This is a genomic window from Roseomonas sp. KE2513 (genome assembly GCF_016107305.1).
Taxonomy (GTDB): Bacteria; Pseudomonadota; Alphaproteobacteria; order Acetobacterales; family Acetobacteraceae; genus Roseomonas.
This window is the reverse complement of record NZ_RCVR01000020.1, coordinates 1-57,671: the sequence shown is the minus strand read 5'-3', so window position 1 is coordinate 57,671 and position 57,671 is coordinate 1. Positions and strand designations below refer to the sequence as shown.

The window sequence follows — 57,671 nt, the reverse complement described above, 5'->3', positions numbered from 1 at the left end:
TCCAGGATGTGCTCTCGGATCCCAACTGGGTGAACGCAGCGCTCAACAGCGTCGTCTTCTCCGGCTGCGTTGCGGGGCTGGCGCTGGGCCTCGCCCTGTTCCTCGCGGTGCAGGCAGACAAGTCGCTGAGGGGCGTCACCGTCTATCGCAGCCTGCTGATCTGGCCCTATGCCGTGGCGCCCGCCGTGTCCGCCGTGCTGTGGCTGTTCCTGTTCCAGCCGCAAGTCGGGATGATCGGGCGCTGGCTGAACGCCGCGGGCTTCGCCTGGGACTACCGCCTGAACGGCACGCACGCGATGATCCTCATCGTCATCGCGGCGGCCTGGAAGCAGATCGCCTACAACTTCATCTTCTTCCTGGCAGGGCTGCAATCCATCCCGGCAAGCGTGCTGGAGGCAGCGGCAATCGATGGCGCGCGCCCGGCGCGGCGCTTCTGGTCGATCATCTTCCCCCTGCTCTCGCCAACGACCTTCTTCCTGCTGATCGTCAATCTCACCTACGCCTTCTTTGAGACCTTCGGCATCATCCACGCGCTGACCAGCGGCGGGCCGGGGCAGGCGACGGAGACGCTGATCTACAAGGTCTATGTGGATGGCGTGCAGAACCTCAATCTCGGGCTCTCCTCCGCTCAGAGCGTGATCCTGATGGTGCTGGTGATCGCCCTCACAGCCTTCCAATTCCGCGCCGTCGAGAAGAAGGTGCACTACTGATGGACGCGACCGCGAACCCCGTGGCCATGCGTACGGAGCCGGTGCGGGACGACGCGCTGCTGCGCGCTACTCGCCGCCGCGCCCTCCTCTCACGCCTGCTCGCGCACGGGGCGCTCATCCTCGGCGTGCTGATCGTCGCCTTTCCGATCTACATGACGCTGGTGGGCTCCACTCACGATGCGGGAACTATCGGGCGCGGCGACGTGCCGCTCTTGCCGGGCGCGCACACGGTGGAGAACTACGCCACCGCCTGGAACGAGGGCGGCGGGCGCAGCCACACCACGCCGGCCTCCACCATGCTGGTGAACAGCCTGATCATGGCGGTGGCCATCGCCCTCGGGAAGATCGCCATCTCCATCCTCTCGGCCTACGCGGTGGTGTTCTTCTCCTTCCCTGGCCGGATGCTCGCCTTCTGGGCAATCTTCATCACGCTGATGCTGCCGGTGGAGGTACGGATCATCCCGACCTTCCAGGTGATCGTGGACCTCAACCTCGGCAACACATGGCCAGGGCTGGTGATCCCGCTGATCGCTTCCGCGACCGCCACCCTGCTCTTCCGCCAGTTCTTCCTCACCATCCCCGACGAGTTCGTGGAGGCCGCAAAGATCGACGGCGCGGGCCCGGCGCGTTTCCTGAAGGACGTGGTGCTGCCGCTGTCGCTGACGAACATCGCGGCTCTCTTCGTCATCCTCTTCATCTATGGCTGGAACCAATATCTCTGGCCGCTGCTGATCATCAACGACCGCTCCATGGAGACGATCGTGGTCGGCCTGTCCAAGATGATCGGGCGGGGCGACGCGCAGAACGAATGGAACACCATCATGGCGACCGCCGTGCTGGCCCTCCTGCCCCCCGTGCTCGTCGTCGCGCTGATGCAGCGCTGGTTCGTGCGCGGCCTGACCGAGACCGAGAAATAGCCGATGGCCACCCTCTCCCTCCGCGACGTCAAGAAGTTCTTCAACGCCACGCAGGTGCTGCACGGCATCGACCTGGAGGTGAATGACGGCGAACTCGTGGTGATCGTCGGTGCCTCCGGCTGCGGCAAGTCCACGCTGCTGCGGATCGTGGCGGGGCTGGAGACGCCGACCTCCGGGCAGGTGGTCATCAACGGGCGCGACGTGACAGGGCTGGAGCCGGCGGACCGCGACATTGCCATGGTTTTCCAGAACTACGCGCTCTACCCGCACATGACCGTCTTCGGGAACATGGCCTATGGCCTGAAGATCCGCGGCATGGCGCGCGACGAGATCGCGCGCCGCGTGCAAGCGGCCGCCGAAATCCTCGGCATCGGCCCCTTGCTGGACCGCAAGCCGAAGCAGCTCTCGGGCGGGCAGCGGCAGCGCGTGGCCATGGGGCGCGCCATCGTGCGCGAGCCCGCCCTCTTCCTCTTCGACGAGCCGCTGTCGAACCTCGACGCGAAGCTGCGCGTGCAGATGCGGGCCGAGATCCGGCGTCTGCAGCGGCGCCTCGGCGTCACCTCGCTCTTTGTCACGCATGACCAGGTCGAGGCGATGACGCTCGGTGACCGGCTGGTGGTGATGAATGCGGGCCGCCCCGCGCAGGTGGCGCCGCCCATGGAGATCTTCTCCCGCCCCGCCGACACCTATGTCGCCGGCTTCATCGGCAGCCCCGCGATGAACTTCATCCCGGCCTCGCTCGACCAGGGCAATGGCTCGGCCCGCCTGCCGGACGGCACGCTCATCCCCTTCGCAGACGGGCCGCGGCCGGGCACCGCGGGCACACCCATCACGCTTGGGCTGCGGCCGGAGCACGTGGAGCCCGGCGACGGCCCTGGTTCGATTCCTTTGACGGTCGAGCTGATCGAGCCCCTTGGCTCGGAGACGGTCGTGCACGGCCGCACGCCCGCCGGCATGGCCGTCACCGCGCGGCTCAACGGCGCCTTCAGCGGCGAGCGGCTGCCAGTCCGGATCGCGCCCGCCCACCTCCACGTCTTCGACGCCGACACGGGCCGCCGCCTGGATCCTGCCTGAGCGACTCCCCTTCCGGCGCGCCTGCGGTCCCGCTACCCATCCCCTATGGATGCCCCGCACGACATGATGGAAGAGGCCGCCTCCCTGCGGGAGGAGGCCGCGCGAGCCTGGCATGACGGACAGCACGAGGAGGCGGCACGCCTTTTCGGGGAGGCGGCGCTCCTGGGCTCGCCCGGGTGGGAGGACCTTCTCTGGCAGTCCCATGCCCTTCGCAGCGCGGGCTTGGCGGAGAGGGCGCTTTCGGCGATCGACGCCGCGCTGGCCGAGGCACCGGCCGAGCCCCTTCCCTATCTTCACCGCGGGCATGTTCTCCTCCTGCTCGGGCGTGAGGCGGAGGCCCGGCGGGCCTACGGGCTCGCGATGACCTTTGGCCAGGGCGATCCGGCCGCCGCCGCCGCGGCGGCGACCCTCGCGCAACTGCCCTCCGGCAGCCCGCCTCCGCCGCCGGTGCCGCCGCGCCCGCCAGAGCCGATCCTGCCCAAAACACTTGCGCCCGAGATGGCCACCCCACCGGAAGAGGCGCGCAAGTCCGATCCGAAGCCTGAGTTGTCAACATTGCAAGCGCCCCCCGCGCCCGAGCCCGGGCGGGCACCGCGGGAAGCCGCCCTTCCGGCCCGGCCGCTGCCGACCACGCGGTTTCCTGCCCCGCGCCTCTCCATCGCGGTGCGGCGGCCGGAGGGTGCCACGGATCTGCCGCCGCCAGCCGTCGGAGGGATTGCCTTCGACGTCACCGACCTGCTGATGCATTTCGCGACGCGCCGCACCCTGACGGGCATCCAGCGCGTGCAGGCGAGCCTTCTTTCGGCCGCGTTACGCTCCGGCCAGCGGGCGACCTACCTCTCTTTTGAGCACCCGCGCGCCACCTGGCGGGCAGTGCGGGAGGAAGATCTTGCCCGGCTGCTGAGCGCCGCCGCCGCCGGATCGGATGTGAACGACCCCGCCTGGATCGAGGCGCGCGATGCCGTGCCCGAGGTGGCGCGCGGCGCGCCGGCACATGTCTTCGCCGAGGGCCAGGTGCTGGTGAACCTCGGGAACTCCTGGGGCGTTCCCGCCTACTTCCGTGGGCTGCGCGCGGCGCAGCGGGCGCACGGGGTGCTCTACGTGCCCTTCCTGCACGACTGCGTGCCGCTCGTCATGCCGGAGCACTGCGTGCGCGTGCTGGTGCAGGACTACGCGCGCTGGTTCTCGGCCATGGGCGTCCACGCCCACGGAGTGCTCTGCAACTCGGTGTCCACGCGCGAGGATGGGCGGCGCTTCCTCGAACGCCTGCTGCCGGGGCTCGACCTGCCCATGGCCGTCGTGCGGCTCGACGGCGACCCGCGCGGCGGCGTGACGCCGGATCCCGCGGCGCTGGAGGGCACGCGCGCCCCACGGCCGCCCGAGCCCTACGTCCTGTTCGTCGCGACCATCGAGAGCCGGAAGGACCACCTGACGGTCTTCCGCGCCTGGCTCTCCCTGCTGCGCCGTCACGGCTCGGCGCGCGTGCCGCGCCTCGTCTGCCTGGGCGCGCTCGGTTGGGGAGTCGAGGCGGCCATGAACCTGCTCGCGGCCAGTCCCGAGCTGGCGCGCCACGTCGTGCTGCTACACGGCATCTCCGACGCGGGGCTAGCGGCGCTGTACCGGGATTGCCTCTTCACGATCTATAACTCCCACTACGAGGGCTGGGGCCTTCCGGTGACGGAGAGCATGGCCTGGGGGAAGGCGGCCGTGGTGCCGCGGCACTCCGCGCTCATCGAATCCGGGGCTGGCGCCGCGGTCTTCGTCGAACCGCAGAGCGAGGGCGACATGGCTGCGGCGGTGGAGCGGCTGCTCTTCGAGCCAGGCGCGCTGGCCGCGGCGGAGCGGTCGGTCGCGGCACTCGGTACGCCCCGCCCCTGGACTGCAGTGCTGGCCGACGTGACGGACGGCGTGGCGGAGTTCACCAGGCGCGCGGTGCCGCCACCGGAGGAGCGCGTCTCGCTTCCGCTCGGCCACCGAATCGGCTTCCAGGCGACGGAGGCGCGGGTGCCCGATCTCTCGATGGCCCTGTCCGACATGATCCGCGACGGGTCCGGCTGGCTGCTGCCGGAGGGATGGGGAACCCCGATGCGCGGCGGCTCGGCGCGGCTGCGCCTGCCCCTGCCGCCCGGTACGGACGGATCGCTGCGTCTGCACCTCGAGCTGCGAGGGGTTGGCCGCGGGCCGATCGGCCTGTCCCTGCTCGCGGACGGCGCCGCCTCCGGCTCCGCGACCATCCCCGTCCCGCCGGAGGGCGACTTCGCCACCGCGCTGCCTGTCGAGGTCGGCGAGGGAACGCGGGTGCTGGAACTGGAGTTGGACGCGCTGACGGGGACGGGCCTTCGCGCGCTGATGCTATGCCGGGCCGACGACCTGATGGCGCGGCTCGACTTTCTGGAAAGGCAGCGCCTGCCGCCGGTGCGGCCGGCCTGATCGGGCCCAAGATACAGCCATAGGTTGCTGGAGTGTTAACGGACCTGCGGACGAGGCTGGGCCATGCTCATCCGCGCCACGGCTCCCCTCCCCCGCCGCCGGTTAAGGGAGGATTCACGACTTTCCGGCACCATCCTGCGCATGATCAGCAGCAATTCTCTCGCCGCCTTCACGCAGGATGTGTCCCGCGCCGCGGGCATCGGGGATGTGCGGCCGGTCCGCGCCACGCCCGCCCGCACGACGGAGGGCGCCGCCCAGGCCGCCCCGGCCCAGCGCCAGCTCGAGGCGGTGCCGCCGAAGCCAGCTTCGCCCCTGCCGCGCGGCTCGCTGCTCGACCTGCGCGTCTGAACCCTGGCAACAGGGGGTTGTGGCACCCCGGGGCGGGCGGCATGCTCGGCCAATGGCCGGGCAATTCGAACTCGTGCAGCATGACGGCGACGATCGCGAGCGCCTGACCTGCCGCGACTGCGGCTTCGTCGCCTACGAGAACCCGAAGATCGTCGTCGGCTCCGTTGTCGCGGCCGATGGCGGCGTGCTTCTCTGCCGCCGGGCCATCGAACCCCGCCGTGGTTTCTGGACCCTCCCCGCCGGATACCTCGAAATGCATGAGACGGTGGAGGAAGGCGCCCGGCGGGAGGCTTGGGAGGAAGCGCGGGCGCGGATCGCGCTCGAAGGGCTGCTCGCAGTCTACTCCATCGCGCGACTCGGGCAGGTGCAGCTCATGTACCGCGCCCGGCTGGCCGAGCCGGGCTTCTCCGCCGGGCCGGAAAGCCTCGATGTCCGGGTTTTCGCCTGGGATGAGATTCCCTGGGATGAAATCGCCTTCCCCACCGTCAGCTGGGCGTTGCATGCTTGGAAGGAGGGTGCCAGGCATCCCGGCCCCCCGGTGTTCAACCCGCCCGAGGACGCGCGCGGCACCCGCCCGCTGCCCGGAGCCGCCATGGTCGGAGGTACCGAATGATCGTCGGCCTCGCCCTATCCGCCCTCCTCATGGGAGCGCCCGCCACGCAGGCCCCCGCGGCCCGGCTGGTCCAGCTCGATCTGGCGCCGGTCCCCATCCTGGTGCAGGCCGAGCCCGCCCAGGCAACGCCGGCCACCCCCGCCCGGCGCCGCCCGGTGCGCCGCCGCGCCGCGCGGCGTGACCTGGCGCCGCCGGTGGTCGAGGCGCCGACGCTGCCGCCACGCCCGGCCACGCCGCAGGCGGAGATCGCGCCGATGCCCAACCGCTCCATCGTGGGGCCGCGCGCGCCGATCGAGCGCCAGGTGACCAGGCTTCGGCCCGACCTGATCGAGCCGCGCAGCCTGCCGGACAGCCGGCGGCAGGACGGGGGAAACAGCAGCTACACCGAGAAGCAGGACCGCCTCTTCCGCGACCCGGCGGCCGGGGCGCGGCTGGAGATCCCCTTCTCCTACTAGGACCCCGCCCTTTGGGCCCGGCCTTCCGTCCAGACATCGTCGGGCGTGGCCCAGAGGGCCGTGTCGCGCAGGCCGCGCGCCAGGGCCTCGGCGATGGCGGCCAGGATGCGCTCGCCCTTCTCCGGCGTCGCCGCGCGCGGGTCGCCTCGGACGCCGGTACCGGGGGCACGCTCGGCGAAGGACCAGAAGCGCTGGAAGGCGCTGCCGCCGACTGAGGGCCCACCGTTGGAGAGGGCGCCGGCGATCTTGTCCGTCCGCACTCCCTCGGGCTCGATCGCCATCCAGAGGCTCGTCTCGGCCTCGCAGGCGTGCTGGGTGCCGGGCTGGGTTTCGAGGATGCCCGCGATCGCGGCCGCGGCGGCCTGGTGGATGGTCACGGCCACGACAGGCATGCCCGTCTCCGCGCCAAGTTCGCGCGCAATAACCTGCAAGGGCTCGATGTTGCCGCCATGGGAGTTGGACAGCATCAGCTTGCGAAAGCCGCAGGCGCGGATGGAGCGGGCGACGCAGGCGATCACCGCCTGCATGGCGCGGAAGTCGAGGCTGATCGTGCCGCCGAAGGGCAGGTGATGCTCGCTGATGCCCTGCCACATCGGCGGCAGCACGATGGCGGGTGCATCCTCGGCCACCAGCTCGGCCGCCCGGATGGCGGCGGCGTGGCCGATGAGGCTGTCGGTCCAGACCGGCAGGTGCGGCCCGTGCTGCTCCAGCGCGGCCACCGGCAGGATCACGGTCGCCTCGCGCGTGGCCCATTCGGCGATCTCGGGGGCGGTCAGCCGCTCCCAGCGCACTTCCCTCATCAGGAGAGGCCCACCAGCGAGCGGGCGTAGTCGCGCGCCGCGAAGGGGCGAAGGTCCGCCGCCGTCTCGCCGACGCCGACGGCGTGGACCGGCAGGCCGAACTCCTCGGCCAGCGCTACGACCACCCCGCCCTTGGCAGAGCCGTCGAGCTTCGTCACGACCAATCCGGTCACGTCCACCATCTCGCGGAACACCTTGCACTGCTGCACGGCATTCTGGCCGGTGGTGGCGTCCAGCACCAGCAGCACGGCGTGCGGCACCTCCGCATCGAGCTTGCGGAGGACGCGAACGACTTTGCGCAGCTCCTCCATCAGCCCGGCCTTGTTGTGGAGGCGCCCCGCCGTGTCGATGAGGAGGATGTCGGCGCCCTCGGCGCGGGCGCGCTGCAGGGCCTCATGCGCAAGGCCGGCGGCGTCCGCGCCCTCCTTCACCGGGACGACCACGGTGCTGCCGGTGCGCTCGCCCCAGATTTGCAGCTGCTCGACGGCGGCGGCGCGGAAGGTATCGCCGGCGGCCATCATGACGCTGCGGCCCTCCGCGCGGAAATTCTGCGCCAGCTTGGCGATGGTCGTGGTTTTACCCGTGCCGTTCACGCCGACCACGAGCACGACATAGGGCTTGCGATCCCAATCGGGCTCGAAGGGCTGGGCGATGGGCCCGAGGATCTCAGCAATCTCCTCGGCCAGTGCGGCCTTCACCTCGTCCTCGCCCACCTCCTTGCCGAAGCGGGTACGGCGGAAGCCGGCTACGATGCGCTGGGCGGCGGGCAGGCCGAGATCGGCGGCAATAAGGGTTTCCTCCAGCTCCTCCAGCGCTTCGTCATCCAACCGGCGCTTGCGGAAGAGGCCAGTGAGGTTCTCGGTGAGGCGGGCGGTGGAGCGGGAGAGGCCCGCCTTAAGCCGCGCGAAGAAGCCACCGGTGGCAGGGGCCGGCGCGAGGGCTTCGGGCCCTTCCGGCAGCCTCTCCTCGACGATCTCCGGCTCCGGGCCTTCGATCGGCGGCTCCTCGGGGATGCCGGGCATGGCCGGGCGGGGCGCGCGGGGGAACTCGCCCTCCTCGGCCGGCAGGGGCGCAGGGGTAGGCGGCGTGAAGCCGGGAATGCCCGGCACGGGCGGGAGGAGGTGGCCGGGCAGCGCCGCGGTAATCGGCGGCGGGGAGGCCGGCGGGTCGCCGATCTCCGATTCGGGCTCCGGCACCTGGTCGGGCTCGTCGGGTTCCCGGACCGGCGGCGGCTCCTCTTCCGGCGGGGGTGGCGGCGGAGGGGGCTCGGGCTCCGTCGCCGGGGGTTTCTCGGGCTCGGTGACCAGGTTGACGAACCGGCCCCACAGGTCCTTCAGAGCCATCCCATCCTCCTCGCCGCGTGCCTCACGCCGGGAAGGCGTCCAGGTCGATCATGCCCGTGAATGCCGTGGCCGTGGGTCCGGCCATCAGCACATGCCCGTCATCGCGCCAGGCGATGCGCAGATCCCCGCCCGGCAGGGAAACCGTGGCCTCGCGCGCGAGCAGGCCGCGCCGCACCCCGTTGACCAGCGCGGCGCAGGCGCCGGAGCCGCAGGCGAGCGTCATCCCCGCGCCCCGCTCCCAGACGATCAGGCGCAGGTGGGTGGGGGCGAGAACCTGAGCGAAGCCGATGTTCGCGCGCTCTGGAAAGAGGGCGTCGTGCTCCAGCATCGGGCCCAGGCGAGGGATGTCCAGCGCGTCGAGGTCGGGTACGAAGAAAGTGGCGTGCGGGTTGCCCATCGAGAGGGCCGCCGGGTTGGCCGCGCTCCCGGCCGAAAGGGGTAGGTGCAGGGTGTCCAGCTCGCGAGCCAGCGGCACGTCGCGCCAGCCCAGGCGGGGAGCGCCCATGTCCACGCGGATGGTGCCGTCCAGCATGCGCTCGGCAGGAAGGTCTCCGAACAGGGTGCGGACCGTGGCAGACCCGAGGCCAGCGCCCTCCATCGCGAGTTCGGCCACGCAGCGCGTGGCGTTGCCGCAGGCGCCGGATTCGGAGCCGTCGGGGTTGCGAATCCGCATGAAGACATCCGCCCCCTCCCCGCCCGGCTCCATGACGATGAGTTGGTCGCAGCCGATGCCGCGGTGCCGGTCGGCGATGGCGGCAGCGCGTGCGGGCGTGATGGGCAGCGGCGCGGTACGGGCGTCCAGCACGACGAAGTCGTTGCCGAGACCGTGCATCTTGCGGAAGGGAGTGATCATCGCGAGGCCGATATAGGCGCGCGGGGGCCGTGCCGGAAGGCGCCGCTAGCCGGCGGGCGTGGGCGTTGGGTCGAGCGTGGCGGCGGCCCCGGCCTCCCCGGGCATCAGGGTGGCGAGGAGATCCGCGGGCACCGCGTCAAAGCGCAGCCCCGCCTCGACGAAAAGACGGGCGGAGATGTGCCCGCGTCGGTCCCATTCGGAGGTGGTGCCGTTGCGGGGTGGCGCCGCGACCACCCTGCGGACGCCCGCCTGGATGGAGAGCACCGCGCAGTGGTTGCAGACGGGCTTGCCGACGACATAGAGCGTGCAGCCCCGCGCCTCCCGCCCCGCGAAGAGAAGGGCGGACTGCTCGGCATGGACCATCATCTCGAGCTTGCGCGGTTTGTCCGAGAGGCGGTCCACGTCGTCCTCCACGCGGCTGGGAAAGCCGTTGAAGCCGGTGGCGACGATGCGGTTCAGCTCGGGCGCCACCAGCACGGCGCCGACCCGCCCGCGCGGATCCTTCGACCACTCCCGGATGTGGGCGGCCAGACCCAGGTAGCGCTTGTCCCAGCGGGACAAGGTGGTCTCGGCCTCCTGCGTCATGGCTGCGCCTCCCGTGCGCGGACGACAGTGACACTGCACGGCGCCCTCGCCGCGACCTCGCCGGAGACGGAGCCGAGCATCGTCCGCATCATCGAATTCGCCCGCGCACCCATCACGATGTGGTCCACCCCGTTCGCCTCAGCGTATTCCAGCAGCGGCGCGGCGGCGCCGGAACCCCCCAGCACGTGGAAGGTGATGCGGCCCTCCTCCAGGCCCAGGGGCGCGGCCCAGTGGCGCAGCTCCACTAGGCGCTGCACGCGGGTGGAGCGGCCGCGGTTATCCTGCAGGGGATCGCTGGCGAGATAGCCGTCCAGCAGCACGTTCACGCAGGCCACCCGCGCGCCCGGCAGGGAGCGGAGGACGTTGCCGACGCTCGCGCGCAGGGCCTCGGCCAGGGGGGCGGTCTGCTCCCGCAGGTCCACCGCCACGACAACGACGGGCGCCGCATGGGCGGTGGCGGCCGGGCGGCCCTGGCGGGGGGAGCGGTCCTGGTTCACCCGCCGCTCCAGCACCTTCAGCCAGCCGTCGCGCCGCTTTTTCCCGGCACGGGCGGTGAGGCGCACGGCCTCCGGGTGGTTCAGGTCGAAGGCGAGCTGCGCGGCGGTGGGGTGGCGGCGGGCGGGATCGACCTCAAGGCAGCGGAGGATCACCTCCTGCAGCCAGGGCGGACATTCCGGGCGCAGCCGCCGGGGCGGCACGGCATCGCGCCAGAGGCGCCGCCGCACCCCACCGATATGCTGCGGGTCCCCGAAGGGCAGCGCGCCCGTGGTGAACTGGTAGAGCAGCACGCCGAGCGCGAAGAGGTCGCTCCGCGGGTCATTCCGCTGGCCCATTGCCTGCTCCGGCGCCATGTAAGGGGCGGTGCCGTAGGGGATGCGGAACTCCTCCTCGATGAGGTCTGGCAGGCGACCGTGGTGGGAAAGGCCGAAATCGACCAGCACCGCCTCGGCGGCCGGCGTGTCGCGGAAGAGGATGTTCGCCGGCTTCACGTCGAGGTGCGAGACGCGCTGGCGGTGCAGTTCGGAAAGCGCGACGGCCACCTTGGCGCCGATCTGGGCCACCTCATCCACTGGAAGCGGCAGTTCGCGCAGGCGGAGGAGGAGGGAGGGGCCGGGGATGCGCTCCATAACGAGATAGGGCTGCCGCTCGAAGCCTGCGGCGGCGACGAAGCGCGGCACATGCGGGCCGGTGAGGCGTGGCAGGATCATCTGCTCCATCTCGAAGGAGACGATCTGCGCGGGGTCGCCGCCCTCCAAGTGCGGCAGCTTCATCAGCAGTGGGATGGCGTGGCCGGGATGGCTCGCCTCGAAGATGGAGGCCATGCCGCCCTGGTGGATGGGGCGGCCGAGGATGAAACCGTCGATCTCATCGCCCTGGTGCGGGCGCCGCGGGGACATGCGGCTCAGTCTCCGGTGAAGAGGCGGGTGGCGAGGCTTTCAGGCAGCCCGGCGCGGCGGATCTTCTCGGCCGCGGCCTCCACGTCGTAGGGCACGCGCATCCAGCGCATCTCGTTCGTGTCGGGGTCCAGCAGGGCGTAGCCGGCGGCGGGGTTGCCGTCCCGCGGCTGGCCGACGGCGCCGACCACGGCCAGCCAGCGGCGTGGGCGGGAGAGGGGCACGGGCATTCCGGGCGTGGGGATGAAGGCCGTGCACTTTTCGGCGGCGGTCAGGCCGAACAGGCGGGGGACATGGACGTGGCCGCAGACCGTCACGCGGGCCGGGGTGCCCTCGAAGCTGCGGCGGGCCTCCAGCGGACCAGTGACGTAGCGCCAGCCCGCAGGGTCCGAGGCATCGGCATGGACGAAGAGCCGGTCCTCGTCGGCGTACTCCAGCGGCAGGGTCTTCAGGAACGCTCCGGCGTCGGGGCTGAGCTGGGCGCGCGTCCAGTCCATGGCGGCGGCGGCGCGGCCGTTCATGCGGGCGCTGCGCTGGAATACGGCCTGGTCGTGGTTGCCGAGGATGGCGACGGCGCCGTGGGCGATGCGGTCCATCACGGTGCGGAGACACCAGGCGGGATCGGCGCCGTAGCCGACGATGTCGCCGAGGAAGACGAAGCGGGCCGCGCCCGCGCTGTCGGCGTGGGCGAGGCAGGCCGAGAGGGCCTCACGGTTGGCATGGATGTCGGAGAGGATGGCGATCATCGCGCTCCATCATCGCGCGGAGCGGGGGCGGACGCCAGGAGCGGGCGGATCGCCGCCCCGCCCTTGCCCCTGGTCCTTCATTACCCTATACGCCCGCTCTCTACGCGCCCCGGGCCTCGATGGGCTGCCCGGCCGTGGATCCGGCCCCCGCCGCATGGTGCGGCCCGCCCCGCAAGGAGGCGGCGCAAGGTGGGGCCGTCCCATCCCCCACCTGAGGAGGACCGAAATGCCCAAGATGAAGACGACGTCTTCGGCCAAGAAGCGCTTCAAGATCACGGCCACCGGCAAGGTTCTCGCCGGCCCGGGCAAGAAGCGCCACAACCTCTCCGCCCGCTCGCAGAAGGTGAAGCGCCAGAACCGCGGCAACCAGGTCCTGCGCGACCAGGACGCGAAGACGGTGATGACCTGGCTGCCCTACGGCCTGCCCCGGTAAGCGAGAGGGAGATCAGCAATGGCTCGTGTTAAGCGCGGCGTAACCGCCCACGCCCGTCACAAGAAGGTCCTCAAGCTCGCCAAGGGCTATGTCGGCCGTTCCTCCACCGCCTTCCGCCCCGCGCTCGAGCGCGTCGAGAAGGCGCTGCAGTATGCCTACCGCGACCGCCGCAACAAGAAGCGCGAGTTCCGCGGGCTGTGGATCCAGCGCATCAACGCGGCCTGCCGCGAGAACGGGATCGTCTATTCCCGCTTCATCGCCGGGCTGAAGGCCGCCGGGATCGAGCTGGACCGCAAGGTGATGGCCACCATCGCCTATGACGACCCCACCTCCTTCGCCGCACTGGTGGAGAAGGCCAAGGGCGCCCTCCCCGCCCAGGCCCAGGCTCAGGCCGCGGAGTAAGCCGAGGCGGAGGTCCCCCGGGACCTCCGGCAGATAGTCGCCGGGGCCGCGCTGGCCGGGATATTCCCCGGCGGCGCGGCCCTTGGCATATGGGGCCCCCGCCGGCGCGGCCGATCCGTGCCGCCATCAGGATCAGGTTCGGGAATGGCTGACGACCTCGACATGCTGCGCGCCGATATCGAGGCCGCTATGGCCGGTGCGGAGGACCTGCGGGCGCTGGACGCCGTGCGCGTGGCCGCGCTGGGCAAGAGCGGGCAGGTGACGGCGCTGCTGAAGGGCCTGGGCGCCCTGCCGCCGGACGAGCGCCGCGCGCGCGGGGCCGAGGTGAACGTGCTCAAGGGCGAGATCGAGCGCGCCCTCGAGAACCGCCGCGTGACGCTGGAAGCCTTCGCGCTCGACGCGCGGCTGGCGGCGGAGCGGCTGGACGTTTCCCTGCCCCCGCGCCCCACTCCGCCCGTGGGGCCCGAGGCCGGCAGCATCCATCCGATCTCCCGCACCATGGAGGAGCTGATCGCCCTGTTTGGCGCCATGGGCTTTGCGGTGGCGGAGGGGCCGGACATCGAGGGCGACTGGCACAACTTCTCTGCCCTCAACATTCCCGACCATCACCCGGCGCGGCAGGACCACGACACCTTCTACCTGACCGCGCCCGCGGGTGGCCGGCGGCCCGTGCTGCGCACGCACACCAGCCCGGTGCAGATCCGCACGATGCTCTCGCAGGAGCCGCCGATCTGCGTGATCGTGCCCGGCCGCACCTGGCGCGCGGACCATGACGCCACGCACTCCCCGATGTTCCATCAGGTGGAGGGGCTGGTGATCGGCCGCGACATTCATATGGGCCACCTAAAGGGCACGCTGGTCGATTTCCTGCGCGCCTTCTTCGGCATCGCGGACCTGCCGGTGCGCTTCCGCTCCTCCTACTTCCCTTTCACCGAGCCCTCGATGGAGGTCGATATCGGTTGGAGCCGGAAGACCGGGGAGCTGGGAAGTGGCGGCGACTGGCTGGAGATCCTCGGCAGCGGCATGGTGCATCCCAAGGTGCTGGCCAATGCGGGTATCGACCCGCGCGCGTGGCAGGGCTTCGCCTTCGGCATGGGGATCGAGCGGATCACCATGCTCAAGCACGGCATCCCGGACCTGCGGCCCTTCTACGAGGCCGACCTCCGCTGGCTGCGCCACTACGCGACCAGCCCGCTCTCCCCCTTCACCCTGCACGACGCATCCTGAGAGGGGCGGCCTGAACCATGAAGTTCACCCTCTCCTGGCTGCGCGACCATCTCGACACCGACGCGCCGCTCGAGCGCATCTTGGCGACGCTCAACACCATCGGACTTGAAGTGGAAGGCGTGGAGGACCGCGCGGCGGCCCTCGCGCCCTTCCGCATCGCCTATGTGGTGGAGGCCGTGCAGCATCCGAACGCCGACCGGCTGCGCGCGCTGAAGGTGGATATCGGCGACGGCACCATCCGCTCCGTTGTCTGCGGCGCGCCGAACGCTCGCACGGGGATGAAGGCCGTGGCCGCGCTTCCAGGTGCCTTCGTGCCGGGCACGGGCATCACGCTGAAGGCCGGCGAGATCCGCGGCGTGAAGAGCGAGGCGATGCTGCTCTCCTCCCGCGAAATGGGGCTGGGGGACGACCACAGCGGCATCGTGGACCTGCCGGAGGACGCGCCCGTCGGCGCCTCCTACGCGGAGTACGCGAAGCTCGGCGATCCCGTGATCGAGATCAGCGTGACGCCGAACCGCGGCGATGCGCTGGCGGTCCGCGGGGTTGCGCGCGATCTGGCGGCGGCTGGGATCGGCACGCTCAAGCCCTGGACCCCCGCGCCCGTCGCGCCCGCCTACCCGACGCCGCTGGAATGGGTGATCGACGATCCCCGCGCCTGTATCCAGGTGCTCGGGCGCGCGGTGCGGGGCGTGACGAATGGTCCCTCCCCCCAGTGGATGCAGGACCGGCTGGCGGCGATCGGGCTGCGGCCGATCAATGCGCTGGTGGACGTGACGAACTTCTTCACCTTCGATCTTGGCCGCCCGCTGCACGTCTTCGACGTGGCGAAGGTGCGCGGGAAGACGCTGACGATGCGCCTCGGCCGCGAGGGCGACGAGTACCTCGCGCTGAACGGCAAGACCTATCGCCCGACGCCCGAGGATATTGTCATCGCCGACGAGGCGGGGGTTGAGAGCCTCGCCGCCATCGTCGGTGGCGAGACGACGGGCTGCGACGAGACGACGCGCGAGGTCTTCATCGAGTGCGCGCTGTTCGACCCCGTGCGGATCGCCCTTACCGGCCGCCGCCATCAGGTCCACAGCGACGCCCGCGCGCGGAACGAGCGCGGCCTGGACCCCGCCGCCCAGCGCGCGATGCTCGAAGCCGCGACGCGGATGATCATCGATCTCTGCGGCGGTGAGGCGAGCACCATCTCCGAGGCCGGCGCCGAGCCCGTCTGGCAGCGCGAGGCGACGCTGCGTTTCGAGCGCATCGCCGGCCTGGGCGGTTCCTCCATCGGGCCGGACAAGGCCGTGGCGTCGCTCCAGGCGCTCGGCTTCGGCGTGACGGCGCGCGACGATGTCTCGGTCACGGTCTCCGTTCCCTCATGGAGAAACGACATCGCCTCCTCCCGCTCCGCCTATCGCGCGGGCGGCACGGAGCTGGCGCAGGAGCCGGGGCTGGACCCCGCCCGCGCGGCCGCCGCGGCCGAGGGCGCGGAGGCGATCGAGGCGGAGTGCGACCTGCTGGAGGAGGTGCTGCGGCTGGAAGGGCTGGACGCCATTCCCTCCGTCTCCCTGCCGGTGGCGAGCGCCCTTCCCCTGCCCTCCCTCACCCCGCGCCAGTCGCGCGCGGGCGTTGCGCGACGGCTGCTCGCCGCCCGCGGGCTAGCGGAATCGGTGACCTACGGCTTCACCGCCCGCGCCACTGCCGCCCTCTTCGGCGAGGTGCCGGAAGCGCTGCGGGTAGAAAACCCGATCGCTGCGGACCTCGACCAGATGCGGCCCACCCCGGTCGCGACGCTGCTGCAAGCGGCTGGGCGAAACCTCGCGCGAGGCATTCCGGACGTGGCGCTCTTCGAGATCGGCGCCTCCTACGTCTCGCCGGCGCCGGAGGGGCAGCTCGCCACGGCCGCCGGCGTCCGGGTGGGGCACACGCCGCGCCACCCGCTTGAACCCTCCCGCGCTGTGGATGCTTTGGACGCGAAGGGCGACGCCCTGGCCGTGCTTCTCACCCTCGGCCTTTCACCTGCCGCGCTGACGGTGACGACCGACGCGCCCGGCTTCTATCACCCCGGCCGCTCCGGCGTGCTGCGGAGCGGACCGAAGCTGCCGCTGGCGCGCTTCGGAGAGCTGCACCCCCGCGTGCTCTCGGCGCTCGGCATCGACGGGCCGGCGGTCGCCTTCGAGGTGCTGCTGGATTCGATCCCCGAGCCGAAGCGGCGGAAGAAGGCCGCGCCCGAGCTGCCGGCCTTCCAGCCAGTGCGGCGTGACCTCGCCTTCCTCGCGGATGCGACCACACCCGCCGACAACCTTCTTCGCGCCGCGCGCGGGGCGGAGCGGGCGCTGATCGCGGAGGTCTCACTCTTCGACCGCTACGCCGGGGACCGGCTGCCGGAGGGCAAGGTCTCGCTGGCATTGGAGGTGGTGCTTCAACCGCGCGAGCGCACGCTGACGGATGCGGAGATCGAGGCCGCCATCGTCAAGGTGGTCGCGGCCGTCACGAAGGCGACGGGGGCGACGCTGCGGGGCTAAGCGGCCCGTGCTAACCCTCCTGGGCGCGCCTGCCGGCGCCCAGGAGGAACCGATCATGGCGCAGGACGCCCCCCGCCCCTTCCGCTACCCCGTGCCCGAGCTGGGCACCCTGCCCGAGGACATCCGAGAACGGATCCTGGCCGTGCAGGAGAAGGCGGGCTTCGTGCCCAACGTCTTCCTCCTCCTCGCCCGCCGGCCGGCGGAGTTCCGCGCCTTCGTCGCCTATCACGACGCCCTCATGGAGAAGCGCGAGGGGCTGACGGCGGCGGAACGGGAGATGATCGTCGTCGCGATCTCGGCCGCGCATTCCTGCCAGTACTGCGTGGTGGCGCACGGCGCGATCCTGCGGGTGCGGGCGAAGGACCCGGTCATAGCGGACCTCGTCGCGACGAACTACCGTAAGGCAGGGCTGCCGCCGCGCCAACGCGCGATGCTGGACTACGCGCTGAAGGTCGCGACCGCCTCCCACCTGGTGGGGGACGACGACCACGCGGCGCTGGCCGCGGCCGGCTTCACCGAGGACGAGGCCTGGGACATCGGCGCCATCGCCGCCTTCTTCTCCATGTCCAACCGGCTGGCCAACGCGACGGACCTGCGGCCCAACGCCGAGTTCCACATGCTCGGGCGGCGGTAGCGGTCCCTCAGTCGCCGACCACCTCGTGCGCGGCCACGGCGCCCCGGCGCCAGTAGCCGGCGGCCTTCACCCGCTCCTTCGCTAGGCCGTGCTGCTCGGTCAGGACACGCCGCAGCCGGCGCGCCACCTCCGACTCGCAGGCCACCCAGGCGTGCCCCTCGCCGGGCGGGATCGCAAGGGCGGAGAGAGCGGCTTCGAGGCGCTCGGCCTCGCCTGCCGGGGCGCCGTTCCGCTCTAGCCACTGGATCTCAAGGCCGGGGCGGGCGGGCAGGTCCTGGCGCTCGGCGGCGTCGGCCACCTCGATCACGGCCATCACGCGGGCGGCGGCGGGCAGTTCCTCCAGACGGCGGCCGATGGCGGGCAGCGCGGTCTCGTCCCCGGCAAGGATGTACCAGTCGAGGTCGTCCGGCAGGATGAAGGAGCCGCGCGGGCCGCCCACGCCGAGCTTCGCGCCCAGGCGGGCCGCGGCGGCCCATTCGGTCGCCGGCCCCTCGGCGTGCAGGGCGAAGTCGATCGCCAGCTCGCCGCGCTCGGGATCGTGGCGGCGGGGGGTGTAGTCCCGCGCGGGCGAGCGCGGCGCCCCTTCCGCGAAGACCGGGCCGTTGGGGCCCATGACCGGCATGCTCGGCTCTTCCTGCCCCGGGATGGGGAAGAAGAGCTTCATGTGGTCGTCGAAAGAGGGGCTGTGGAAGCCGTCCAGGTCCGACCCGCCGAGGGTGACGCGGACCATGCGCGGGGTGACGTGCTCCACGCGCCGCACCTCCAGCACCCGGCGGCGCAGCTCGTGGCGGACGCGGCGGCCCAGCCGGGCCTCGGGGATCGCGTCGGTCATACCCGCTCCACCTCCACCGCCGCCTGGTCGATGAGGGAGACGATGCGGCGAAGCTGCTCCTCCGAGAGCGCGCCGCGGGAGAGGCGGAGGCGGAGCGCCATCTTGAGGTTGTGCATGGCCCGCACCGCCTGGAGGGCGGAGCCGTCAGCCCGTCCGCCGCCGGCCGCGTCCATGCGGGCGAAGAGGGCGTCGGCCTCGGCCTTGCTCTCGGCCAGCACGCGCTCGCCCTCGGGCGTCACGGCGTAGAGCTTGCGGCCGCCCTCGGTGCTGGCGACGGCGATCTGGCCGAGTTCCTCCAGCAGGGTGAGGGTCGGGTAGACCACGCCGGGGCTCGGAGAATAGGCGCCGGAGAGCCGCTCCTCGATGGCCTTGATCAGCTCGTAGCCGTGGCGGGGGCGCTCGGCGATCAGCCGCAGGATGACGAGGCGAAGGTCGCCGGTCTCGAAGAAGCGGCCGCCATGGCGGCCGCGGCGGTGGTGGCCGTGGTGCTCGTGGTGGCGGCCGTGAAACGGCCCGTCGCGGTGGAAGCGGCGGCCTGGATCCCAGGAGCCGCGAAGAAAGCGAGGGAACATGGCAGTCTCCGACTGTGTTTAGATATATCTAAACCTATATCGAAGCAGGATCGCGGATTGCAAGAGGAAAGGCAGTGCTTGGTCCCGGGGCCCGGCTGGCTTATCTGAGGCCCGAACGTGCGGGCCGACCGCGCCTCCCCCGCCGCCACCGGAACCACATGCCCGACACGCCGCTCGACCGTATCCGCAACTTCTCGATCATCGCGCATATCGACCACGGGAAATCCACGCTCGCCGACCGCCTGATCCAGCTCACCGGGGGCCTCTCCGCCCGCGAGATGACGGAGCAGGTGCTCGACAACATGGAGATCGAGAAAGAGCGTGGGATCACCATCAAGGCGCAGACCGTCCGCCTGGATTACCGGGCGAAGGATGGGCTGGATTACGTCCTGAACCTCATGGACACGCCAGGCCACGTGGACTTCGCTTACGAGGTCTCCCGGTCCCTCGCCGCCTGCGAGGGCAGCCTTCTGGTCGTGGACGCCTCCCAGGGTGTGGAGGCACAGACGCTTGCGAACGTGTACCAGGCGCTGGACGCGGGGCACGAGATCGTCCCCATCCTGAACAAGGTGGATCTGCCGGCGGCGGAGCCCGATCGGGTGAAGCAGCAGATCGAGGACGTGATCGGCCTGCCGGCGGACGACGCCGTGATGATCTCCGCCAAGACCGGGTTGAACATCGAGGGCGTGCTCGAGGCCATCGTCACCCGCCTGCCCCCGCCGAAGGGCGACGCGGAGGCGCCGACCCAGGCTCTGCTGGTGGACAGCTGGTACGACCCCTATCTCGGCGTCGTCATTCTCGTGCGGGTGAAGGAGGGGCGGCTCCGAAAGGGGCAGAAGATCCGCATGATGGCGGCGGGCTCCACCCATGTCGTCGAGCAGGTCGGTGTCTTCCGGCCGAAGATGCAGCAGGTCGAATCGCTCGGGCCCGGCGAGATGGGCTACATCAATGCTGCGATCAAAACCGTCGCGGACACCAATGTCGGCGACACCATTACCGACGACCGCCGCCCTGCGGCCGAGCCGCTGGCGGGCTTCAAGCCCTCCATCCCCGTGGTCTGGTGCGGCCTCTACCCCGTCGATGCTGACGACTTCGAGAAGCTGCGGGACAGCCTGGCGAAGCTGCGCCTGAATGACAGCTCCTTCCACTTCGAGGCGGAGAGCTCGGCGGCGCTGGGGTTTGGCTACCGCTGCGGCTTCCTCGGCCTGCTGCACCTCGAAATCATTCAGGAGCGCCTGTCGCGCGAGTTCGACCTCGACCTGATCGCGACGGCCCCCTCGGTCGTCTACAAGATGCGGATGAACAACGGGGCTGAGCGGGAGCTGCACAATCCCGCGGACATGCCCGACCCGACGCTCATCGACAGCATCCAGGAGCCCTGGATCAAGGCGACGATCTTCGTGCCCGACGAGTACCTGGGCAACATCCTGACGCTGTGCAGCGAGCGACGCGGGCAGCAGGTGGAGCTGACCTATGTCGGCACCCGCGCCATGGCCGTGTACCGCTTGCCGCTGAACGAGGTGGTCTTCGACTTCTACGACCGGCTGAAGTCGATCTCCCGCGGCTACGCCTCCTTCGACTACCAGATGGACGGTTACGAGGAGGGCGATCTCGTGAAGATCAGCATCCTCGTGAACAACGAGCCGGTGGACGCCCTTTCCTTCATGGCGCACCGCAGCCAGGCCGAGCGGCGCGGGCGTTCCATCTGTGAGAAGCTGAAGGACCTGATCCCCCGCCAGCTCTTCAAGATTCCCATCCAGGCGGCGATCGGCGGGCGCGTCATCGCGCGCGAGACGATCGGCGCCATGTCGAAGGACGTGACCGCCAAGTGCTACGGCGGCGACATCTCCCGCAAGCGCAAGCTCCTCGACAAGCAGAAGGAGGGCAAGAAGCGCATGCGGCAGTTCGGCAAGGTGGAGATCCCGCAGAGCGCCTTTATCGCCGCGCTGAAGATGGATTCCTGAGCGCTTCCGGGGAACCTCGATGTAGGCTTGACAGGGCGGTCGCATATCTGCGACCGCCCCGTTATCTTTCCTGCCTGCAATAAAGAGGGAACACCGGGTTCATGAATCAGCTGACGCGCCGCCACACCCTGGCACTCGCCGCCGCCCTCGGCTCGACCGCCCTGCTTCCGGGCCTCGCCAGCGCCCAGGCGGGCTATCCTAACCGGCCGGTCAGCATCATCGTTCCGTTCGCGGCCGGCGGCCCGACCGACGTGGTGACGCGCCTCGTGGCGGAGCTCATGTCCCGCGACCTCGGCCAGCCCGTGGTGGTCGAGAATGTCGGCGGCGCCGGCGGCACGCTCGGCGCCCAGCGCGTCGCCCAGGCGCGGCCGGACGGCTACACCCTGCTGCTGCATCATATCGGCATGGGCACCACGCCCACGCTCTACCGCCGCCTCGCCTATGACCCCGTGAACGGCTTCGAGACGATCGGCCTCGTCACCGAGGTGCCGATGACGATCATCGCGAAGAAGGACTTCCCCGCCGCCAACCTCGCCGAGATGGTCCGGGTGATCCGCGAGCAGAAGCAGAGCATCAATCTCGCCAATGCCGGGGTGGGCGCCGCCTCGCACCTGTGCGGCCTGCTGCTCCAGTCGGCGGTGCAGACCCAGGTGACGACCGTGCCCTATCGCGGCACCGGCCCGGCCATGACCGACCTCATCGGCGGCACGGTGGACCTGATGTGCGACCAGACCACCAACACGACGCAGCAGATCCGCTCCGGCGCGGTGCGCGCCTACGCCGTCACCACCAACGAGCGCAACGCCGCCCTGCCGGACTTGCCGACGGCGGCCGAGGCGGGGCTGCCGGGTTTCGAGGTTTCGGTCTGGCACGGTCTCTATGCCCCGAAGGGCACGGACGCCGCCATCCTGAACCGTCTTTCCCGCTCTCTGCAGGGGGCGTTGCGGGACGAGCGGCTCGTCGCCCGCTTCGCCGAGCTGGGCACCGCCCCGGTGAGCCAGGAGCGCGCGACGCCGGAGGCCCACCGCGCCTACTGGCAGGCCGACATCGCCAAGTGGCGGCCGATCATCCAGGCGGCTGGGCAATACGCGGACTGAACCTTCCGTTATCCCCCTCGGGCACCTTCCTCGCCGCTCTTGACAGGGGGGCGCCCTGAGGTCACGCCGATGCCTGCACCGCGTTCTGCGCGGAAGTGCAACCGACGGAGACTGTCTGAATGGCGAGCCTGACCGGACGACGGGTCCTGGTTGTTGAGGACGAGACGCTGGTTGCCATGCTGGTCGAGGATACGCTCGCCGATGCAGGCGTCGTGGTGCTCGGTCCCGTCGCGACCGTGGCTGAGGCCCTGTCCATGCTGGAGCAGGACCGGCCGGATTTGGCGGTGCTGGACCTGAACCTGGCGGGCGAGACCTCGGAGCCGGTGGCCGACGCCCTGTTGCGCATGGAGGTGCCCTTCGTGGTGGCCTCTGGCTACGGCGCGGCGGGCCTGCCGCAACGGCTGGCGGGCATCCCGGTCCTGGCCAAGCCCTACGCGCCCGAGGACCTGACCGCCGCGCTGGCGCGCCTGCCCGGGGCCTGAGTTCCGGTAGGGAGGCCGCCGCTGGCCCGCGGCCCGCGGCTTGCTAAACTTCGGGGCATGACCACCGGCCCCATCGTCTTCACCCTGAACGGCACGCATCGCGCGCTGCCGCCGGGCACCTCCCCCACCACGACGCTGCTCGACTGGCTGCGCGGCCCTGCCGGGCTGACCGGCACGAAGGAGGGCTGCGCCGAGGGCGACTGCGGCGCCTGCACCGTCGTGATCGAGGAGGCGGACGGCGCCCGGGTGCCCGTCAATGCCTGCCTCGCGATGCTCGGCCAAGTGCATGGGCGCGCGCTGCGAACGGTCGAGGGGCTGGGCGGCCCCGCGACGCCGCACCCCATTCAGCGCGCCCTGGCAGAGGCCGATGCCACCCAGTGCGGCTTCTGCACTCCCGGCATCGTCATGACAGCCTGGGCCCATTCGCGCGAGGGCGGCGACGTGCACGACGCGCTGGCGGGAAATCTCTGCCGCTGCACGGGTTATCGGCCGATTGTCGAAGCGATGAGCGGGCTGCACGACGACGGCGCTGCGCCGGCGCCCTCCCCCACGGGCCCTGCCACGCGGCTGGAGGCACCGGGCCAGGTTTTCCACCGTCCGGCGACGCTGGAGGCGCTTCTCTCCCTGCACGCGGCTCACCCCGACGCCTGGCTGCTCTCGGGCGGCACCGATCTCGGCTTGCGCGTCTCCGAGAGGCGGGAGATGCCGGCGATGGTGATCTGCCTATCCGACGTGCCGGAGATGAAGGGGCTGGCGGCGGGGCCGGAAGGGCTGCGCGTGGGTGCCGCGACAAGCTACCGCCAGCTGCTGGCGGTCTGTGAGGCGGACTCCGCCATGTCGCCGTTCGCGGGGTTGCTGCGGCGCCTCGGGTCCCGCCAGATCCGCGGGATGGGCACGATCGGCGGCAATCTCGGCACCGCCTCCCCCATCGGGGACGCACTGCCTCCGCTGCTCGCACTTGGCGCCACGCTGCGCCTCGTGGGGCCAGAGGGGAGGCGCGAGATGCCGGTGGAGAGCTTCCTCACGGGCTACCGCACCAATGCCCTCCGCCCCGGCGAAATCATCCAGGACGTATTTATTCCCCGTCCTCCCACTGGCGCCCTGTTCGTTGCGGAGAAGCTCTCCAAGCGGCCAGACCAAGACATCACGACGGTTGGCCTGTCGGCCGTGATCGGGTTGGAGCGGGGGCACGTGTCGTTGGCGCGCATCGCGCTGGGCGGCACAGGCCCGCGTGCGGAGCGTTGCTCGGCGGCCGAGGCGGCGCTTCTCGGTCAGGCCTGGAGCCGCGAGGCCGTGGAAGCGGCGGCCAGCGCGCTGGAGGCGGCGATCGCGCCCCTTTCTGACCTCCGGGCGAGCGCCGATTACCGGCGGCTGGCCGCGGGCAACCTTCTCCGAAGGCTCTGGCATCGCCAGACGGAGGCCGCATGATGGACACGCCCCTGCACCACATCGGCCGCGACCGTTCGGGCCCTGGCGCCGCACTCCGCCAGGACAGCGCGCTGAAGCACACGACAGGCGAGGCGCGCTTCACCGATGACCTGCCGATGCCGGCGGGGCTGCTGCACGCGGCGCTCGTACTCTCCCCGGTGGCGCACGGGCGGCTGGCGCCGATCGACCTCTCCCCGGCGCTCGCGGTGAGCGGCGTGGTGGCGGCGATCGGGCCGGGCGACATTCCTGGCCGGAACGACATCGCCCAGGCCAGGCGCCCGCAGGAGCACATGCTGGCCGAGGGGCTGGTGGAATACTGGGGCCAGCCCCTGGCCATCGTGGTCGGCGAGACACGCGACGCGGCGCTCGCCGGCGCAGCTGCGGTGCGGCCGGAGATCGAGCCACTGCGCCCCGTGCTCTCGGTGGAGGAGGCACTCGACTCGGGTGCCTTCCTCATGCCGCCGAGCGTGATGACGCGTGGCGACGCGCCTGCCGCCATCGCTGCCGCGCCGCGCCGCCTGTCCGGTCTCTTCCACGCCGGCGGGCAGGAGCACTTCTACCTCGAGGGGCAGATTGCCCTCGCCATTCCGGGTGAGGACGGGGATCTCGTCATCCACTCCTCCACGCAGCACCCGACAGAGGTGCAGCACATCTCCGCGCGCATCCTCGGCTGCGACCACAACCGGATCTCCGTGCAGGTGCGGCGGCTGGGCGGCGGCTTCGGCGGGAAGGAGAGCAATGCCTCCTGGGTGGCGGCCTGCGCGGCGCTAGCGGCGCGGCGGACCGGGCGGCCGGTGAAGCTGCGCCTCGGGCGCAAGCAGGACATCGCCGCAACCGGGAAGCGCCACCCGATGCTCTTCCGCTGGGAGGTGGGCTTCGACGAGACGGGCCGTATTCTCGCGCTCGACGCCACGCTTGCGGCCGATGGCGGGCACAGCGTGGATCTTTCGGCGGGCGTGGTGTTCCGCTCCGTCACCCACGCGCTGAACTGCCTCGACGTGCCGGCCGTGCGGATCTTCGGCGCGGCCTGCAAGACGAACACGGTCAGCAACACCGCCTTCCGCGGCTTCGGCGGCCCACAGGGCGTGCTGCTGATGGAGGATGTGACCCACCGCATTGCCCGCAGCCTCGGCATGACCCAGGAGGCGGTGCGCGAGCGGAACCTCGCGGGCGGGGAGAACGACGAAGCGACGCCCTATGGCCAGAAGCTGGAAGGCGACCTCCTCCGCCGCGTCTGGGCGGAGTGCCAAGACGGTGCCGACTGGACACGCCGGCGCGCGGAGGTAGATGCCTTCAACGCACGGAACGAGGTGGTGAAGCGCGGCCTCGGCAGCTTCGTCCTCGCCTTCGGCATCTCCTTCGGCATCCTCTCGATGAACCAGGCGGGCGCCCTCGTCCACGTCTACGAGGACGGCTCGATCCGCCTGAACCACGGCGGCACGGAGATGGGCCAGGGGCTGTTCATCAAGATCGCCCAGGTCGTCGCCGGTGTCTTCGGCGTGCCGGTCGAGCGGGTGCGGATCACGGCGACAAGCACGGCGGAGGTGCCGAACACGGCGCCGACCGCCGCGAGCACCGGCTCCGACCTTAACGGCTGGGCGGCGCAGCTCGCGGCGACCACCATCCGTACTCGCATGGCGGAACTCGCCGCGGCGGAGTGGGGCGTGCGGCCGGAGGAGATCTCCTTCGAGGAGGAGGAGGTCTTCGCCGGCAACCACCGCATGCGCTTCGGCGAGCTGGCGCATCGCTGCGTCCAGGCGCGCGTCTCGCTCTCCTCCACGGGCTTCTACCGGACGCCCGGGCTGCACTGGGATCCCGTGGCGCTGAGGGGCGAGCCGTATTTCTACTTCTCTTACGGCGCCGCCGTCGCGGAGGTGGAGCTGGACCTGCTGACCGGCGAGCACCGGATGATCCGCACGGATCTGGTGCAGGACTGCGGCCGGTCCCTCAACCCCGCCGTCGACCGCGGGCAGATCGAGGGCGCCTTCGTGCAGGGCCTGGGCTACATCACCTGCGAGGAGCTGTGGTGGGACGACCAGGGCCGGCTACGAACCCTGGGTCCCTCCACCTACAAGGTTCCGGGCTCGCGCGACGTGCCGGCAGTGATGAACGTGCGGCTGCTGGAGGGGGCGCCGGCGCGGGCGGATACCATCTTCCGCTCCAAGGCCGTGGGCGAGCCGCCGGTGATGCTGGCGACGGCTGTCTGGAACGCGCTGCGGGACGCCGCGGGGGCAGACCGGCTGGACCTGCCGGCAACGCCGGAGCGCCTGCTGATGGCGGCCCGTCGCGGCGCTTGCGGTCAGCAGTCCTGACTTATACCGTTCCCTCTACCCGCCGCCTGAGCGGGACAGAGGGAACGGCATGAGCAACAGCCTCACCGGCTTCAGAGGCCTCGATTACGACCTTGGCGAGACCGCGGACGCGCTGCGGGACCAAGTAGCCGCCTTCGCCGCCCGCGAGATCGCGCCGCGCGCTGCCGATATCGATCGCAGCAACGACTTCCCGGCCGATCTCTGGCGGAAGTTCGGCGATCTCGGCCTTCTCGGCATCACGGCACCCGAGGAATATGGCGGCGCGGGCATGGGCTATCTCGAGCACTGCGTAGCGATGGAGGAGCTGAGCCGGGCCTCGGCCAGCGTCGGTCTCTCCTACGGGGCACACTCGAACCTCTGCGTGAACCAGATCGCGCGGAATGGAAATGCGGAGCAGAAGGCGCGTTACCTTCCGAAGCTGATCAGCGGGGAGCATGTCGGCGCCCTGGCCATGAGCGAACCAGGCGCCGGCTCGGACGTGGTGGGGATGCGCACGCGCGCCGAGCGCCGCGGCGACCGCTACATTCTCAACGGCGGCAAGTTCTGGATCACCAACGGGCCCGACGCGGACGTGCTGGTGGTCTATGCAAAGACCGATCCCGAGGCGGGGCCGCGGGGCATCACCGCTTTCCTTATCGAGCGCGGCTTCAAGGGCTTCTCCACCGCGCAGAAGCTCGACAAGCTTGGAATGCGCGGTTCCAACACCGGGGAGTTGGTCTTCGAGGACTGCGAGGTGCCCGCGGAGAACGTGCTCGGCAGCGAGGGGCGCGGCGTGAACGTGCTGATGAGCGGCCTCGACTACGAGCGCGCCGTGCTGGCGGCGGGGCCGCTCGGCATTATGCAGGCCTGCCTCGACATCGTGCTACCCTATGTCCATGACCGCCGGCAGTTCGGGCGACCGATCGGCGAGTTCCAGCTCATGCAGGGCAAGATCGCCGACATGTACACGGTGATGTCCGCGGCCAAGGCTTACGTCTACGCCGTGGCAAAGGCCTGCGACCGTGGTCAGACCACGCGCAAGGATGCAGCGGGCGCCATCCTCTACGCCGCGGAGAAGGCCACCTGGATGGCGCTGGAGGCGATTCAGGCGCTGGGTGGGAACGGCTACATCAACGACTATCCCACCGGCCGCCTCCTGCGCGACGCGAAGCTCTACGAGATCGGCGCCGGCACGAGCGAGATTCGGCGGATGCTGATCGGCCGCGAGCTCTTCGCAGAGACCGCCTGATGTCGGCTCTCCCCACGGCGCTGGACACGCGCTCCACCGAATATACCGCGAACGCAGCGCGGATGCGCGCGCTGGTCGACGACCTGCGCGCGCACGCGGACCGGGTGCGCCAGGGCGGCGGTGAGGCGGCGCGGGAGAAGCATCTCTCGCGCGGCAAGCTGCTGCCGCGTGACCGCGTGCGCACGCTTATCGATCCCGCCTCGCCGTTCCTCGAGATCGGGCAGCTCGCCGCAGGGGGTCTCTACAAGGACGAGGTGCCCTCCGCTGGGCTCATCACGGGGATCGGGCGTGTCGAGGGCCGCGAGTGCATGATCGTGGCGAACGACGCCACGGTGAAGGGCGGCACCTATTTCCCGCTGACGGTGAAGAAGCACCTCCGCGCGCAGGAGATCGCCGAGCAGAACCGCCTGCCCTGCCTCTACCTCGTGGATTCTGGCGGCGCCAACCTGCCGAACCAGGATGAGGTCTTCCCCGACCGCGACCATTTCGGACGAATCTTCTTCAACCAGGCGAACATGTCCGCGAAGGGCATTCCGCAGATCGCGGTGGTGATGGGAAGCTGCACCGCGGGCGGTGCCTATGTGCCGGCGATGTCGGACCAGAGCGTCATCGTGCGGAACCAGGGCACCATCTTCCTTGCGGGACCGCCGCTGGTGAAGGCCGCCACCGGCGAGGTTGTCTCGGCCGAGGACCTCGGCGGCGCGGAGGTACACTCGCGTATCTCCGGCGTGACGGACCACATGGCGGAGAACGACGCCCATGCGCTCGGCATTGCCAGGCGCATCGTGGCGGGGCTGAACACGCGGAAGTCCGTCTCGCTCGACCTCGCGCCGCCGCGCCCGCCGGCCTACGACCCGCAGGAGATCCATGGGCTGATCCCGGCGGACCTGCGCCAGCCCTATGACGTGCGGGAGGTTATCGCCCGGCTGGTGGACGCTTCCGAGTTCGACGAGTTCAAGCCGCTCTACGGCCCTACCCTCGTCACCGGCTTCGCGCGGCTGCACGGCTATCCCGTGGGCATCGTCGCGAACAACGGGGTGCTGTTCTCGGAAAGCGCGCAGAAAGGGGCACACTTCATCGAGCTTTGCTGCCAGCGCGGCATCCCACTCGTCTTCCTGCAGAACATCACGGGCTTCATGGTCGGCCGGAAATATGAAAGCGGCGGCATCGCGAAGGACGGCGCGAAGCTGGTGACGGCAGTGGCCACCGCGACAGTGCCGAAGTTCACGGTGGTGATCGGCGGCAGCTTCGGTGCGGGTAATTACGGCATGTGCGGCCGCGCCTACTCTCCCCGCTTTCTGTTCATGTGGCCGAACGCGCGGATCAGCGTGATGGGCGGGGAGCAGGCCGCCTCTGTCCTCTCCACCATCCGGCGCGACGCTCTCGAGGCACGCGGTGGCACCTGGACGGCTGCGGAGGAGGAAGCCTTCAAGACGCCGCTGCGCGACCAGTACGAGACGCAGGGCCATCCCTACTACGCCAGCGCTCGCCTCTGGGACGATGGCATCATCGACCCCACGGAGACACGGACCGTGCTCGCCCTGGCCATCAGCGCCTCGCTGAACGCGCCCATCGAGTCCTGGGCGGAGCGCAAGCCGGGCTTCGGCCTGTTCCGGATGTAAAGCCCATGTTCAGCACGATCCTGATCGCCAATCGCGGAGAGATCGCCTGCCGCGTGATCCGCACCGCCCGCCGCATGGGCATCCGCACCGTTGCCGTGCATTCGGACGCCGACGCGGATGCCATGCACGTGGCCATGGCCGATGAATCCCGCCGCCTCGGCCCCGCGCCGGCGCGGGAGAGCTACCTGCGCATCGACGCCATCATCGCCGCGGCCCGTGCCTCGGGCGCGGAGGCCATTCACCCCGGCTACGGCTTCCTCTCGGAAAACGCGGAGTTCGCGGAGGCTTGCGCAGCGGCCGGCATCGTCTTCATCGGCCCGCCGCCCTCGGCCATTCGCGCCATGGGCTCGAAATCGGCTGCGAAGGCACTAATGGAGCGCGCGGGCGTCCCACTGGTGCCAGGCTACCACGGCGAGGACCAGTCGCCGGACACGCTGCGCCAGGCGGCCGAGCGCATCGGCTATCCGCTGCTGATCAAGGCAAGTGCAGGCGGCGGCGGCAAGGGCATGCGAATCGTAGAATCGGCCGCCGGGCTTGAGGAAGGGCTGGCGCTCGCCAAGGGCGAGGCGCGCTCCTCCTTCGGCGACGACCACGTCCTGCTGGAGCGCTATCTCACCCGCCCGCGGCACATCGAGGTGCAGGTCTTCGCCGATAGCCAGGGCAACACCGTCCACCTCTTCGAGCGCGACTGCTCCATCCAGCGCCGCCACCAGAAGGTGGTGGAGGAGGCCCCCGCCCCCGGCATGGACCCCGCCCGGCGTGAGGCCATGGGGCGCGCCGCCTGCGATGCCGCAACGGCGATCGGCTATGTCGGTGCCGGCACCGTGGAGTTCATCGCCGAAGGGGACGCCTTCCACTTTATGGAGATGAACACCCGGCTGCAGGTGGAGCACCCGGTCACCGAGGCGATCACCGGCCAGGACTTGGTGGAGTGGCAGCTTCGGGTGGCGGCAGGCCAGCCCCTCCCCCTCACCCAGGATGCTCTCCGTATCGGCGGGCATGCCATCGAGGTCCGGCTCTATGCCGAGGACCCGGCGCGGGACTTCGCGCCCTCCATCGGCCGCGTGGACCACCTGCGCTTCCCGCTGGAACAGCCGGGCGCGCGCGTGGACACCGGCATCCGTGAGGGCGACGCGGTCACCATCCACTACGACCCGATGATCGCAAAGCTCATCGTGCACGCTCAGGACCGAGAGGCGGCTGTTCGGCGGCTTTTGGGCGCCCTCGCCGCGACGGAGATCACAGGGCCCGCGACGAACCTTGCCCTGCTCACCGCGATTGCGGCGCACCCGGCCTTCCGCCGCGGGGAGTTCGACACCGGCTTCATCGCACGCCACGCAGCGGAGCTTCTACCCGTTGCCTGCCCTGCCCCGCGCGCAGCTCTCGCTGCAGCGGTCGCGCGCCTGTTGCTCGATCTTGCGGCTCTGGCCCCGGCCAATTCGGCGGACCCTCATTCTCCCTGGAACGTTGCCACCGCTTGGCGGCTCAACGGCGATGGCTACCAGGATTTTGTCCTTGAGGACGGGGGCAGCCCCCGCACGCTACGTGCCCATCTGCGTCCGGGAGGCTTTCGCCTGGACCTGCCGGAGGGCCGGGCGGAGGTGGAGGCGCGGGAGGACGTGGACAGCACCATCGCCCTGCGCATCGACGAGAGTGTCATCCGGCCGCGCGTGCTGCGGCGGGGCGACCGCCTCACCGTTTTCCTGAATGGCGGTACCCATAGCCTGCGGTATCTGGACCCGCGCCTGCCCGTAGGCGGCGAAGGTCCGGCGGCCGGGCGAATCCTGGCGCCCATGCCGGGCAAGGTGCTCGAGGTGCTGGCGCAGCCCGGCCAGGATCTGCCCCGCGGGGCCGTGCTCCTCGTGCTCGAGGCGATGAAGGTGCAGATGCGGATCACTTCCCCCGCCCCCGGCCGAGTTTCCGCCGTCCTCTGCCGCGTGGGGGAGTTGGTGGAAGACGGGATGGAGCTGGTGAAGATGGAGCAGCCATCCTGAATTAATCAATTGATCGGAAAAATGCCTTCACGGGGGCGGGAGGCTGGTTAGGAACCCCTGACGAAGGGAATTCCATGAAAGAAGACGCCCTCCCCACCCGGCCCCGTTTCCTCGTTACCGCCTGCGCGGGGGCGCTCGCCCTCTTCACGGTCTCCGCGACCGTCACCTGGAAGCAGCTCAGTAGCCTCGGCACCACCGTAGCGGCAGCCGAGCCGAAGGAAACGGTGACGCCGGCACGCGCTGAGGACCTGTCCGCGCTGACGGCGGGGCGGTCGCCGCCTTCCTCGATGATGACAGCGGCCACCCAGGCGGAGGCGGTTTCCGGCTTCGCCGCGCTGGATGCCGTGCCGGCCGCAGTGCCCGAAGCTATCATCCCTCTGGCCGTTCCGGAGGTGCCGCCTGTCGTGCTCGCCGAGGCTCCGCCATCGCCGCAGGCCGCGCCAACTCCGCCTCCGGCGGAGGAACTTGCGACCCCTGCTCGCGCCCTCCTCCGGATCTGCGCCGACAGCCCAACCGGCAACTACACCTTCGCGGCTCGCGAGATCGCCGCCCGCCTTGCAGTTCCGGGCGAAGTCGAGGTGCTGGCGACTGCCGGCTCCAGCGAGAACCTCCGCCGCCTGGCGGCCGGCGACTGCGAGCTGAGCTTCTCCCAGGCCGACGCGCTGGCCCTCCGCACGGCGGAGCACCCCGAGGAAATGGCCGGGCTCGATGCCCTTAAGCGCGTCTACGGAGAGTTCGTGCACCTCCTCTGCCCCATTGTCTCCGGTTGGATGACCGCAGGCGCGCTAGACGGGCGGACGCGGCTCATCCTCGGCGGTGAGGGCAGCGGCACGGCCGAGACCTGGCGCGCCTTCACCCAGGCTGTGCCGGGGCTGCGCGCGGTGCACCGAGTGAACGACCCCGGGAATCTTGTGGCTATGAACCGCGTGAAGGACAGCCGCGACACCTGCATGCTCTGGATTAGCGGGCTGAACAGCGGGGACATGCAGGGCGCGAACCGCATGTCCGCTAACACGCCGAATAGGCGGCGCACGATGCGCCTCGTCACCGCGTCCAAGCCCGAACTGCGCGGCCTGCGGCTGGCCGATGGGCAACCGATCTACCGTTTCGAGGGGATCGACGCCCGCAGCGGCGCCTACGAAAACCTTCTCGACCCACGCCCTGGCCCGCTGCGCAACGGCAAGCGGGGAATTCAGCCGGGCTCGGTCACCGTGCCGGTGGTGGATGCCGTCCTCGTCGTGCGGCGGGATCTCCTCGCGCGGCTGCTAGGCCGCGGGTCGGAGATCGTCGCCGCGGTGGAGGAGGCCGGGCCGGCGATCTGGGCCCGGGTCAGCCCCCGCCGCTGAGGCCGCCCCTGACGGGCGTCGCAGCCATGGCGATCCTCAGCGCGCCTGACGGGCGACCGGGCGGCCGCGGCGCACGAGAGACTCGCAGCGATTATCCTCGCCCACGCCGAACTGGATCGTGGGCAGCAGGCCCGCAACCGGCGCGACGAGCGCCGCCAGCCCGCCGATCAGCCCGCCACGCGCCGCCAGCTCCGACATGTCCGGGCCGACATCAGGGTTGCGGAAGCTGCCGTCGATGAGGATCGATGTCGGGATCGCACCGATCGTAAAGCTCTTGGACTCGCTCCTCAGCCGCACCTCCATCCGCTCGGTCGAGAGGTTCACGTTACCGGTCGCGTTCACGATGACGTCCTCCGTGTCGAGCAGGACGGTCCGCAGCCCGGCGACGCCGCGGTTGAGGCCGACATTGGCGACGAAGCACTGCACCGTCGTCCGCCCGGGCACGCCCAGGGCGGAGAGGATGGCATTGCCGAGCCGGAGGCCGGATAGGTCCACAAGCAGCGCCGAGAGGTTGCCACCGGACATGCCGAGGGTGATCTCGCCGCTGCCACGCCCCAGCAGTTCCGCAAAGGAGCGGCCGCTGCCCTCGAGATGGCCGCGGCCGTTGATGCGACCCGATCCTTCGAAGGTATTCGTCGCCTGCATCAGGCGCGAGACGTCGAGGCGCTGGAACTGGACATCGGCCCGCGCGCGCAGCCTTCCTCCCTCTTCCGGGACGAAGTTCATGTTGCCTTCTATCTTGCCGGTGCCGACACCCAGCGCGATCGGGCGCAGGGTGATGGCGCCGTCCTTCAGCTCCATGTCGGTGCGAAGCGTGTCGAAGGGCATGTTGCGGCCGGTGATGCGGTCCGCGTGATAGGTCAGGTGGACATTGGCCGCGTCGAGCTTGGGGAAGTTGATGGGGTCGTCGGGCAGCACGCGGCTGCGCGCCTCGTCACGCGCCCGCTCGCGCCGCTGCTGGGCGGTCTGGCCAGGGGTAGAGGCGCGGCCCGGCTCCTCGCCGATGAATCCGCCGAGATCGGCGAGGTCCACACGGCTGGACCGTAGATTCGCCTCCACATTCGGCTTCGCGCCGCCGGTGGTGACAGCGATCGTGCCGGCGAGGTCGCTGCTGCCCATCCTTCCCTGGAAATTGCGGAAGCGTACCCGGCCGTCGGCATAGTCGAGCTGACCGGCGATGCGGTAGGCGGGGGTCTTCGGGATCGGCACGCCGGTCAGGGCCTGCAGCAGGCCCATGTCCGGCCCCTGCATCTCCAGCCGCACATCGGCACCTTGCAGCTCGAGCGGATTGCGCAGGCTGCCCTGCAGGTTCACGCGCGTCGGCCCGTTGGCGAGTTGCATCTCGATCGGCCAGGGCTTGTCCTGGTCCTGGAGTGCCAGCACCGCGCCACCAGTCGCGGTGCCGGTGATGGGTTGACCGGCATAGGTGCCCTTCGCCTCCACGGCGATGCGGGCGTCCGGCGTGTCCTCGCTGCGGGTGGCGACAGCTAGATTGAAGTCGGCCTTCAGCCGGGGATCCACCACATGCGCCTGACCCTCCACGATCCGCAGCAGGCCGATGCGCGGCGCGGCGGAGGGCGGGCGGGGCTCGGCCGTTTCACCGGCGGGCTGGCCGAAATCAAAGGCGTAGTTCGTGCGCCCGTCTTCCAGCGCCCTTGCCTCGACGACGGGGCGCGTCACCTCGATGGAGGGGATCACGATCGAACGGTCGCGCAGGAAGGCCATGACATCCAGCCGCACCGCCGCCCGCTCGGCCCGGGCGAAGGGGGGATCGTCCGGGAAGCCTTCCGGGTTCGCCACGCGCAGCCCATCCACCGACACCTCGGTGACGCGGCCGAGGCGCACGTGGAGGTGCTCGATCTTCACGGGCCGTCCGAGCGCGGCCGAGGCCCGCGCCTCGGCCAGCGGGATGAACCAGTCCCACGACCAGAATGCGACGAGGAGGGCGATAAGAAAAACCGGGATTCCGGTCCAGATCGCCCAGCGCGGCACACGGCGTTGCGCCATCGCTCCCTCCTCTAGGTCGTGCTGGCCTGCCTCTGTAACCCCGAAAATGAACGAGGGTTCATCGGTAGCCGCTCAGCGCGTGCCCCTCGCCGGCACCCGGCAGCCGCCGGCCGCATCCCTCGGGGCGATGTCGAACTGCGATCCCGCCCGCTGGGCCGGCGCGGTATAGGGAGCGCCCGCGTTCTGGATCCAGGAAAGGGCCGCCCGTGCGCGAGGCGTGCCGGTTACTTCGCTCAGCAGGGTCAGGGATTGGATGGCGAGTGTGCCGTAGTCGCCATCACTGGTGGACCAGCCGTTGCCGTTTGACATGTTGCGCGCACGCGTCTCCTGGCCGATCCGCGCCCAGGTGTTGAAGGGTGACTGCGGCTGGTTCTCGGGCCACATGGCCAGGTTGTAGGCGCAGCCGTCATGTGGATTGAAGCCGCGGTCGCCCGAGAGGAAGCGGCCGGCGATGAAGTTCTCCATCCAATCGAGCACGGCCCGCGCGTCCGCGTTCCCCCGTCGGGCCGAGAGGACGGCAGTGGAGACGAAGTAGTCCTGCTGCCAGGGCGCTATTGCGCCGGGCGTGCCGTACTCGCCGGGGATCCAGCCATGGGCCTCGCCCTGGCGCCGCGTCCATTCCGGGATCTGCGCGCGGATCCAGGCCCAATTGCTGGCGGCCACCCCGCGCAGGTAGTCGCCGGTGCGGTCCCCCCGCGGCGCCGCCCAGGCGGCGTTGTCGAGCTGCCGCATGCTCCAGGCAGCCCCGCGCACCTGCACGCCGCGCACGACGTTCGCCTCCCCTTCCCCGCGCGGCGCGGGCCAAAGGCTGATGATGTTCCAGGCGCTCTGCGCCAGCAGCTCGTCGAGGAAGGCGCGCCGGCCGGTCAGGATGAACGGAACCGTGGAAAGATCCGGCTGGTGGGCCGTGTCGGGCGTCCAGCCGGTGTCGCCGGAGACATTCTGCATGAGACCGCCGGGCGGCGGCCCACCCCGGCTGTCCACCCAGAGGCGCGGCCACTTCTTCACGTCCAGCCAGCCGTTCACCGAGGGATCCCACATGTGCCAGGGCACCGATCCCGCCGCCTCCGCCTGCCCGATGGAGACGGTGGCGGCCCGCTGGTCCCCGGTACCGAGCCAGAGTGCCTGCGGCTGGGTGACGGGCCCGATATCCGCCCGCCCGCCCGTGGAAGGCATGGCACGGGTGATGCCGCGGGCCTCCAGCGGGGCCGACCAGTTGCCTTCGGCTACCTGCCGCGCGAGCTGGCCGAGCGCCCGGTCCACAGCGCCCGACGACATGCTGTAGCGCGGCACCGCCCCGGCATCGGCGAGGTAGTTGGTGTCGTGCCGCGGCCGCGGCGGCTCGGCCGCGGGCTTGCCGTGATCGGCCGCCAGCAGCCGGCCCCAGCCCGTGTACTGCCACTGGTGGAGAAGGCCGGTCCGCATCGCCTCCCGCCCGTCGAGCAGCACCCGCACGCCGTAGGACGCGGAGCCGCCGCCGGGGCGCATGGCGGCGTCGTTGCGCAGCCAGACCTCGGTCCAGAGCGTGCCGTCGCTCCGCAGCGCCACGTCCGCCACGACGCGGAGCGAGGTGACGCCGGCCAATGAGTCGGCGGGAACCGCGACGGCAACCCGCCGCTGCACGGCGAGCGGGCCGGACTGCCAGGCCTGGTCGGCCGGGGCCGACCGGAAGGCCGCAAGAAGGTCCAACCGCCAGACCTGGCCGCCGGCCGAGGCGAGTTCCAGCACCGCGCTGCGCCCGGAGAGCGCGGCGGCGATGTCGAGCGGCGCCGGGGAGCCGCCGGCGCCGGCCATCAGCATCACGCCCCGCTCCTGCCCCTTGCCGATGGCCGGCGGGGCGAGCGAAACGACGCCAAGCCGCGCCGAGCCGTCCGCATGGACCGCGAAGACATCGAGTTGCGCGGGGGACTCGCGCCCGTTGGTGTCGCGCGCGCGCAGCGCCGCGCCGCGCGGCACGTGGCCGGGCGGGAAGGCTTGGCCGAACACCGTGACAGTCCCGGCGGGCGCCCCCGTGCCCTCGAGCATCAGCCCGACGATCTCGCCGGGTCCGGAAGGGCACGGAAGGGCCGTTGCGGCCTGGGCGAAGCCCGGCCGGGTGAAGGCCGCGGCCCCAAGCGCCAGGGCGGTGCGCCGGTGAAAGGAAGGGGGGGAATGCGTCATCCGTAATATCCCAGCGCGCGGCGGAAGGGGGCGGGCTGCCCGGGGTTTGACTTGTCCCGGCCGAAACGCTCGGCCGGGGCACGGTTGGCATGACGGAAGGGCGGGCCGGGTGGGCGGCGGGCGCCTTCGCCGTCCGGGTGCGGGGTCATCCGCTCCAGCATCAGCCCGACGCCGCGGCCGGACCTCCAAAAAAGGGCAGGCGGGAGAACTGTCGCCAGGGCGTCACCGCCGACGACGGGATGCCGAAGCCTGTTCGCGACGAACGCGCCGCGGCCGGGTCGCACCGTGCAGGGGCAGAGCATGTTGGAGGTCGGCGGGCGCGCCGGCACGTCCACGCTCGCGCCAGGATCCGGGACCCTTTGCCCCACGCCGACACCATCGAGGCCGCGTGCCGGCTCGCGCCTCATCCGCATCCCCTTCCATGTCGAAGAGGGAGCCGAGCCAGTTCCGCCGCCCTGGTTCCCGACGGACGGACCAGACAGCCAGCCAGCAGATCCCGATCAGCATGCAGACGAAGTAGGCGCCGTTCATGGCCTCTCCCCTCTTCGCGCGGCGCGAGCGCATGGCAGCCGCATCCGTCTTCTCCCAGACCGCTCACCGGGCGGCAGCGCTTCGCGCGATACCTGAGACGTCGGGTAGCAGTTCCGGCACGGCTGCCTCCTTCGGCAGCCCGCCTATGGCGTGCGGGAACCAGGCACCGGGCTCGGCGCGACCCATCGCCTCGCTTCGACGCAGGATTGCTGTTGCGGATGCGAGCGCAACGACCAGCGCCCACGGAAGGTGCCAATAGGCTAACGAGAAGAAGCTGCCGCCGACGAGGTAGGCGACGATGGAGACGATCGCCATCCGTCCGAGGTCGCGCGCCCAGGCCAGCTCCGCCCATTCCTCCGGAAGCGCCGCGAGGCGCCGTGCCTGGACGAGGCCCGTCAGCGTCAGCGCGGCCCAGGCGGCGAGGGCCAGAAAGCCGGTCTCGCCCAGAACCTCGAACCAGATGCTGCCCGCGGCGCGACCCGGGGAGCCCGGCGACACCATCTCCACCACCGCTCCGTCGGAGAGGCCCGCGAAGCCGGCGCCTGAGAAGGGATGCACCAGCGCAAGGCGCAGCGCATTCTCCCAGGTCGCCAGCCGCTCGGCGGCCGAGGGCGTGGCGGCGGCCAGGTCGAGGGAGGCCCCCTCCCCTCCGGCCAGCGGCAGGGGCAAGGGAGAGAGGATGAGGGCAACTGCGACGGCGGCCGCTGTCAGACCGGCTGGAAGCACCCGCCGCCCGCCTGTCCAGCCATAAGCGACGCAGGCCGCCGCGAGGGCAAGCAGCGCCCCGCGGGACCCGCTGCCGAGGACCGCGAGAAGGCAGAGGCCCATGGCGCCGACGAGCCCAACCCGCGCCACCGCGTTGCGCGACTGCAGCCGGAGGTAGTTCATCAGCGGCAGCGCGACGACCGCTGCCGTGGCGAGCGGACCACGCTCGGCAATTGGCAGTCCCTCCGGCGCCCATTGGCGGTAGGCGCCGCCGCTCACGGCCGAGAGCACGCCGCTGCGCACGCCGTAGTAGCCGATCGCGATGACCATCACCCAGACGAGGGCGTGCAGCCGCCGCCGGTCGGTCAGCATTGCCGCGGTGAGGAGAAGGGCGACAAGCGTCGTCTCAATCCCCTCCCACTTGGCGAGGCTCGCCGCAGGGTTGCTCGGTGCGACGAGGGCCGTGACCGTGAAGAGGCCCATCAGCGCCAGGATGAGAAGCGTCGTCGCGTTCAGGGGGAGGCGCCTGGGCTCGCCTGCGAGAAGACACCCGAAGAGCGTCGTGGCAAAGACCATGAGAAGCCAGGGCATGGAGGCAGCCGGCCCGTAGACCAGCCGCTCCGGCCCCATCAGCAGCAACCAGGTGAGGAGCAGGACGCCGACGAAGGGCCGCGCCACCGCGAGCGGCAGCAGCAGCACCATCGTGGCGACAAAGGCAGCGTCACGCACTGTGCCGCCCGCCTGGCGGGTGACGCCTGCCGGCGCTCACCGCCCCGCCTTCAGGTCGGCGAGGAGGCGCTCTGCCTCGGGCCGGCCGTCGAAGGCGGCGGGGGTCGCCAGCGCGGGCGTCAGAACGCGCAGCGCCTCGTCGCGATCGCCTGCCTGGCGAAGCGCATAAGCCAGGCGCCAGGAGACGGCGGGATCGGGCGCCCCGGCCGCCGCCCGCGCCGCGACGGATTGCCGCAGCAGGGCGACGCCGAGCCGCGGCTCGCCGGCGCGGGTGAGAATCCACCCGAGAGTGTCCGCGGTGTCCGGGTTTTGCGAGAGGGCGTAGGCGCGCTCCGCCATCTCCCGCGCCTGGGCTGTGGCGCCGCGGCGATCCACCAGCCAGGCGAGGTTGTTCAACGCCACCGCATCGTTCGGGGAGCGCTCCACCACCTTGGCCAGACCTGCCTCCGCCTCCGTGTAGCGCCGCTGCATGATGTCGAGCGAGGCGAGCGCCATCAGAGCGCTAATGTCGTCGGGCTGCCGCGCCAGCAGGGCGCGGAGCGGCGCACTGGCCTCCGGCAGCTTGCCCGCGCTGCGCAGGGCCGCAGACTGGCGCAGTACGAGGCCCGGGTTCGGCGTCTTCTCATTCGCCGCGGCGTAAGCGCGGGCAGCCTCCTCCATGCGGTTCTCGCCGGCGAGCAGATCGCCGCGGAGCGCCGCGGCGGCGGGCAGCGCGCTCGTCTGCGAGGCAAGGCGGTCGGCTTGCGCCAGCGCCGCGTCGAGGCCGCGGGCCTGCTTCACGAGGGCCACATAGGCCTGCTGCAGGCGTAGATCGGCCGGCGTGTTGCGCAGCCCCTCCTGGATCACGGACTCAGCGCCGCGGGCATCGCCACTGCGCGAGGTCAGGGCCGCGAGGCGGATCCGGGCATCGATAGAGGTCGGATCCTCCGCGAGGGCCGAGCGTGCGGCCTCGCGGGCTTCGTCCATCCGGCCGGCGGCGGCCAGCGCTTCGGAGCGAGCCATGGGCAGGAGCGGGCCCCGGTTGCGGCCATTCGCCCGCAGCGCCTGCGAGTCCAGCAGCTCGAGCGCCTTCGCCGGCTCGTTGGAGCGGACGAGCACCTCCGCCAGCGCGAGGGCCGGCGCCAGCTCGCCCGGCGCCGCGGCCTGGACGGATTCCAGCACGGCGCGGGCGGGCACGGCGCGCGGCGAGCCGGGGCGCGCGGCGGCACCGAGCTGGGCCAGGGCGTCCGCGTTTGTGGGCGCTCGCCGCAGCACCTCGCCGAGCAGCTTCTCCGCCTCCTCCGGCCGGCCGGTGGAGTTCGCCACGCGCGCGAGGCCGAGGCGCGCACCGATCGAGTCCGGATGGTCGCGCAGCACCGCCTCGTAAGACGCGCGCGCGCCGGCGAGGTCGAGCTTGGTGAGCTTCAGCGTCCCCTCTGTCACGCCGGCGGCCTCGCCGCGGCGTCCCTCCTCACCGAGCTGCTGGAGTTGGGCGCTGGCCGCGCCCATGTTGCCACCCAGCATGGACGCGGTGGCAAGGAGCTCGCGCACGGTCGGCTGGTCGGACTGCACGGCGAGCGACTTCTGCGCCGCGTCGGCCGCCCCGCGCGCGTCGCCCGCGGTGAGGCGGGCGGCGGCAAGGCGATTGAGGATGCCGGTATCCTGCGGGGAGAGCGCGGCAGCACGGGTGAGCGCCTCCGCAGCCTCACGCGGCCGGCGGGCGGCGGCATGGGCACGCCCGAGCAGGTCGTAGGTATCGGCATCGGCCTGACCCTGCGGCCCGAGGCGGGAGAGATAGCGCGTGACGGTGCCGGCAGCGGCGTCGGGGCGCTGCGCCTCCATCTCCAGCCCCGCAAGCAGCTTGACGCCGCGCACGTCCTCTGGCCGGCGCGCGACGTAGCGGCGGGCAGAGTCCTCCGCCTGAGCCGTCTGGTTCAGCGCGCGCTTCACCAGGGCCTGGATGAGGAAGCCCTCGGGGAAGTTCGCAAGCACGGGCTGGATGCGCTGCAGGTCGTCATCCGCCGCGCGCCAGTCGCCGGAGCGGGCGAAGAGGCTCGCGCGGAGATAGACGGCGGCCGCGCTGCCGGGCTGGCTTGCCAGTGCCGCGTCCACGTCGCGCCGTGCACCCGCGTTGTCGCCGGCGGCCATCAGCGCTTCGGCGCGGGCGAGGCGGGCCGGGATGTTGCCAGGCGCCAGCGCGAGCACACGCCCCACGGTCTCCGCGCCCTCCCGTACGGCGCCGCGGGCCATCTGCAGCGTGCCCTTGCGGAGCAGCGCCTCGATCGAGTTCGGATCGGCCGCGAGGGCGCGATCCGCCTCAGCTTCGGCCTCCGCTCGGTCGCCCTTCACCAGGGCGAGGGCCGCCGCCGCGGTATGCGGCTCCGGTGCATTGGGATTGAGCTTCAGCGCCTCCGCCACCGAGGCGGCCGCGTCGTCCTGGCGGTTGAGCGAGAGCTGCGCGAGGGCGCGCGCCGCTGCGATCTGCGCACCGAGGGCGGGCTTGTCCGGCTGCGGCGGGAAGTCGCGCAGAAGCTCGTTATTCCTGTTCTGCACGAGGTAGGCGCGAAGAAGCGCGCTCGTCGCCTGCACTTGGTCGGCGCCGAGCTCGAGCGCGGTGCGCGCCTCCTTCTCCGCCGTCGCGCCGTCACCGACGTCGAGGCTCGCCTGCACGAGCGCCATCCGCGCCACGGGGGAGCGGGGATCGTCGCGTACGGCATTGCGCAGCTCGATCTGCGCCGTCCGCAGGTCGCCCTTCGCCTGGGCCGCCCGCGCGCGCTCCAGTGGCTGCGCGACAGCCGGCGCCACGGCGGCCACCGACAGGCCTGCGACGAGGGCCATGGCCAGGGGACGCGGAAGGGCCGTGCGGCGGGTCATGGAAGTTCTCCAGAGAGGTTGTCTTCAGCGGCCTGGGCGTCGTTCGCGGGCGCGTCGCCCGCGCCGCGCGTGCCCGGCCGTGCCGTCAGCCCGTGCTCGTCGAGCAGGCCGTAAAGGGTTGGGCGGCTGATGCCGAGCAAGCGGGCCGCGGCGGCGACGCCGCCATCGCTGAGCGCCAGCGCGCGCAGGATCGCCGCACGCTCCGCCGCCGCCCGCGCGGTCCGCAGGTCGAGCGGCTGGTCCGAGGGCGGCGCCGCGGCCAACTCGAGGTCCGCTGCGCCGATTTGCGGGCCTTCGGTCATCAGCACCGCGCGGCGAACGCGGTTCTCAAGCTCGCGGACGTTGCCAGGCCAGGAATGGGCGGCGATCGCATCGGCCGCCCCGGCGTCAAAGCCGCGCAGGCGGCGGTCGAACTCCTGGGAGTGGCGGGCGAAGAACCAGCGCGCGAGCAGCAGCGCGTCGCCCCCCCGCTCGCGCAGCGGCGGAATGCGGACGGTGACGCCGTTCAGGCGGTAGAGCAGGTCGCCGCGGAATCCGCCGTTCTCGGCAAGCGTCTCGAGCGGCTGGTTCGTCGCGGAGACGACGCGCACATCCACCCGTGTCTGCGTGCGCCCGCCGACGCGCTCAACCACCTGATCCTGCAGGAAGCGGAGCAGCTTCGCCTGGAGGGACATCGGCAGGTCGCCGACCTCGTCGAGGAAGAGGGTGCCGCCATTCGCCGCCTCGATCTTGCCGGTCACCTGCCGCACCGCGCCGGTGAAGGCGCCGCGCTCATGGCCGAACAGCTCGCTTTCGAGCAGCGCCTCGGGGATCGCGGCGCAGTTCAGCGCGGCGAAGGGGCGCTTGGCACGCGGGCCGAGTTCGTGCAACGCGCGGGCAAGCGCCTCCTTGCCCGTGCCGCTCTCGCCGAGCAGCAGCACCGGCACCGAGACTCCTGCGAGGCGCTCCACGGTGCGGCAGACGCGAAGCATGCCTTCGTCGGCGGTAATGATCGCGCTGATGGGGCTCGGGCGCGGCGCCGCAGCGAGCTGGCGGTTCTCCTCCTCCAGCGCGCGGAGGCGGAGGGCACGATCAACGACGGTGCGCAACACGTCGAGATCGACCGGCTTCTCGCAGAAGTCGTAGGCGCCCGCCGAGATGGCGCGCAGCATGTTCGCGCGCTCGTCGCGCCCACTGGCGACCACCACCGGCAGGCCGGGGCTGATGCGGCGCAGCGCATCGAGGGTCGCGAAGCCCTCCGACACGCCTTCGGGATCGGGCGGGAGGCCCAGGTCGAGAAGAGCCGCAGCGGGGTGTTCGCGCCGCGCCACCGCCTCCGCTTGGCGGCGGTCGGAGGCGAGCACCACCCGGCAGGAAGGAAAGGACCAGCGGTACTGCGCGAGGAGGCCGGGATCGTCCTCGACGATGAGAAGTGTGGGCTTGCTCACGCGAAGGCCGCCTGTGCGGGGGTGGAGGGATGAGCCGCCACTGCACGGACAGGCAGGCGCAGGCGCATGGTGGTTCCGGCGGCGGGGCGGCTGTGCACCTCAAGCTCACCGCCGGCCTCACGCAGCAGCTCACGCGCCTGCCAAGCGCCAATGCCGTTACCATCAGGGCGCGCGGTGCGGAGTGGGCGGAACAGCTCGTCGCGGATGAAGTCAGCGGTCATACCCGGCCCTTCGTCGATGATGTCAAGCACCGGCGCCTCCGGTGTGCCATGCAGGCGCAGGCGGACCGGCGCGCCCGGCGGCGAGGCCTCAATGGCGTTGTCGAGGAGATGCCCGACCGCCGCCTCGAAAGCCTCGGGGCGCATGAGAGCGCCGCCCGCTTCGCTCTCGCATTCCACGACCACGCGCGGGCCGCGCCCCCGGGCGATGGAGCGCAGCCGATCCGGCACGTCGCGCACGCTGCCGCGCGGGTCGGCGGCATCGGCGCTGGTGAGCGCGTCCCCGGGTTCGCGCAACCGCGCGATCAAGGTGTCGATGCGCGCGGTGGCGGCGCGAACGGTGATCAGCATGTCGCGCTGGAACTCGGGATCGCTAATGTTGTCCTCCGCATTGCCCAGCAGCAGTTTAAGGCCGCCCGAGACCGTCTTCACGTCATGCGCCACGAAGGCGAATCGCGCGGCGTAGCTCGCCAGGCGCCGGCCGTCCGCGACACGCTCCGCCGCCTGCCTCTCGGCGAGGAACATCGCCACCTCCCGTCCCAGGGCGCGGAGCAACTCGAATACTTCCGTATCGAGCGGAAAGGCCGCGCGTGGCGGGGCGAGGAGCACAGTGCCGAGCACACCGTGGCGATGGTGCAGGAGCGGCACGGCAAGCCAGAGCGCGCCATAGGCTCCGCGCAGCGCGTCCACGTCCGGCGTCGCCTCGGAGAGGACGAGCACCCGCTCGCCGGCGCCGAGCGCCTCCAGCAGCGGCTGCGCGTCCGGCGCGGGCACGGAAGGCGTGTTCCAGGAACCGGACCAGCGCAGGCCGCCGGGCACCGCGCCATCGGCTTCCTCCCGCATGAGGAGCACGCCGGCGGGGCTGTCCACCGCGTCCGCGATCGCGCGCACCGCGCGTACCGGGGCGGGCGCTTGTCCATCCGGGCCGGAAAGGGCCGCGATGCAGCGCATCCACTCGCGCCGGTAGTCGTAGCGCGCGCGGAAGAAGGGATCGACGAGGAAACGCCGGATGCGCGACCTCGCGGAGCGGGAGGAGAGCGCGACAGCGAGCGCCATGACCGCCCCGGCTAGCAGGCTGGCCTGCGCCGTGCGGCCCCAGGCGCCGCCCAGGCCCTCCAGCATCTGCCCCGCCGCGCCGACACCGAGCAGGAAGGTGCCGCTGACCACGAGCGTCGCGCCGTGGAACACTGCCTGGCGCGAGACGGGCGGCCCGCGCCGCCAGCGCCGATCGCGCAGCGCGGCCAGCAGGAGCAGCCCCGCAGCCAACATGGTGAGCACCGCCCGCGCATCGAGAAGGATGGGCGAGAAGCGGTGGGCGAGCACGGCTTCCGCGTAGAGGACGAGGTCGAAGACGCCGAGGCCGCCGATGGCGATGCAGGGCAGGTTCACGTGCCACCGCCCGGCCTCGTCCGCGCCGCGATAGACGTTCTCAGCGAGCAGCACCACGAGGACCGCGAGGCCCAGTCGGGCCACGATCGCGGGGGTTGCTAGCACGGAGCTGGTCGAAGCCTCCCAACTCAGGGTGGAGACAGATGGCAGCAAGGTGAGGACGCCAAGGATCACCAAGCCGCCGATCCACAGCAGGTGGCGAGAGCGCGCCGTCTCCGCCGCGTCCCGCTCATGCAGGTGCAACAGCAGGGCGCACCAGAAGCCGGCGCGGACTAGTTCCAGTACCCCGGTGAAGCCGCCGAGCGGCGCGTCCATCGGCCAAATGGCCGCGGTGCCCGCCCAGGCCGCCAGGGCTGCAGCAGCGGCGCCGAGCAGCAAGGTGGTCAGCCCCCGGCGGCCCGTGGTCCAGACGAGAAGGGCGACCAGGATGCAGACGGCGGCACAGGCTGCCTGGAGCGGCCATGACACGAGAGCGGTCATGCCGATCCCGATCATGGTCTGGGCGTCGCCCAGGGCCGCCGCATCAGCGCGAGCCCTCCTGAAAGAGGATCACCCGGACGGTGGCGACGAGGATCAGCAGGTCGAGGAAGAGGCTGCGCCGACGAACATAATAGAGATCGTAGGTCAGCTTCTGCCGCGCATCATCCACCGAGGCGCCGTAGGGGAAGTTCACCTGCGCCCAGCCGGTGATTCCCGGCTTCACCACTGCGCGGTCCGCGTAGTGGGGAATGGCGAGGGAGAGCTGCTCGACGAAGGCAGGCCGCTCGGGACGTGGGCCTATGAAGGCCATGTCGCCCTTCAGCACGTTCAGCACCTGAGGGATCTCGTCGATGCGGGTCAGGCGCAGGAAGCGCCCCACGCGCGTCACGCGCGGGTCGCGCCGGGTGGCCCACTGCGGCGCGCCGCCGGCCTCCGCATCCACGCGCATGCTGCGGAGCTTCGTCAGCAGGATGATCTTGCCACCCTGTCCGACGCGCGCCTGCCGGTAGAAGATCGGGCCAGGGCTATCGATGCGGATGGCGAGCGCCGCGAGCGCCGTCAGCGGCAAGGTAAGCAGCAGCAGCGCGAGCGAGACGGTGACGTCGAAGGCGCGGCCCACAAAGGCTTCGGATGGGCGCATACGCGCGCCACGGGCTGTCTCCAGCCAGTCCGGCTCAAGCGCCTCCAGGTCCACGCGCCCGGAGAGGCGCTCGAGGAACTCGACCTCGCCAACCAGGCGGATGCCGGCCTGTGACCAGTTCTCGCGCAGCGTGGCCGGCAAAGTCTCCGGCTCCGGCGCGACAACCCAGCGAATGCCGCGGGAACGCAGCTGAGCCACACTGAGCCCCGGCATCGCGGCAGCCCCTCCAGCCTCGGCCAGCGCCTCGTTGCTGATGCGCAGAGCGACGCGGAAGGGCTCCTCGGCGGCGGTCGGCCCGGCCGGCGGCAGCTTCATCAGAGCGTTGCCCGATCCGTCCAGCACCGCAACGCGCTGGGTGAACAGCCCCGTGCGCGCGACACCAAGGAAGAGAAGGCGGGTGAGAAGCACCACGCCCGTTCCGGCCGCTGAGAGCAGCACCACCGCCACTGCGGGGCTCGTCGCGCGGCCACCGAGGTCGACGCGCAGGAACTCGACCGCTGCCCAGGCGAGGGGCGCGAGAAGGATCGCGGTGAGCAGCGTGCCGGTGAGCAGGCCGCGTGCCCGGCGCCAGCCGTTCGGACTGTGCATGCCGGTCGCCGCCGCCGCTAGGCCGGTGGAAACAGCAAGGATAGCTGCCAGACCGGCAGCCTGGAGGCCGCCCGGTGAGCCTGGCCCGCTCGTCGATGCTGATAGTAGGTAAATAACGGCGAAGCAGACGACGGCCTCGGCCATGTACAGGGCCAAGCCTTCCGATCGAACACTATGGCCGAAAAGACTGGTCATCCTGATCCGCTTCCTGATGAAACCCACGCGACATGGCCTAGCTCCACGCCGAGACGCCGCGACGTTCCGGGAAGGATTTTCCTTCCCTCAACGTGCGGGTGGTCGTCACAAGCGCAGTGCCGTGGATCGCGGCAGCGAGGATTGGGTCCAATGAACACGGAAGGAATTGCATCTGGCGCCGAAGAGCAAGCCTTAACCGCCTCAACAATCTGTGTTTCACTGGATGTCCCGCCGCCGTGATCGACGGATGCGTAACGTCCACGGAGAGCACAACGCAGCTCGATTCACCCCTCCGGCGATTGTGATCGGTTCCAGGGCGCAAGGATACCATTCCGAACCGAGCGGTGTACTCCAAAGCACTCGCGACAGCATTATCCTTAACATGTGATGTTCGGATCAGGACTGTTTTCGTCTAGGGACGCCACTCAAGGGCACCGGGTTACGTTCCCGGTCCGATGCCATGCTGGATCGTTCCAGCTAAACGCTGGGAGTTGAGCTTGAACGAAACGCCGAAGGATGGAGCGCTGAACATGATGCCTGGGTGTCTCCACCCGAATCGGGCTGGCTTTGGCCGCCGCGGGGTGCTCGCCTCTCTCGCCGCCCTTTCGCTCGCGGGCGCCCTGCCGGCCTGCTCGGGCCCCGCCACGGCGCCGGTTCAGGAAGTCGCGCGCGCTGCGCCCGACTACGTGATCGGGCCGGGCGATGTGCTGAGCGTCTTCGTCTACCGGGCGCCGGAGCTGAGCACCTCCGACCTGCCGGTGCGGCCCGACGGCCGATTCTCACTTCCTCTCGTGCCGGATATCCAGGCCGCCGGGCGCACGCCCACGCAGCTGAGCCGCGATATTGAGGGGCGGATGAAGCAGTACATCCGCGAGCCCGTCGTTTCCGTGATGGTGCGCGGGTTCGTCGGCCCCGCTGACAGGCAGATCCGCGTGATCGGCGAGGCGGCGCAGCCGATGGCGATTCCCTTCCGTGAGGGGATGACGGTGCTCGATGCTATGATCGCCGCGCGCGGCCTCACGCGCTTCGCGGCAGGTAACAGCGCGCGCATCATCCGCGAGACCGCCGGCCAGCCTGGCGCCCCGCGGCAGACAATTCCGGTGCGCCTGCGCGACCTGCTCAACGACGGGGACGTCGCGCAGAACGTTCCGCTGCGCCCGGGCGACACGCTGGTCATCCCGACCGGCTGGTTCTGAGCAGGCTGAGGCAATGAATATTACCTCGCAGATCAGGCGGCACGTCGCTGCCGCCTGGCGGCACCGCTGGAAGGCGCTGGCGCTCTCCTGGCTCATCTTCGGCATCGGCTGGATCGGCGTCTCCGCCATCCCCGACCGGTACAGCTCCACCGCTCGCGTCTATGCGGACGCTGACGCGGTGCTGAGCACCCTTCTGCGTGGCATCGCGATCGACAGCACCGCGGGCCGTGAGGTGGAGCTGCTGCAGCGCACACTGCTCAGCCGCCCGAATCTCGAGCAGATCATTGCACGCACCGACCTCGACAAGCGCGTGACGAGCGTCGCCGCCCGCGAGGCGCTGCTGCTCAAGCTCTCGCAGGAGATCCGGCTGAACCCGCAGACGCGGAACCTTTTCACCCTCACCTATGCCGATCCAGATCCGAAGATGGCGAAGGACGTGGTGCAGGCCACGCTGAACCTCTTCATTGAGCTGGCGGCCGGCACGGACCGCCAGGGGATCGAGAACGCGCAAGGCTTCCTCCTCTCGCAGATCGCTGCCTATGAGGTGCGGCTGCGCGAGGCGGAGAGGCGCCGCGCCGAGTTCCAGTCGCGCAACATCGACATCCTGCCTGACCCGAACGGCGGCCTCTCCCGCCTCGAATCGGCCCGCGGCCGGGTGCGGCAGATCCAGGGTGACCTGCAGGACGCACGCACACGGCGCGAGCTGACGCGCCAGCAGCTGGCGAACCAGCCGCCGATGGTCTCCGCCGAGACGCTTGCCGGCGGCAATTCGCGCGTCACTGATCTTGAGCGTGAACTGCGCGAGATGCGGCTTCGGCTGACCGACGCGCACCCGGACGTGAAGGCCGCCCAGGCCGCGCTGGCCGCGGCGCGCGCGAGCGGCAACACTGGTGGCGGCGGTGGCCGTGCCACGATGCGCTCCAACCCCGTTTACGAGCAGCTGCAGATCCGCATGGTCGATGCCGACTCGCAGGTTGCCTCGCTCGAGCGCCAAATGCGCGACGCCACGGCCGACCTCGAGCGGCTGGACGCCAAGGCGCGCGAGCAACCCGAGGTCGAGGCGCAGTTCACCAACCTTGACCGCGACTACAACGTGCTCCGCCGCAACTACGAGGAGCTGCTTGCCCGCCGTGAATCGATCTCCCTCGCGGATGCCGCGCGCACTGGTTCGGACCGCGTGAAGCTCGAAGTGGTGGACCCGCCGACCGCGTCCCTCATCCCGGTCTCGCCCAACCGTCCGCTCCTCCTCGCGGGCGTGCTGGTGGCGGGAATCGGCGCGGGCGTGGTGCTTGCCCTCCTCCTGTCGCAGCTCGACAGCGGCTTTTACACTGTGCACGACCTGCGGCGGCTCGATCTCCCAGTGCTCGGGCGCATATCGGCGCAGAATCCGCGGCTCGCGCCGCGGGCGCTGTCCACGGCGGCCTTCGGCGCGGCCTGCGCGGTTCTCTTCGTGGCCTTCGCCGCGGCCGTGGCGGGCCCCTCGATCATTGCGCACGCGCCGCAGTTCCTGACGCGGGCCTTCGCGTGAGCGAGCCCCGTCCCCAGCCGTCCCGCTCCCACCTCATCGATCGAGCGATCGATGCCATGGGTGGGCTCGATGCCCTGTCCTCGCCGCGGCTTCCGGCCGCGCGCGGGCCGATCGGCGAACCCCCAGCCCCCCAGCCCGCGCCGCTCCCGCCGACGCCCGGGCCGGGCGCACCCGAGACGCCGGCCGCCGGTGTCGCGGCCGGCCGGCCAGTGCCGGCGGGTCCCCTGCCCTCGGCGACCGGCCAAGGCGCCCCGGTCCTCGATCCCCCCGCGGGCCGTACGCCGGACACGATCCAACCGCCGTCCGTGCCGCTCGCGGCACTTCTCTCGGCCGGACTCGTCGCCACACCAGGCAAGGGGCGCAGCCGTGCCTCGGAGGAGGTGAGCGTCGTGCAGCACCAGGTGCTCCGCACCATGCTCGCCGCCCCCTCGGCCGATGCGCGCTCGCGCGTCGTGCTCGTCACCAGCGCCCGCCCAGGCGAGGGGAAGACCTTCCTGGCGCTGAACATCGCCGCTAGCCTCGCGGCCGGCGGGTCTCATCCCGTCGTCCTCGTGGATGCGGATGGAAAAGTGGATTCCCTCAGTCAGCTGCTCGGCCTGACCGAGCGCCCCGGCCTGCGCCTGCTCGCGGCGGAGGGTGGCCGGAACGCCCGCGCCATGGTCGTTCCAACGGCCATGCCCCGGCTCTCGGTCATGCCCTATGGCGTGGCCCAGGCTAAGGGGCCTGCGGTGCCTCCCGGTGCGGCCCTGGCAGCCGCCGTCCGGCAAACTTCGGCGGCGCTCCCCGGCCACATCATCGTCATCGACAGCCCGCCCGCGCTGTCGACCAGCGATGCGGGAACGCTGGCCAGTGTCTCCGGCCAGGTGCTCCTGGTCGTGGAGGCGGAGCGCACGCAGCGCAGCGAGGTCGAGGCCGCACTCGATCTCGTTGAGGCGTGCCCCGTGCTCCAGCTCGTCCTCAACAAGGCCCGCTTCTCGGAGAGCGACACCTTCGGCACCTATTCCAACGCCTACGGCGGTGACGCGAAGTGAAGCGACGCGCACGTCCGTCATCGGCGCCGCCCCTCCGGGCGGTCGCTCTCGCGCTGGCCTGCGCCGTGGCCTCGACCGGCGGGGCGGCCGCCCAGGAGGCGCTCGGGTCTGACCAGGGCGGCGGCCAGGGCAGCGCGGGCGCCTCTTCCCCGGCGGCATCCGACACCGGCACCCGGACCGACGACACCACCGGGCAGCGCCCGGTCGACTCCACGCGCGACGACGCGGCCACGACCTTCGAGCCGTTTGCCCCGCGTGACGCGGCCGACACGCTGTTCGGCGGCTCGCCCGTCGGTCGCCTCGGCGCAGGGCTCCCACCGGGGCGGGCCGGGCTCTTCTCCGGCTCCCCAGCGCAGCCCGGCGGACTTGGTGCGCCGCTCGGTCCTCCTGCAGGCTACGGCCTGCCGGACGGGCGCGCCTATACGGTGCGGCCGAGCGTGGTGGTGCAGGAGCTCTGGACCGACAATCTGTTCCAAGATCCGCGCAACAAGCGCTCCGAGTTCATTACGACGATCACGCCGAATTTCTATGTGGCGGCGGATACGGCCCGGTTGCGCGGCGGCCTTACTTATGCGCCGACCTACGAGTACTACGCTAACAGCTCCGGCCAGAACCGGTTCGACCATCGTTTCGTCGGAGACGCGCTGGCGACGATCGTGCCGGAATCCCTGTACCTCGCGCTGAGTGGTTCGGGCGATACGCGCACGGCCACCGGCGGCTACACGCCGGAGGGCACGACCGTCGTCGGGCGGAACAACCGCGTGCAGACGGTGAACCTCTCGGCCACGCCCTATTACGTGCACCGCTTCGGCGGCTGGGCGACGGCGATCGCGGGCTACAGCTACAGCTACGGCTCCACCTCGGGTAGCGACGCCTTTCTGCCAGGGTCGGGACAGCGCTACTTTACCTCGCAGGACTACACCTCGAGCCAGATTTTCGGCGTGCTGCGGAGCGGCGAGAACCTCGGCCGGGTCGCGCTGGAGGGGCGGATCAGCGGCACGACCTTCAGCGGTAGCGGCGTGCTCAACGGCGCGCATCGCGATCAGGCATCGGTGCAGGCGCTCTACGGAATCACGCGCAACATCGCGGCCTTCGTCGAGGGCGGCTACGAGGACCAGAGCTACGCGGGCACGCCGCGGGTGAGCATTCAGGGGCCGATCTGGTCGGTCGGCACCCGGCTTCGTCCGAACGAGTACAGCGTGATCACCGCCCGCTACGGGCGGCGGGACGGCTACAACTCCGCCTCGCTGGAGGCGAATGTCGCGCTCGGGCCGCGCACGCAGCTCCTCGCCAGCTACAACGACCGGCTGACCACGAGCACGCAGCGCGGCACGGACCTGCTCTCGACGGGTACGCTGGACGAGTCCGGCTATCCCGGTAGTCTGGGCAACAACTTCAGCCCGGTGACCGATACCGGAAGCTTCGGCAGCAACCCCTTCCTTGCGACGCAGGGCGGGCTGCTGCGGGTGAAGCGGGCGGCCCTGTCGATCAGCCGCAGCTTCACGCGCGACACGGTGAGCCTTGCCCTGTTCCGGGAGGAGCAGACGCCGATCGCGACGACAAGCGAGACGGTAGCCTTCTCCCAACGTGGCACCTCGGGAAGCATCTCCTGGGCCCATGAGCTGACACCGGAGATGACGGCCATCGGTTACTTCCAATACGGCACCTACACTTCCCCCACCTTCGGGTCCGGGAACACGGCGACCGCCAGCGCCTCCCTCGTGCGGCGCTTCACGCCCCGGCTGTCCGGCAACCTGCTTTACGCCATCAGCCGCCGCGATAACGGTACCGACCGTTTTGCCGGCATTAACCAGGGCACCAGTATTCAGAATCTCGTCCTCGTCTCGCTGCGGCAGGACTTCTAGGGACGCCACGATGTACAACGAATATTACGGGTTCCGCGAAGCGCCATTTCAAATGACGCCGAACGCCCGGCTCTTCTTTCCGAGTTCCGGGCACAGCCGAGCGGAGCGTCACCTCCTGTTCGGCCTCTCGCAAGGCGAAGGCTTCGTCGTCGTCACCGGCGAGGTCGGCGCGGGAAAGACGACGCTGGTGGAGCGGCTCTGCGCTCGGCTGGACCCGAGCGGCTTCGCGGTCGCGCGCATCGCCACCACGCAGGTGGAGGCGGACGACCTGCTGGCGCTCGCGGCCGATGCCTTCGGCGCGCCAATGGAGGGCAGCAAGGCGACCGTGCTGCGGGCCGTCGGCAGCGCGCTGCAGCACGGGCCGCAGCGTCACGTGCTGATCGTGGACGAAGCGCAGGCCCTGCCCTTCGCGGCGCTGGAGGAGCTGCGGATGCTCTCCAACCTTACGGGGGAGGAAGGGCAGCCGCTGCTGCAGATCATCCTGCTCGGGCAGCCGCAGCTTCGGCGCACGCTGTCCAGCCCGGATCTCGACCAGCTCCGCCAGCGTATTCTCGCCTCCTATCACCTGACGGGGCTGACGGCGGAGGAGACTCACGCCTATGTCGAGCACCGTCTGCGTGCGGTGGGCTGGGATGGCCGCCCGAATTGGGAGCCGGAGGCGCTGGACAGCGTTCATCGGCACAGTGCCGGCATCCCGCGCCGGATCAACCGGCTCTGCTCGCGCGTGCTGCTCGCCGGCGCGCTCGAGGAAACCTGGACCTTCACGCGTGGCCTGGTGGAGGCGACGGCGTTGGAGCTGGAGGACGACCTCGGTGCCGGGCCCCGCGGAAGCTCCAACGGTGGGAACTTCACGGACGGCGATACGAATGAGTTGGCGCGCCGGCTCGGCTCGGTCGAGGGCATGATTGCCCGACACGACCGGGTGCTCGGCCGCCTCGCCGACCTGTTCAACATGACACGGGGGAAGGCGTGAACGCCATCTCTCCGGGGACGCGCCTGCGCAACGCGATGAGCGTTGACGTGGAGGACTGGTTCCAGGTGCAGGCCTTCGCCGGCACCATCCCGCGCGACGCCTGGGACGGGCTTGAGCTGCGGGTGGAGGCGAACACCGATCGCATCCTCGCCGCCTTCGACCGCGCAGGCGCGCGCGCCACCTTCTTCACCCTCGGTTGGGTGGCGGAGCGCCAGCCCGCGCTGGTGCGGCGTATCGCCGCGGCCGGGCACGAGCTCGCCAGCCACGGCTTCGGCCACGAGCTGGTGAGCGAGATCGGCGAGAGCCGTTTCCGCGAGGACATCCGCCGGGCCAAGCACGTGCTGGAGGATGTGGCGGGCGTACCCGTGCGCGGCTACCGCGCGCCGACCTTCTCCATTGGGCCAAACCTCACGCCCTGGGCGCATCGGGTTCTGGCGGAGGAGGGCTACACCTACTCCTCCTCCGTCTTTCCTATTCGGCACGACTTGTACGGCTCCCCGGATTCGCCGCGCGTGCCGCACCGGCCGGACGAAGCGGGCGTGACCGAGGTACCGATGACCACGGTGCGCGCAGGCGGCCGCAACTTTCCCTGCGCCGGCGGCGGCTGGTTCCGGCTGATGCCTTACCCGCTGTTCCGCGCCGGGCTTCGTCGGGTGAACCGGACGGACGGCCAGCCGGGTGTCTTCTACTTCCATCCCTGGGAGGTCGATCCCGGCCAGCCGGAAGTACCGGGCGCACGCCCCCTCTCGCGCTTCCGCCACCGGGTCGGGCTCGGCGCCATGGAGGCGAGGCTGGAGCGGCTGCTGCGTGATTTCTCCTGGGGCCGGATGGACGAGGTCTTCGGCCTCGTGCCCCAAGGCGCGGAGGCCTGAGCCGTGGCTGTTAAGGTTCGGCCGCTGGATACGGCCAGCGAGGGCGCCTGGGACGCCTTCGTACGCGCGCAGCCCCATGCGGGCTTCTTCCACCTCTCGGCTTGGGCACGCGTGATCGAGCGCGCCTTCCGCCACCGCACGCATTTTGCCATGGCCGAGCAGGACGGTGCGATCGTGGGCGTTCTGCCGCTTGCGCGGATGAAGACGCCGCTCTTCGGCGATCTCCTCGCCTCAACCCCCTTTTGCGTCTATGGCGGCCCCGTCGCCGCGACGCCCGAGGCGGCGGCGGCGCTGGAGGCGCACGCTATCGAGTTGCACCGCACGAGCGGTGCGGCCTGCCTCGAGTTCCGCCACCTTCGCCTGCCGGTACCCGACCCGGCGGAGAGTGGCTGGGGCATGCGCCCGCCGCTCTACTGGACCTTCCGCCGGCCGATCACCGGGAACGCCGATGCGGACATGAAGGCCATCCCGCGCAAGCAGCGGGCGATGGTGCGCAAGGGCATCCAGAACGGTCTCACCTCAGTCTCGAACAGCGACATCCCGACGCTGCACCGCGTCTATGCCGAGAGCGTGCGAAATCTCGGCAGCCCGGTCTTCCCGCGCGCCTACTTCCAGGCGCTCGCGGAGGCCTTCCCGGAGGAGCACGACGTCACCACCGTGCTGCACGAAGGGCGCCCGGTCGCCTCCGTGCTCAACTTTCACTTCCGCGACGAGGTGCTGCCCTATTACGGCGGCGGCACCGCGGAGGCGCGCAACGTGGCCGCCAACGATTTCATGTATTGGGAGGTCATGCGCCGCGCGGGGGCGGAGCGCGGTGCACGAATGTTCGACTTCGGCCGCAGCAAGTCCGAGACGGGCGCCTTCTCCTTCAAGAAGAACTGGGGCTTCGAACCGACGCCGCTGCACTACGCCTATCGCCTGCGTCCGGGCGCAGCGTTGCCGGAGAACAATCCGAAGAACCCGAAGTATGCAGCGATGATCAAGGTTTGGAAGCGCCTGCCGCTGCCGGTCGCCAATATTCTGGGCCCGCCGCTCACGCGCGGGCTGGGCTGAGCCCATGTCGCACCGCCTGCTCTTCCTTTGCCACCGGATCCCCTACCCGCCGGAGAAGGGCGAGAAGATCCGCGCCTGGCACATCCTCGACCGCCTGGCCGAGAGCTGGGACGTGGAGTTGGGCTGCCTGGTGGACGACCCAGCCGACCTCGACCACCTGGGCGCCCTCAAGGCGCGCTGCTCGGCGGTGGAGTGGCGGGCGGTTAGCCGGCGCAAGCAGGGGCTGCGGGCGGTCACCTCCGTCCGCCCTGGTCTGCCGTTGACGCTTGGCTGGTTTCACGAGCCAGGGCTGAGCGCCTGGGCGCGCGGCGGCCTCGCGGAGGGGCGCTACGGCGCAGTCTTCGTCTATTCCTCGGCCATGGCGCCCTACGCGATGGGGCCGGCGCCGCGCGGCCCTGCGCCGCGTCGGGTGCTGGACATGGTGGACGTCGATTCGGAAAAGTGGCGCGCCTATGCCGTCGGCGCCGGGCTCCCGATGGGCCCGGTCTGGGCGCGCGAGGCGCGGACTCTGCTCGCCTTTGAGCGTCGTGCCGCGGCGGCCTTCGACCTCACCCTCTTCGTCTCCCCGGCGGAGCGCGACCGCTTCGTGGAACTCGCGCCCGAAGCGGCGGGCCGTGCGGACTGGCTTGAGAACGGCGTCGATCTCGACCGCTTCGATCCCTCGGTCCCGCGCGAGCGCCCCTTTGGGCCGGCACCCGCGCTCGTCTTCACCGGCACGATGGATTACCGCCCGAACGTGGAGGCCGTGACCTGGTTCGCGCAGGAGGTCATGCCGATTCTCCGCCGACGTGACCCGGCGCCGGAGTTTCACATTGTCGGCGCCAATCCAGCACCGGGCGTGACGGCTCTTGCCTCCCTGCCCGGCGTTCACGTCACCGGGCGCGTGCCGGACGTGCGGCCCTACCTCGCCCATGCGGACGTCGCGGTCGCACCGCTGCGGATCGCGCGCGGCATCCAGAACAAGGTGTTGGAGGCCATGTCCATGGCGCGTCCCGTCGTCGCCTCCCCCCAGGCGCATGAGGGCGTCAGGGCGCGGGAAGGCAAGGACCTGCTGGTGGCCGACGGTGCCGAGGACACCGCGCGCCGCGTGGCGGAGGTGCTGGACGGCGCCCATCCCGGCCTCGGCGCCGCGGCGCGGGCGGCGGTGCTCGGCACTTATCCCTGGTCGGTGACGCTGCGCCGGCTGGACGCGATGATGGGGAGCGGCCTCCGGGCCGCGGCCGAATGAGCGCGGCGACTGAGGGCCTCGCCGCGGCCGTGCGGCCCCGCTCGGGCTGGACCGGCGCGCTCGTGGTGCTCGCCCTGGCGCTCGCGCTCTTCGGCTTCCTCTTCCGCGAGGAGATCGTGGCGGCCGTCCACACCTGGGAGACCTCCACGGCCTACAATCACTGCTGGCTGGTGCTACCGGTCGTCGCCTGGCTCGCATGGGTGCGGCGGGATCGGCTGGCGGTGCTCGGCCCAGTCCCCTCCCCCGCCCTTGCCCTGCTCATCCTGCCGCCGGCGATCCTCTGGCTGCTGTCAGAGCGTATGGGGATCATGGAGGGGCGCCAGCTCGCGGCCATCGGCATCCTCTGGGCCATGGCGCTCGCAATCCTCGGCTGGCGGGTCTGCCGGGCCATGGCGGCACCGCTGCTCTACCTCGTCTTCCTCGTGCCCTTCGGTGCCTTCGCGGTGCCGCTGCTGCAGACCGTGACCGCGCACCTGGTGGAGCTAGGCCTGCGCGTCCTCGGCATCCCGCACTACGTCGACAGCTTCATCATCGAGACGCCGGCCGGGACCTTCCTCGTGGCCGAGGCCTGCGCGGGGCTGCGCTTCCTCGTGGCCGCCATCGCCTTCGGCGCGCTCTACGCGGTCACGCTGTTCCGCAGCCCGGGCCGCCGGCTGGCGGTGCTCGCGGCCGCCGTCATCGTGCCCATCCTGGCCAATGGCGCGCGCGCGCTCGGCATCGTTGTGCTGGCGCAGCATCTCGGCTCCGCCGAGGCCGCGGCGGCGGACCACGTCGTCTATGGCTGGGGCTTCTTCTCGGTCGTGCTTGTCCTGCTCATCCTGGCCGGTCTGCCCTTCCGCCAGGATTCGGCGCCGGCTGGGATCTCCGTCCCAACCACGCCGCGCGCGGCGCCCGGCGGGGCGCGCTTTGTGCTGGCGGGGGTGCTCGTCGCACTCCTGTCCTCCGCGGCGCCGGGCGTGGCGGCGGTGTTGGACGAGGCCGGTGGGGAACCGATGACCGCGACCCCGCGCCTCGCCGCCGTGCCGGGCTGCACCGCGCGCGAGGATGGGGCGCTGGACTGCGGCGGGCTGACCGCGACCGCTCGCCTGCTGGTCTTTCCCGCCCGTACCACTTGGGCCGGCGTCGCCGCCACGCGCCGCCGCCTGCTGGGCGACGAGGACGAGGCCTATATCTTCCGCATCCCCGCGGGCGACGTGACCTGGGACGCGCGACAGGCGCCGGAAACTCTGGATACCAACGCCGCAGCCGCCTGGCTCGACGGGCACCTCGCGGGGGATGGGCTGCGGTCGCGCGCCATGCAGGCGCTGAACAGCCTGCGCGGGAATGGCGGGATGCCCGTTGTACTCGCGATCACCCTGCGCGCCGAGGGCGAGCGCGCACCGGGCGCTGCGGAGCGCCGGACACTCCTCACGAGCCTCGTGGAGGCGCAGGGCGAGCTGGTCGCCAGGGCGGACGCGTTCTCCCGCCGCGTGGGGAACTGACGCGTTTTGTCGGAGACCTTTACAAAAGCGGTTCTATACGGACTTCGGAACCAATACTGCCTTGTTATTGCCAATGAATCAGGCTTGGCACGGTCGTTGCCATTATGTGTCTCAGGCAGGCCTCAACGGTCTTCCGGACACGCGACCACCGCCAAGGAACCCATCTTT

At 70.9% G+C, this 57,671-nt stretch carries 46 protein-coding genes (1 of these 46 running past the window's edge); 30 read left to right on the top strand and 16 right to left on the bottom strand.

All coding sequences use genetic code 11. The features are described from left to right. The 7 genes from ugpA to D9599_RS19090 form a co-directional block, all read left to right on the top strand. Positions 1-710: the 3' portion of a sn-glycerol-3-phosphate ABC transporter permease UgpA gene (gene ugpA / locus D9599_RS19120; RefSeq protein WP_198382883.1), read on the top strand. Its footprint begins 172 nt before the window's first position; 710 of the gene's 882 nt are visible here — the last part of the coding sequence; the start codon falls outside the window, past its left edge; the stop codon is at positions 708-710. Beyond that, positions 710-1,627, top strand: a complete 918-nt coding sequence (gene ugpE / locus D9599_RS19115; RefSeq protein ID WP_232480683.1) for a sn-glycerol-3-phosphate ABC transporter permease UgpE — start codon at positions 710-712, stop codon at positions 1,625-1,627. The genes ugpA and ugpE overlap by 1 nt, the downstream gene beginning before the upstream one ends. A 3-nt stretch (positions 1,628-1,630) precedes the next feature. Next, entirely contained in the window at positions 1,631-2,701 is a 1,071-nt protein-coding gene (gene ugpC / locus D9599_RS19110) for a sn-glycerol-3-phosphate ABC transporter ATP-binding protein UgpC (RefSeq protein WP_198382882.1), read from the top strand. Positions 2,702-2,764: 63 nt separating this feature from the next. Then, positions 2,765-5,131 (top strand): glycosyltransferase, encoded by a 2,367-nt coding sequence (locus tag D9599_RS19105; protein ID WP_198382881.1) that lies wholly within the window; start codon positions 2,765-2,767, stop codon positions 5,129-5,131. A 63-nt stretch (positions 5,132-5,194) separates the two neighbouring features. Beyond that, complete coding sequence (locus tag D9599_RS19100) at positions 5,195-5,479, top strand: hypothetical protein (protein WP_198382880.1); 285 nt, start codon at positions 5,195-5,197, stop codon at positions 5,477-5,479. Positions 5,480-5,531: 52 nt separating this feature from the next. Continuing rightward, positions 5,532-6,092, top strand: coding sequence for an NUDIX domain-containing protein (locus D9599_RS19095; RefSeq protein ID WP_198382879.1), 561 nt, complete (start codon positions 5,532-5,534; stop codon positions 6,090-6,092). Further along, positions 6,089-6,547, top strand: a complete 459-nt coding sequence (locus D9599_RS19090) for a hypothetical protein (RefSeq protein ID WP_198382878.1) — start codon at positions 6,089-6,091, stop codon at positions 6,545-6,547. Before D9599_RS19095 ends, D9599_RS19090 begins: the two co-directional genes overlap by 4 nt. Here D9599_RS19090 and D9599_RS19085 read toward each other — a convergent pair. From D9599_RS19085 to D9599_RS19060, 6 genes are all read right to left on the bottom strand, one after another. After that, the gene (locus D9599_RS19085; RefSeq protein WP_198382877.1) at positions 6,544-7,347 is read right to left on the bottom strand and encodes a creatininase family protein; all 804 of its coding nucleotides are present in this window, start codon (positions 7,345-7,347) and stop codon (positions 6,544-6,546) included. The two genes, D9599_RS19090 and D9599_RS19085, sit on opposite strands and share 4 nt — an antisense overlap. After that, the gene (ftsY, locus tag D9599_RS19080) at positions 7,347-8,369 is read right to left on the bottom strand and encodes a signal recognition particle-docking protein FtsY (protein WP_232480693.1); all 1,023 of its coding nucleotides are present in this window, start codon (positions 8,367-8,369) and stop codon (positions 7,347-7,349) included. Before ftsY ends, D9599_RS19085 begins: the two co-directional genes overlap by 1 nt. A 343-nt stretch (positions 8,370-8,712) precedes the next feature. Next, positions 8,713-9,543, bottom strand: coding sequence for a diaminopimelate epimerase (gene dapF / locus D9599_RS19075; RefSeq protein ID WP_198382875.1), 831 nt, complete (start codon positions 9,541-9,543; stop codon positions 8,713-8,715). A 45-nt stretch (positions 9,544-9,588) separates the two neighbouring features. Then, positions 9,589-10,128, bottom strand: coding sequence for a deaminase (locus tag D9599_RS19070; RefSeq protein ID WP_198382874.1), 540 nt, complete (start codon positions 10,126-10,128; stop codon positions 9,589-9,591). Then, complete coding sequence (locus tag D9599_RS19065) at positions 10,125-11,525, bottom strand: bifunctional serine/threonine-protein kinase/universal stress protein (RefSeq protein ID WP_198382873.1); 1,401 nt, start codon at positions 11,523-11,525, stop codon at positions 10,125-10,127. Before D9599_RS19065 ends, D9599_RS19070 begins: the two co-directional genes overlap by 4 nt. Positions 11,526-11,530: 5 nt before the next feature. Beyond that, on the bottom strand, positions 11,531-12,268 hold the full coding sequence (locus tag D9599_RS19060; RefSeq protein WP_198382872.1) for a metallophosphoesterase: 738 nt from the start codon (positions 12,266-12,268) through the stop codon (positions 11,531-11,533). Positions 12,269-12,494: 226 nt separating this feature from the next. Here D9599_RS19060 and rpmI point away from each other — a divergent pair, with 226 nt between their 5' ends. From rpmI to D9599_RS19035, 5 genes are all read left to right on the top strand, one after another. Continuing rightward, positions 12,495-12,701 carry a 50S ribosomal protein L35 gene (gene rpmI / locus D9599_RS19055; RefSeq protein WP_043836759.1) on the top strand — a complete coding sequence of 69 codons (207 nt, stop codon included), beginning with the start codon at positions 12,495-12,497 and terminating at the stop codon, positions 12,699-12,701. Positions 12,702-12,719: 18 nt separating this feature from the next. After that, positions 12,720-13,103 carry a 50S ribosomal protein L20 gene (gene rplT / locus D9599_RS19050; RefSeq protein WP_043836756.1) on the top strand — a complete coding sequence of 128 codons (384 nt, stop codon included), beginning with the start codon at positions 12,720-12,722 and terminating at the stop codon, positions 13,101-13,103. 144 nt (positions 13,104-13,247) lie between these two features. After that, positions 13,248-14,330 (top strand): phenylalanine--tRNA ligase subunit alpha, encoded by a 1,083-nt coding sequence (pheS, locus tag D9599_RS19045; protein ID WP_198382871.1) that lies wholly within the window; start codon positions 13,248-13,250, stop codon positions 14,328-14,330. A gap of 17 nt (positions 14,331-14,347) precedes the next feature. Then, positions 14,348-16,843, top strand: a complete 2,496-nt coding sequence (pheT, locus tag D9599_RS19040; RefSeq protein ID WP_198382870.1) for a phenylalanine--tRNA ligase subunit beta — start codon at positions 14,348-14,350, stop codon at positions 16,841-16,843. 55 nt (positions 16,844-16,898) lie between these two features. Next, the gene (locus tag D9599_RS19035) at positions 16,899-17,477 is read left to right on the top strand and encodes a peroxidase-related enzyme (protein ID WP_198382869.1); all 579 of its coding nucleotides are present in this window, start codon (positions 16,899-16,901) and stop codon (positions 17,475-17,477) included. A gap of 7 nt (positions 17,478-17,484) precedes the next feature. On the opposite strand, the gene D9599_RS19030 is transcribed toward D9599_RS19035, so the two are convergent. Both D9599_RS19030 and D9599_RS19025 read right to left on the bottom strand, forming a co-directional pair. Further along, complete coding sequence (locus D9599_RS19030; protein WP_198382868.1) at positions 17,485-18,309, bottom strand: siderophore-interacting protein; 825 nt, start codon at positions 18,307-18,309, stop codon at positions 17,485-17,487. Further along, complete coding sequence (locus D9599_RS19025) at positions 18,306-18,881, bottom strand: PadR family transcriptional regulator (RefSeq protein WP_198382867.1); 576 nt, start codon at positions 18,879-18,881, stop codon at positions 18,306-18,308. The genes D9599_RS19030 and D9599_RS19025 overlap by 4 nt, the downstream gene beginning before the upstream one ends. 158 nt (positions 18,882-19,039) lie before the next feature. Between D9599_RS19025 and lepA the strand changes: the two genes are divergently transcribed. From lepA to D9599_RS18980, 9 genes are all read left to right on the top strand, one after another. Then, positions 19,040-20,845: a translation elongation factor 4 gene (lepA, locus tag D9599_RS19020; protein WP_198382866.1), complete on the top strand. Its 1,806-nt coding sequence runs from the start codon at positions 19,040-19,042 to the stop codon at positions 20,843-20,845. Positions 20,846-20,946: 101 nt separating this feature from the next. Beyond that, a complete protein-coding gene (locus tag D9599_RS19015; protein WP_198382865.1) occupies positions 20,947-21,942 on the top strand; it encodes a tripartite tricarboxylate transporter substrate binding protein BugD in 996 nt (331 codons plus the stop codon). A gap of 119 nt (positions 21,943-22,061) precedes the next feature. Then, complete coding sequence (locus D9599_RS19010) at positions 22,062-22,424, top strand: response regulator (protein WP_198382864.1); 363 nt, start codon at positions 22,062-22,064, stop codon at positions 22,422-22,424. A 57-nt stretch (positions 22,425-22,481) separates the two neighbouring features. Then, positions 22,482-23,852, top strand: coding sequence for a xanthine dehydrogenase small subunit (locus D9599_RS19005; RefSeq protein ID WP_198382863.1), 1,371 nt, complete (start codon positions 22,482-22,484; stop codon positions 23,850-23,852). Next, a complete protein-coding gene (xdhB, locus tag D9599_RS19000) occupies positions 23,849-26,164 on the top strand; it encodes a xanthine dehydrogenase molybdopterin binding subunit (RefSeq protein ID WP_232480682.1) in 2,316 nt (771 codons plus the stop codon). The genes D9599_RS19005 and xdhB overlap by 4 nt, the downstream gene beginning before the upstream one ends. A gap of 49 nt (positions 26,165-26,213) precedes the next feature. Next, on the top strand, positions 26,214-27,392 hold the full coding sequence (locus tag D9599_RS18995; RefSeq protein ID WP_198382862.1) for an isovaleryl-CoA dehydrogenase: 1,179 nt from the start codon (positions 26,214-26,216) through the stop codon (positions 27,390-27,392). Next, positions 27,392-29,014: a carboxyl transferase domain-containing protein gene (locus tag D9599_RS18990; protein WP_198382861.1), complete on the top strand. Its 1,623-nt coding sequence runs from the start codon at positions 27,392-27,394 to the stop codon at positions 29,012-29,014. Before D9599_RS18995 ends, D9599_RS18990 begins: the two co-directional genes overlap by 1 nt. Positions 29,015-29,019: 5 nt before the next feature. Next, positions 29,020-31,008 (top strand): acetyl-CoA carboxylase biotin carboxylase subunit, encoded by a 1,989-nt coding sequence (locus D9599_RS18985; protein WP_198382860.1) that lies wholly within the window; start codon positions 29,020-29,022, stop codon positions 31,006-31,008. A gap of 74 nt (positions 31,009-31,082) precedes the next feature. Continuing rightward, entirely contained in the window at positions 31,083-32,354 is a 1,272-nt protein-coding gene (locus D9599_RS18980) for a hypothetical protein (protein ID WP_198382859.1), read from the top strand. A 36-nt stretch (positions 32,355-32,390) separates the two neighbouring features. Here D9599_RS18980 and D9599_RS18975 read toward each other — a convergent pair whose 3' ends face one another. The 8 genes from D9599_RS18975 to D9599_RS18940 form a co-directional block, all read right to left on the bottom strand. Next, a complete protein-coding gene (locus D9599_RS18975; RefSeq protein WP_198382858.1) occupies positions 32,391-34,361 on the bottom strand; it encodes an AsmA family protein in 1,971 nt (656 codons plus the stop codon). 72 nt (positions 34,362-34,433) lie between these two features. Continuing rightward, positions 34,434-36,521, bottom strand: coding sequence for a hypothetical protein (locus D9599_RS18970; RefSeq protein ID WP_198382857.1), 2,088 nt, complete (start codon positions 36,519-36,521; stop codon positions 34,434-34,436). Next, on the bottom strand, positions 36,518-36,928 hold the full coding sequence (locus D9599_RS18965; protein WP_198382856.1) for a hypothetical protein: 411 nt from the start codon (positions 36,926-36,928) through the stop codon (positions 36,518-36,520). The genes D9599_RS18970 and D9599_RS18965 overlap by 4 nt, the downstream gene beginning before the upstream one ends. Positions 36,929-37,115: 187 nt before the next feature. Next, the gene (locus D9599_RS18960; RefSeq protein WP_198382855.1) at positions 37,116-38,486 is read right to left on the bottom strand and encodes a putative O-glycosylation ligase, exosortase A system-associated; all 1,371 of its coding nucleotides are present in this window, start codon (positions 38,484-38,486) and stop codon (positions 37,116-37,118) included. Between the two features lie 36 nt (positions 38,487-38,522). Next, positions 38,523-41,339, bottom strand: coding sequence for an XrtA/PEP-CTERM system TPR-repeat protein PrsT (prsT, locus tag D9599_RS18955; protein WP_198382854.1), 2,817 nt, complete (start codon positions 41,337-41,339; stop codon positions 38,523-38,525). After that, complete coding sequence (gene prsR, locus D9599_RS18950) at positions 41,336-42,766, bottom strand: PEP-CTERM-box response regulator transcription factor (protein ID WP_198382853.1); 1,431 nt, start codon at positions 42,764-42,766, stop codon at positions 41,336-41,338. Before prsR ends, prsT begins: the two co-directional genes overlap by 4 nt. After that, on the bottom strand, positions 42,763-44,853 hold the full coding sequence (prsK, locus tag D9599_RS18945) for an XrtA/PEP-CTERM system histidine kinase PrsK (RefSeq protein ID WP_198382852.1): 2,091 nt from the start codon (positions 44,851-44,853) through the stop codon (positions 42,763-42,765). Before prsK ends, prsR begins: the two co-directional genes overlap by 4 nt. 43 nt (positions 44,854-44,896) lie before the next feature. Beyond that, entirely contained in the window at positions 44,897-46,225 is a 1,329-nt protein-coding gene (locus tag D9599_RS18940) for an exopolysaccharide biosynthesis polyprenyl glycosylphosphotransferase (protein WP_232480681.1), read from the bottom strand. A 548-nt stretch (positions 46,226-46,773) separates the two neighbouring features. On the opposite strand from D9599_RS18940, the gene D9599_RS18935 reads away from it, so the two are divergent. Genes D9599_RS18935 through xrtA form a run of 9 tightly spaced genes read left to right on the top strand, consistent with a single transcriptional unit; the run spans position 46,774 to position 57,503 of the window. Then, positions 46,774-47,472 (top strand): XrtA/PEP-CTERM system exopolysaccharide export protein, encoded by a 699-nt coding sequence (locus D9599_RS18935; RefSeq protein ID WP_232480680.1) that lies wholly within the window; start codon positions 46,774-46,776, stop codon positions 47,470-47,472. Positions 47,473-47,485: 13 nt separating this feature from the next. Continuing rightward, positions 47,486-49,000 carry an XrtA system polysaccharide chain length determinant gene (locus tag D9599_RS18930; protein WP_198382850.1) on the top strand — a complete coding sequence of 505 codons (1,515 nt, stop codon included), beginning with the start codon at positions 47,486-47,488 and terminating at the stop codon, positions 48,998-49,000. Beyond that, a complete protein-coding gene (locus D9599_RS32310) occupies positions 48,997-50,031 on the top strand; it encodes a P-loop NTPase (RefSeq protein ID WP_198382849.1) in 1,035 nt (344 codons plus the stop codon). Before D9599_RS18930 ends, D9599_RS32310 begins: the two co-directional genes overlap by 4 nt. After that, positions 50,028-51,896: a TIGR03016 family PEP-CTERM system-associated outer membrane protein gene (locus tag D9599_RS18920; protein WP_198382848.1), complete on the top strand. Its 1,869-nt coding sequence runs from the start codon at positions 50,028-50,030 to the stop codon at positions 51,894-51,896. Before D9599_RS32310 ends, D9599_RS18920 begins: the two co-directional genes overlap by 4 nt. Before the next feature lie 52 nt (positions 51,897-51,948). Then, on the top strand, positions 51,949-52,869 hold the full coding sequence (locus D9599_RS18915) for an AAA family ATPase (RefSeq protein ID WP_232480679.1): 921 nt from the start codon (positions 51,949-51,951) through the stop codon (positions 52,867-52,869). Continuing rightward, a complete protein-coding gene (locus D9599_RS18910) occupies positions 52,866-53,741 on the top strand; it encodes an XrtA system polysaccharide deacetylase (protein WP_309228662.1) in 876 nt (291 codons plus the stop codon). The genes D9599_RS18915 and D9599_RS18910 overlap by 4 nt, the downstream gene beginning before the upstream one ends. Before the next feature lie 3 nt (positions 53,742-53,744). Beyond that, a complete protein-coding gene (locus tag D9599_RS18905; RefSeq protein ID WP_198382846.1) occupies positions 53,745-54,794 on the top strand; it encodes a FemAB family XrtA/PEP-CTERM system-associated protein in 1,050 nt (349 codons plus the stop codon). A 4-nt stretch (positions 54,795-54,798) separates the two neighbouring features. Continuing rightward, positions 54,799-56,022: a TIGR03087 family PEP-CTERM/XrtA system glycosyltransferase gene (locus tag D9599_RS18900; RefSeq protein WP_198382845.1), complete on the top strand. Its 1,224-nt coding sequence runs from the start codon at positions 54,799-54,801 to the stop codon at positions 56,020-56,022. Further along, positions 56,019-57,503: an exosortase A gene (gene xrtA, locus D9599_RS18895; protein ID WP_198382844.1), complete on the top strand. Its 1,485-nt coding sequence runs from the start codon at positions 56,019-56,021 to the stop codon at positions 57,501-57,503. The genes D9599_RS18900 and xrtA overlap by 4 nt, the downstream gene beginning before the upstream one ends. Positions 57,504-57,671 lie beyond the last annotated feature (168 nt).

Bases quoted from the DNA above. Each gene is read 5' to 3' on its own strand.
- ugpE (WP_232480683.1), top strand. From the start codon at position 710: ATGGACGCGACCGCGAACCCCGTGGCCATGCGTACGGAGCCGGTGCGG.
- ugpC (WP_198382882.1), top strand. From the start codon at position 1,631: ATGGCCACCCTCTCCCTCCGCGACGTCAAGAAGTTCTTCAACGCCACG.
- D9599_RS19105 (WP_198382881.1), top strand. From the start codon at position 2,765: ATGATGGAAGAGGCCGCCTCCCTGCGGGAGGAGGCCGCGCGAGCCTGG.
- D9599_RS19100 (WP_198382880.1), top strand. From the start codon at position 5,195: ATGCTCATCCGCGCCACGGCTCCCCTCCCCCGCCGCCGGTTAAGGGAG.
- D9599_RS19095 (WP_198382879.1), top strand. From the start codon at position 5,532: ATGGCCGGGCAATTCGAACTCGTGCAGCATGACGGCGACGATCGCGAG.
- D9599_RS19090 (WP_198382878.1), top strand. From the start codon at position 6,089: ATGATCGTCGGCCTCGCCCTATCCGCCCTCCTCATGGGAGCGCCCGCC.
- D9599_RS19085 (WP_198382877.1), bottom strand. From the start codon at position 7,347: ATGAGGGAAGTGCGCTGGGAGCGGCTGACCGCCCCCGAGATCGCCGAA.
- ftsY (WP_232480693.1), bottom strand. From the start codon at position 8,369: ATGCCCGGCATCCCCGAGGAGCCGCCGATCGAAGGCCCGGAGCCGGAG.
- dapF (WP_198382875.1), bottom strand. From the start codon at position 9,543: ATGATCACTCCCTTCCGCAAGATGCACGGTCTCGGCAACGACTTCGTC.
- D9599_RS19070 (WP_198382874.1), bottom strand. From the start codon at position 10,128: ATGACGCAGGAGGCCGAGACCACCTTGTCCCGCTGGGACAAGCGCTAC.
- D9599_RS19065 (WP_198382873.1), bottom strand. From the start codon at position 11,525: ATGTCCCCGCGGCGCCCGCACCAGGGCGATGAGATCGACGGTTTCATC.
- D9599_RS19060 (WP_198382872.1), bottom strand. From the start codon at position 12,268: ATGATCGCCATCCTCTCCGACATCCATGCCAACCGTGAGGCCCTCTCG.
- rpmI (WP_043836759.1), top strand. From the start codon at position 12,495: ATGCCCAAGATGAAGACGACGTCTTCGGCCAAGAAGCGCTTCAAGATC.
- rplT (WP_043836756.1), top strand. From the start codon at position 12,720: ATGGCTCGTGTTAAGCGCGGCGTAACCGCCCACGCCCGTCACAAGAAG.
- pheS (WP_198382871.1), top strand. From the start codon at position 13,248: ATGGCTGACGACCTCGACATGCTGCGCGCCGATATCGAGGCCGCTATG.
- pheT (WP_198382870.1), top strand. From the start codon at position 14,348: ATGAAGTTCACCCTCTCCTGGCTGCGCGACCATCTCGACACCGACGCG.
- D9599_RS19035 (WP_198382869.1), top strand. From the start codon at position 16,899: ATGGCGCAGGACGCCCCCCGCCCCTTCCGCTACCCCGTGCCCGAGCTG.
- D9599_RS19030 (WP_198382868.1), bottom strand. From the start codon at position 18,309: ATGACCGACGCGATCCCCGAGGCCCGGCTGGGCCGCCGCGTCCGCCAC.
- D9599_RS19025 (WP_198382867.1), bottom strand. From the start codon at position 18,881: ATGTTCCCTCGCTTTCTTCGCGGCTCCTGGGATCCAGGCCGCCGCTTC.
- lepA (WP_198382866.1), top strand. From the start codon at position 19,040: ATGCCCGACACGCCGCTCGACCGTATCCGCAACTTCTCGATCATCGCG.
- D9599_RS19015 (WP_198382865.1), top strand. From the start codon at position 20,947: ATGAATCAGCTGACGCGCCGCCACACCCTGGCACTCGCCGCCGCCCTC.
- D9599_RS19010 (WP_198382864.1), top strand. From the start codon at position 22,062: ATGGCGAGCCTGACCGGACGACGGGTCCTGGTTGTTGAGGACGAGACG.
- D9599_RS19005 (WP_198382863.1), top strand. From the start codon at position 22,482: ATGACCACCGGCCCCATCGTCTTCACCCTGAACGGCACGCATCGCGCG.
- xdhB (WP_232480682.1), top strand. From the start codon at position 23,849: ATGATGGACACGCCCCTGCACCACATCGGCCGCGACCGTTCGGGCCCT.
- D9599_RS18995 (WP_198382862.1), top strand. From the start codon at position 26,214: ATGAGCAACAGCCTCACCGGCTTCAGAGGCCTCGATTACGACCTTGGC.
- D9599_RS18990 (WP_198382861.1), top strand. From the start codon at position 27,392: ATGTCGGCTCTCCCCACGGCGCTGGACACGCGCTCCACCGAATATACC.
- D9599_RS18985 (WP_198382860.1), top strand. From the start codon at position 29,020: ATGTTCAGCACGATCCTGATCGCCAATCGCGGAGAGATCGCCTGCCGC.
- D9599_RS18980 (WP_198382859.1), top strand. From the start codon at position 31,083: ATGAAAGAAGACGCCCTCCCCACCCGGCCCCGTTTCCTCGTTACCGCC.
- D9599_RS18975 (WP_198382858.1), bottom strand. From the start codon at position 34,361: ATGGCGCAACGCCGTGTGCCGCGCTGGGCGATCTGGACCGGAATCCCG.
- D9599_RS18970 (WP_198382857.1), bottom strand. From the start codon at position 36,521: ATGACGCATTCCCCCCCTTCCTTTCACCGGCGCACCGCCCTGGCGCTT.
- D9599_RS18965 (WP_198382856.1), bottom strand. From the start codon at position 36,928: ATGAGGCGCGAGCCGGCACGCGGCCTCGATGGTGTCGGCGTGGGGCAA.
- prsT (WP_198382854.1), bottom strand. From the start codon at position 41,339: ATGACCCGCCGCACGGCCCTTCCGCGTCCCCTGGCCATGGCCCTCGTC.
- prsK (WP_198382852.1), bottom strand. From the start codon at position 44,853: ATGACCGCTCTCGTGTCATGGCCGCTCCAGGCAGCCTGTGCCGCCGTC.
- D9599_RS18940 (WP_232480681.1), bottom strand. From the start codon at position 46,225: ATGGCCGAGGCCGTCGTCTGCTTCGCCGTTATTTACCTACTATCAGCA.
- D9599_RS18930 (WP_198382850.1), top strand. From the start codon at position 47,486: ATGAATATTACCTCGCAGATCAGGCGGCACGTCGCTGCCGCCTGGCGG.
- D9599_RS18915 (WP_232480679.1), top strand. From the start codon at position 51,949: ATGACGCCGAACGCCCGGCTCTTCTTTCCGAGTTCCGGGCACAGCCGA.
- D9599_RS18900 (WP_198382845.1), top strand. From the start codon at position 54,799: ATGTCGCACCGCCTGCTCTTCCTTTGCCACCGGATCCCCTACCCGCCG.
- xrtA (WP_198382844.1), top strand. From the start codon at position 56,019: ATGAGCGCGGCGACTGAGGGCCTCGCCGCGGCCGTGCGGCCCCGCTCG.